Source organism: Pseudomonas sp. NBRC 111132 (genome assembly GCF_001320565.1).
GTDB lineage: Bacteria > Pseudomonadota > Gammaproteobacteria > Pseudomonadales > Pseudomonadaceae > Aquipseudomonas > Aquipseudomonas putida_P.
Map to the genome: position 1 here is coordinate 1 of NZ_BCBI01000011.1, position 56,277 is coordinate 56,277.

Below are 56,277 nucleotides of genomic sequence, written 5' to 3' on the forward strand. Positions count from 1 at the left end.
TCGATCCCCCAGGCACCCACATCCCACGCCAGGCACAAAAACAGCAGACGAAAAAAAGCCCGCCAGTGTGAGAGCGGGCCAAAGGACCTACGAAGATTCTTCTAGCGACCAACTAGCTTCCACGATAGGTCGAATAGCTGTACGGCGAGATCAGCAGTGGCACGTGGTAGTGCTCCTGCTGCTCGTCGATACCAAAGCGCAGCACGACAACATCCAGAAACGCCTGGGCCGGCAGTTGCACGCCGCGGGCGCGGTAGTAATCACCAGCGCTGAACTGCAACTGGTAAACGCCAGTGCGGTAGTCGTCACCCTGCAGCAGTGGCGCGTCGACGCGGCCATCGCTGTTGGTCAGGGCGGTATTCACCAGCTCCAGTTGCTGGCCTTCGACACGGTACAGCTCGACCTTGATCGAGCTGCCCGGGCAGCCATGCGCGGCATCCAGTACGTGTGTGGTCAAACGTCCCATTGCGTGTCGCCTCTTGTTCAATCTGTGGGCAAAAAATACTCAGCCTTCGCACCAGCATAGCGCCTGCGGCAGGCGGGAATGACGCCATTAAGACATTCCATCGCAAAATTGTACACAATTTTTTAAACCCTTCTGTCACACCGTTCGTCCGGCGCCCATAAACGACCCATCGGTCGCAAATACAAGCGACGTAACGACGTCAACGTCATTAGCTGACCAATCAGGCAGGTTTCTTGCACTGTATTTCCAGGTCGCTGCAGGGCGACAAAAGGGAAGAAATGCGGAAAAACAGGCTTACAAAAGATTTCAGAAGTTGTATACAATCAGCCCATCCGGTGGTGCGACATACCGACGCGGCCCGCCCACCCCCTGCACTAACGCACAAGAAGGAAGACTGCAGTGAGCGCTGACTACCCTCGCGACCTGATCGGTTACGGCAACAACCCTCCTCACCCGCAATGGCCGGGCAACGCTCGCATCGCGCTGTCTTTCGTCCTCAACTACGAGGAAGGCGGCGAACGCAACATCCTGCACGGTGACAAAGAGTCCGAAGCCTTCCTGTCCGAGATGGTCGCTGCCCAGCCACTGCAGGGCCAGCGCAACATGAGCATGGAATCGCTGTACGAGTACGGCAGCCGTGCCGGCGTGTGGCGCCTGCTGAAGCTGTTCAAGGAAAGCGGTGTGCCGCTGACCATCTTCGCCGTGGCCATGGCCGCCCAGCGCCACCCTGACGTTATCCGCGCCATGGCCGAAGCCGGCCACGAAATCTGCAGCCACGGCTACCGCTGGATCGATTACCAAAACATGGACGAGGCCCAGGAGCGCGAGCACATGCTCGAAGCCATCCGCATCCTCACCGAACTCACCGGCGAGCGCCCAGTGGGCTGGTACACCGGCCGCACCGGCCCCAACACCCGCCGCCTGGTGATGGAAGAAGGTGGCTTCCTCTATGACAGCGACACCTACGACGACGACCTGCCCTACTGGGAGCCGAACAACCCTACCGGCAAGCCGCACCTGGTGATCCCGTACACCCTGGACACCAACGACATGCGCTTCACCCAGGTGCAGGGTTTCAACTGCGGCGAGCAGTTCTTCCAGTACCTCAAAGACGCCTTCGATGTGCTGTACGCCGAAGGCGCCGAAGCACCAAAAATGCTGTCCATCGGCCTGCATTGCCGCCTGGTCGGCCGCCCGGCGCGCCTGGCTGCACTGAAGCGCTTCGTCGATTACGCAAAAAGCCATGACCAGGTCTGGTTCGCCCGTCGCGTGGATATCGCCCGCCACTGGCACACCACCCACCCGTACAAGAAAGAGAACGCCTGATGACCGCCTTCAACACTCTCAAGCCATCCGCCCTGGGCCGTGACGCCTTCGTCGCAGCCTTCGCCGACATCTACGAGCACTCGCCGTGGGTGGCCGAAAAAGCCTATGACCTGGGCCAACTGGGCGAACTGGACGAGATCGAGGCGCTGCACCAGCGCATGAGCGACATCCTGCTCAGCGCCAACCACGCCGACCAGCTGGCACTGATCAACGCTCACCCGGACCTCGCCGGCAAGGCCGCCATCCAGGGCGAACTGACCGAATCGAGCACCAACGAACAGGCCGGCGCCGGTATTCACCAGTGCACCGCCGAAGAATTCGCCCGTTTCACCGAGCTGAACGACGCCTACAAGGCCAAGTTCCAGTTCCCGTTCATCATGGCGGTAAAGGGCAGCAATCGGCACCAGATCCTCGCCGCCTTTGAAAAACGCATCCACAACGATGCCGATGCCGAATTCAAGGAAGCCCTGGCGCAGATCAACCTGATCGCCCTGTTCCGCCTGCTGCAGCTGTAAGCAACAGCCGAACCTTATTCAGAAAACGAACAATAGAAGAGATAACCGCATGCGCACCCTGATGATCGAGCCCCTGACCAAAGAAGCCTTCGCCCAATTCGGAGACGTGATCGAAACCGACGGCAGCGACCACTTCATGATCAACAACGGCTCGACCATGCGCTTTCACAAGCTCGCCACGGTCGAAACCGCCGAGCCTGAAGACAAGGCGATCATCAGCATCTTCCGCGCCGACGCGCAGGACATGCCGCTGACCGTGCGCATGCTGGAACGCCATCCGCTGGGCAGCCAGGCTTTCATCCCGCTGCTCGGCAACCCCTTTCTGATCGTGGTCGCGCCGGTTGGCGATGCACCTGTATCAGGCTTGGTCCGGGCCTTCCGCAGTAATGGCAGGCAGGGCGTTAATTACCATCGCGGCGTTTGGCACCACCCGGTGCTTACGATCGAAAAGCGGGATGATTTCCTGGTGGTTGATCGCAGTGGTTCTGGCAACAACTGCGATGAGCATTACTTCACCGAGGAACAGATGCTGATCCTCAATCCCCACCAATAAGAAAAGGTCAGTCATCTTCTCGGTGACTGGCAGAGGTACATACTGTGGAAGCACACCTTCACGAATGGCTGAACCTGAGCATTCGCTGGGTTCACATGATCACCGGTGTCGCCTGGATCGGTGCATCGTTCTACTTCGTCTGGCTGGAGAACCACCTGAACCGAAGCAACCCGCGCGATGGGTTGTCGGGTGATCTCTGGGCGATTCACGGCGGTGGTATCTACCACCTGGAGAAATACAAACTCGCACCCCCGAAAATGCCCGAGAACCTGCACTGGTTCAAATGGGAAGCCTACTTCACCTGGATGTCCGGTATCGCCCTGCTGTGCGTGGTGTTCTACTGGAACCCGGCCCTGTACCTGCTGGCCCCTGGCAGCACCCTGAGCGGTGCCGAAGGCGTGGCCATCGGTATCGGCTCGTTGATCGCTGGCTGGTTCATCTACGACTTCCTGTGCGACTCGCCCCTGGGCAAGAAGCCTGCGCTGCTCGGTGGTGTGCTGTTCGTGCTGATCATCGCCGCCTGCTGGGGCTTCAGCCTGGTGTTCAGCGGCCGTGGCGCGTACCTGCACACCGGCGCGATCATCGGCACCATCATGGTTGGTAACGTGTTCCGCATCATCATGCCGGCCCAGCGCCAGCTGGTGGCGGCGATCGAGAACAACCAGACGCCCGACCCGGTACTGCCGGCCAAGGGCCTGCTGCGCTCGCGTCACAACAACTACTTCACCCTGCCGGTGCTGTTCATCATGATCAGCAACCATTTCCCGAGCACCTACGGTAGCCAGTACAACTGGCTGATCCTGGCCGGTATCGCAGTAGCCGCGGTTCTGATCCGCCACTACTTCAACACCCGTCACGACAGCAACAAGTACGCCTGGACCCTGCCCGTCGGCGCCCTGGCAATGATCTGCCTGGCCTACGTCACCGGCCCGAAACCGATGGCCGTAAGCCCAGAGCAAGCCGCAGCGAAGATCGAGTACCAACCGCTGCCCGCGACCGCCGTCGGTGGCAAGACCGCTGCCGAGCAGCGCGCCGAGGACGCCGCCAAGGCTGCCCAAGCGCCGGCCGCACCCGCCGAGGCCCCTGCCCAGGCGGCAGCCCAGGCCGGTGGTGGCGACTTCGACAAGATCCACAATGTCATCCAGGAACGCTGCACCGTGTGCCATTCGTCCAAACCGACCAGCCCACTGTTCAGTGCCGCCCCTGCCGGCGTGATGTTCGACACCCCGCAGCAGATCCAGGCCCAGGCCGCGCGCATTCAGGCGCAAGCGGTCGCCAGCCAGATCATGCCGCTGGGCAACATCACCCAGATGACCACCGAAGAGCGCAAGCTCGTCGGCGACTGGATCGCCAAAGGTGCCCAGGTCAACTGACCGAAGCCGCAAGCTTCAAGCCTCAAGCTGTAAGTCGTAGGTAACAAGCAAGCATCGAGCGTCAGGCTCCAACGCGGATCACCAAGCTTCTACTTGAAGCTTGCCGCTTGGAGCTTGCCGCTTGGATCCGAGAATAAAAACAAAACTCGAGGTGCTGCATGTCCGAGTCACGCAAGGCGTATATCCCCATTGCGCCGCCGCGCGAACCCTTGCCCCTGTTCCAACTGATCCTGGTTGGCCTGCAACACGTTCTGCTGATGTACGGTGGCGCGATCGCCGTGCCGTTGATCATCGGCCAGGCCGCTGGGTTGTCCCGTGAAGAAGTCGCTTTCCTGATCAACGCCGACCTGCTGGTCGCTGGCGTCGCTACCATCATCCAGTCGTTCGGTATCGGCCCGGTGGGCATCCGCATGCCGGTGATGATGGGTGCCAGTTTCGCGGCCGTCGGCAGCATGGTGGCCATGGCCGGCATGCCCGGCGTAGGCCTGCAGGGGATCTTCGGTGCGACCATCGCCGCCGGGTTCTTCGGCATGCTGATCGCCCCGTTCATGTCCAAGGTCGTACGCTTCTTCCCGCCGCTGGTCACCGGTACGGTGATCACCTCGATTGGCCTGTCGCTGTTCCCCGTGGCAGTCAATTGGGCGGGTGGCGGCCATGAAGCCGAAACCTTCGGCTCGCCGATCTACCTGTTGGTGGCCGGCCTGGTATTGGCTGTGATCCTGCTGATCAACCGCTTCATGCGCGGCTTCTGGGTCAACGTGTCGGTACTGGTGGGCATGGGCCTTGGCTACATCCTGGCCGGTTCCATCGGCATGGTCGACCTGTCTGGCCTGAAGGACGCGCCGTGGTTGCAGGTGGTCACCCCCCTGCACTTCGGCATGCCGACATTCAGCCTGGCACCCATCCTGTCAATGTGCCTGGTGGTGGTGATCATCTTCGTCGAGTCCACCGGCATGTTCCTGGCCCTGGGCAAGGTGACCGATCGCGAAGTGACCCCCGGCATGCTGCGTCGCGGCCTGCTGTGCGATGCCGGTGCGTCGTTCATCGCCGGTTTCTTCAACACCTTCACCCACTCCTCGTTCGCCCAGAACATCGGCCTGGTGCAAATGACCGGGGTGCGCTGCCGCTTTGTCACCATCGTGGCCGGTGCCCTGTTGATGCTGCTCAGCCTGCTGCCCAAGGCAGCCTTCCTGATTGCCTCGATCCCACCTGCGGTACTGGGCGGCGCGTCCATCGCCATGTTCGGCATGGTCACCGCCACCGGGATCAAGATTCTTCAGGAGGCGGACATCGGCGACCGCCGCAACCAGCTGCTGGTTGCCGTGAGCGTCGGCTTCGGGTTGATCCCCGTGGTGCGTCCGGAGTTCTTCGCCCAGATGCCACAGTGGATGGAACCCATCACCCACAGTGGTATCGCCATGGCCACGGTCAGTGCCCTGGTGTTGAACGTCCTGTTCAACATCCTCGGTGGTGCCGACCGCGCGGTGCACAACGACGCCTGTCACCAGCATTGAGCCAGAAGGGGCGGCGCATTGCCGCCCCTCATTCACATCTGCAGTAACCGCTACGCCGTCGACCCGCCGGAATGGGTCGCCCGGGGCGCCTGCGCGCCAAAAAAACCGCCAACAAAAACAATAAGTCCGGGAATCACAACATGAAGCGCATCACCACGTCCCTGTTGTTGGGCAGCAGCCTGCTGGCCACCCTACCCTCACATGCAGGCGAATGGCTGCAGTGGCACGGCGAAAGCCTGACCTACCTGTACGGCAAGGACTTCAAGGTCAACCCTGATATCCAGCAGACCATCACTTTCGAGCACGCCAACAAATGGAAGTACGGCGACACCTTCATGTTCGTCGACAAGATTTTCTACAACGGCAAAGCCGACCCCAGCAAAGGCGTGACCACCTACTATGGCGAGTTCAGCCCGCGCCTGTCGTTCGGCAAGATCCTCGACCGCAAGCTTGCCTTCGGCCCGATCAAGGACGTGCTCCTGGCCATGACCTACGAGCGCGGCGAGGGCGACAACGAAGCCTACCTGATCGGCCCCGGCTTCGACCTGGACATCCCCGGCTTCAACTATTTCACCCTCAACTTCTACGTGCGCAACACCGAAGGCAGCCGCCCCGGTGACAATGTCTGGCAGATCACCCCCGGCTGGTCGTACACCATCCCGGTGGGCCGCTCCGACATTCTGATCGACGGTTACATGGATTGGGTCACCGACAATGACCAAACCCGCCGTGGCACCTACCACGCCAACCTGCACTTCAACCCACAGGTCAAATATGACCTGGGCAAGGCACTGAACCTGGGCGCCAAACAGCTCTACGTCGGCTTTGAATACAGCTACTGGAAGGACAAGTACGGCATCGACAGCCGTGGCAACCTGGACAGCAATCAGAGCGTCGCCAGTGCGCTGATCAAGGTACACTTCTAAGAAGCTGACCAAACGCACAAGTTTGAACCACGCCGCTCCAGGACGGAGCACTTGAGGCCCGGCGCGCAAGCCAGTAATCTGCGCGCCCCCTCGATCAGGGCAGAACGGATTCTGCCTGCGTTTACTGACCGCTCAGTCAATGAATACGGGCGGTTGGCCAACGTGTTGCCAGCCTGAAAGACCCTTTTCATCCGTTCAGAACGAAGTCGAGCAGGAAGGTTTTGCCAAACCGGAAAAGTTGGCTCAACCCTTGCCAAACAGCTGTGGCCTATCGAAAAAAGCTGACTCGCAAGACAACAAAAAAGCGCCATCACCGAGCGCTGACAACAGATCAATCAAGGGAGCGACACTCGCAATGCGTACCATCAACAGCCTGATCCTTGCCGGCGGCCTGCTGGCCTGTGGCACCACCTTCGGCGGCGACCTGCTGCAATGGCAGAACAACAGCCTGACCTACCTGTGGGGCAAGAACTTCAAGGTCAACCCCGAAACCCAGCAAACCTTCACCTTCGAGCACGCCGACGCGTGGAAGTACGGCGACAACTTCTTCTTCGTCGACAAGATCTTCTACCAGGGCAAGAAGGACGCCAACAACGGGCCCAACACCTACTACGGCGAGTTCAGCCCACGCCTGTCGTTCGGCAAGATCTTCGACCAGAAGCTGGAGTTCGGCCCGGTCAAGGACGTGCTGCTGGCCATGACCTACGAGTTTGGCGAGGGTGACACCGAGTCGTACCTGATCGGCCCAGGCTTCGACCTGGCCATCCCGGGCTTCGATTACTTCCAGCTCAACTTCTACAACCGCACCACCGACGGCAGCCGCGCCGGCGACAACGTATGGCAGATCACCCCGGTATGGTCGTACACCATCCCGGTCGGCGATTCCGACGTGCTGATCGACGGCTTCATGGACTGGGTGGTGGACAACGACGAGAACCGCCACGGCACCTACCAGGCCAACCTGCACTTCAACCCACAGATCAAGTACGACCTGGGCAAGGCGTTGCACCTGGGCGAGAAGCAGCTGTACGTGGGTGTCGAGTACGACTACTGGAAGAACAAATACGGTATCAAGGACAGCGATGCCTTCACTACCGACCAGAACACCATGAGTTTCCTGGTAAAAGTGCACTTCTGATGCGCTGAATCGTGACAGCGCGTTGATCTTCCAACGCGCTGTCACGCCAAATCATGTAAGAACTTTCCTACAACTTATTAAGACTATTCTTACTTACTGATAAATTTGCCTTTAAAGTCAGAACAAGCACACACGGCAACATCACGCCAAACAGCAAAAGCCCCAGCTCCACCTGCCAGTGCTCCAGCACACGCAAGATGTCCAGCACCAGCATGATGCTATTGGTTATCAACGCCAGGCCAAATACCGCACAGCATTTGTACAAAGCCCCTACCCCCGCCCCGCGCAGCAGCATCAGAAGGCCCACGGCGCCCCAGGCCAAGGCCGAGCCCAGGTAAAGGGCCAAGTGGTACACATCGTAAGTCAACACATTTCCGAACATGATTTAACCTCCCGACCTGTAGGAAATAAGCAAAGTGCTTACTATATGCCCGAGATTCCACTTAGTCCCTGCGAATTTTTGACAAAATTTTTGCACTTACCCATCTAGCATGCTTGGCTTCTTGCATCCAAAAAAGAAAACAGGCCCACTTAATGCGCACCTCCCTCGCCGCACCTTGGCGGTACCTGCTGTTAGTTTGCTCGCTCTGGTTCGGCATTTTCTTGCTGACCCGTCTGGTATTGCTGGTCACCCACCTGGATGAAGTACATGGCAACTACTTCTCATTATTCTTCAGTGGTGCCTTGTACGACCTGAGCTTCCTCACCTACGCCGCTCTGCCGCTGGGGCTTTACCTGGCGCTGTGCCCGGCCGCACTGTGGCGCACGGCCTTGCATCGCCGGCTCATGGGCGGGGTGTTGATCGTCAGCCTGTTCGTGATGCTGTTCGTCGCGGTGGCCGAGTGGCTGTTCTGGGACGAGTTCGGGGTGCGCTTCAACTTCATCGCCGTGGACTACCTGGTGTATTCCAAGGAAGTGCTGGACAACATTCGCGAGTCGTACCCGCTGCCAACGCTACTGGGCAGCATCGCCGTGGTTGCCGTCCTGCTTGCCCTGATCCTGCGCAAACCTCTGGCCCAGGCCCTCGCAGCACCCGGCGCCAACCTGCGCCAGCGCCTGGGTGGCCTTGCGCTGCTGGCCGTGCTGGGCGGGCTCAGCGTGCTAGTGGTCGACCAGCAATTCCCGCGTGGCCAAGGCGGTAACGCCTATCAGCGCGAACTGGCCAGCAACGGTCCGTACCAGTTCTTCGCCGCGTTCCGCAACAACGAGCTCGACTACACCCAGTTCTACGCCAGCCTCGACGCCAACGAAGTTGGTGCGCAGATGCACCAGGAACTGGCCGAGCCCAACGCGCGGTTCAAGGCCAGCGAGCCCGAGGACATTCGTCGCCACATCAGCGCCAGCGGCGAGCCACGCAAGCCCAACATCATCCTGGTCACCATCGAGAGCTTCAGCGCCAAGTACATGGGCAGCAACGGCGACCCACGCAACCTCACGCCCAACCTGGACGCGCTGCGCCAACAGAGCCTGTACTTCAACAACTTCTACGCCACCGGCACGCGTACCGATCGCGGCCTGGAAGCCATCACCCTGTCGATCCCCCCCACGCCGGGCCGCTCGATCGTCAAGCGCATCGGCCGCGAAAGCGGCTATGGCAGCCTCGGTCAGCAACTGAAAGCGGTGGGTTATGACGCCGTATTCGTCTATGGCGGGCGCGGCTACTTCGACAACATGAACGCCTTCTTCAGCGGCAATGGCTACCGTATCGTCGACCAGAGCAGCGTCGACGAGAGCGAAATCAGCTTCAAGAACGCTTGGGGCATGGCTGACGAAGACCTGTATCGGCAGACGCTGAAGCTGGCCGATGCCGACCACGCCAGGCAGCAACCGTTCTTCCTGCAACTGATGACCACCTCCAACCACCGCCCTTACACCTACCCCGATGGCCGTATCGACATTCCGTCAGGTGAAGGCCGTGAGGGCGCGGTGAAGTACACCGACCATGCCATTGCGCAGTTCCTGCGGGAGGCCAAGGGCAAGCCATGGTTCGACAACACCCTGTTCGTGTTCGTCGCCGACCACACCGCCGGCAGCGCGGGCGTTGAAGACCTGCCGGTCAGCAATTACCAGATCCCGCTGTGGATCTATGCACCCAAGCTGATCGCCCCGCGCGAAGACGCACAACTGGCCAGCCAGATCGACCTGGCACCAACCCTGCTCGGCCTGCTCAACCTGAGCTACACCTCGACCTTCTTCGGCCGCGACCTGCTACGCGAAGAATCCCTGGCGCCGCGTGTGCTGATCGGCAACTACCAGCACCTGGGGCTCTTCGACGGCAAGGACCTGGCGATCCTCAGCCCACGCGGCGGCATGCGCGTGCACCAGGATGCCTTGGGCAACAGCCGGGAAACCACTGTAGACAGCGACCACCCACTGGTACGACGGGCGATTGCCTACTACCAGAGTGCTGCCAACGATTTCAGCAAGGGCCTCCTGGCCTGGAAGCCGCAGGAGCAAGGTGCGGTGGCTGAACAGTAAAACCTGTGAGACGGCAACGCGGTGAATGACATCGACGTTGCCGGCCACACAACTCAGGTAGCCGGGCGAAACGCTCGCCACAACTTCCCGGCAGCCGCCACCACCGCCAGCACCACGGCACCGGCTACCACACCCGCCACACCGTTGAGCAGTGCCCCGGTCAGCGCGCCACCGCGTCCTTCGCTGAAGGCCTCGATGGCATGGTGCAGCGGGGCAATGCCATGCACCAGAATCCCGCCACCGACCAGGAACATGGCCGCGGTGCCAATCACCGACAGGCTCTTCATCATGTATGGGGCAGCCTGCAAGATGCCATTGCCGACCACCTGGGCCAGCCGGGACGCCTTGGTGGTCATCCACAACCCCAGGTCATCCAGTTTGACAATGCCGCCCACCAAACCATAAACACCGATGGTCATGACAATGGCGATACCCGACAGCACGATGATCTGCTGTGTCAGCGGCGCATCCGCCACAGTACCCAAGGTGATGGCAATGATTTCAGCCGAAAGGATGAAATCGGTGCGCACCGCACCCTTGATCTTGGTTTTTTCGAAGGCGACCAAATCGACATTGGCATCGGCCATTGCCTCCTTGCGCGCCTCGTGCGCGGCTGCATCGTCTTCCTTGCTGTGCAAAAACTTGTGCGCCAGCTTCTCGAAGCCCTCGAAGCACAGGTAGGCGCCCCCCACCATCAACAAGGGCGTAACCGCCCACGGAATGAACGCACTGATCAGCAACGCCGCCGGCACCAGGATGGCCTTGTTGACGAACGACCCTTTGGCCACCGCCCAAACAACCGGAATTTCGCGCTCGGCACGCACGCCGGTGACTTGCTGAGCATTCAGCGCCAGGTCGTCACCCAGCACACCCGCAGTCTTTTTTGCCGCGACTTTGGTCATCAGCGAGACGTCGTCCAGCAGCGTGGCGATATCGTCGATCAGTACCAGTAGACTGCTTCCTGCCATGTTTGCCTGTTTCCACTGAAATGAATGTGCCGGAGTCTAGCCGAAAGTCGCTGCCTTGAGCGCCCGTCAAGCCCGGTGCTACCATGCCCGATCCCTCTTAGAGGTGGCCAGACACGAGGAAGATCCCTGACCATGAGCACCATTCGCGAGCGCAACAAGGAACTGATCCTGCGCGCAGCCAGTGAAGAATTTGCCGACAAGGGCTTCGCCGCCACCAAGACCAGCGATATCGCGGCCAAGGCCGGCCTGCCCAAGCCGAACGTGTATTACTACTTCAAGTCCAAGGACAACCTCTACCGCGAGGTCCTGGAAAGCATCATCGCGCCGATCATGCAGGCCTCCACACCGTTCAATGCCGACGGTGACCCGAAAGAAGTGCTGAGCGCCTATATTCGTTCGAAGATCCGCATTTCGCGCGACCTGCCGTACGCCTCCAAGGTGTTCGCCAGCGAGATCATGCATGGCGCCCCACACCTGTCGCCGAACCAGGTGGAGCAGTTGAACGAGCAGGCCCGGCATAACATCGAGTGCATCCAGCGCTGGATCGACCGTGGGCAGATTGCCCATGTGGACGCGCATCACCTGATGTTCAGTATCTGGGCGGCGACCCAGACCTATGCCGACTTCGACTGGCAGATTTCTGCAGTGACCGGCAAGGCCAAGCTGGCAGACAGTGATTACGACGCGGCGGCCGAGACCATTATCCGCATGGTATTGAAAGGCTGCGAGCCGGAAGCAGCCTGACAGGGCCAGTGGGGCTGCCTTGCAGCCCTTCGCGACACAAGGCCGCTCCCACAGGGACATTGCATAACCCCTATGGGAGCGGCCTTGCGTCGCGATTGGGCCGCAACGCGGCCCCCGGCTGTCTCGAGCCTTACGCCGCTACCCCGGCATCCGCCCGCAACCCCACTTCCTCGATCGCACTGATCGCGCACTGCTCGTCGATATCCGACGTATCGCCGCTGATCCCTACCGCACCCAGCACCTTGCCGTCCTGATCACGAATCAGCACGCCTCCCGGCGCTGGCACCACCGGCCGCTCCCCCATCCCGTTCAGCGCGGCAAAAAACGCCGGCCGTTGCTGTGCATCCAGCGCCAGCAACCGCGAGCCCTTGCCCAGGGCAATTGCGCCCCAGGCTTTGCCAGCGGCCACTTCAGGCCTAATCAGGCTGGCGCCATCTTCACGCTGCAGCGCCAGCAGGTGCCCGCCGGCATCCAGCACCGCCACGGTCAGTGGCGCGGCATTGATCTTGCGGCCCGCCGCCAACGCGGCATTCACCAGGCTGACAGCGACTTTCAGGTTCAAAGCGTTCATGGAAAGGTCCTCTTCTTGTTGTGAGAAGCCCTGAGGGCAGTTGAAAACCGATAGAACAAATAGAACACAACGAAAGGTATTTTTGTATACAATATTTTGAAACGATCGTATGCGATGGCGCAAACCCCCGTTTTCACAGGCGCTCTGACGAAACCCCGCTCAGCCGATGAAAACCCATTGACCTGAGCCGCCAGGCGTGAATACACTCTGTCGCAAAGCAAGTTGTATACAATTACAAAATCGATGAGGCACAAACCATGAGCAAAATGAGAGCAATCGATGCAGCCGTTCTGGTCATGCGCCGTGAAGGTGTAGATACCGCGTTCGGCATCCCAGGGGCTGCCATCAACCCGTTGTATTCGGCCCTGAAGAAAGTCGGTGGCATCGATCACGTCCTCGCTCGCCACGTCGAAGGTGCCTCGCACATGGCCGAGGGCTACACCCGTGCCAACCCAGGCAACATCGGTGTGTGCATCGGCACGTCCGGCCCTGCCGGCACCGACATGGTCACCGGCCTGTACAGCGCATCGGCCGACTCCATCCCGATTCTCTGCATCACCGGCCAAGCCCCGCGTGCACGCCTGCACAAGGAAGATTTCCAGGCCGTCGACATCACCAGCATCGTCAAGCCAGTGACCAAGTGGGCGACCACCGTTCTGGAGCCAGGCCAAGTGCCTTACGCCTTCCAGAAGGCCTTCTACGAAATGCGTACCGGCCGCCCAGGCCCGGTACTGATCGACCTGCCGTTCGACGTGCAGATGGCCGAAATCGAATTTGACATCGACGCCTACGAGCCACTGGCCATCAACAAGCCATCGGCGACCCGTGTCCAGGCCGAAAAAGCCCTGGCCCTGCTCAATGACGCCGAGCGCCCGCTGCTGGTAGCCGGTGGCGGCATCATCAACGCCGACGCCAGCGACAAACTGGTCGAGTTCGCCGAACTGACCGGCGTCCCGGTAATCCCGACCCTGATGGGCTGGGGCACCATCCCGGACGACCACGCACAAATGGTCGGTATGGTCGGCCTGCAGACGTCGCACCGCTACGGCAACGCCACCCTGCTGAAATCCGACCTGGTGTTCGGTATCGGTAACCGCTGGGCCAACCGCCACACCGGTTCGGTCGATGTCTACACCGAAGGCCGCAAGTTCGTGCACGTCGACATCGAACCCACCCAGATCGGCCGCGTGTTCACCCCAGACCTGGGTATCGTTTCCGATGCTGGCAAGGCACTGGACGTGTTCCTGGAAGTGGCCCGCGAGTGGAAAGCCGCTGGCAAGCTGAAGTGCCGCAAGGCCTGGCTCGAAGACTGCCAGGAGCGCAAGGCCACCCTGCAGCGCAAGACCCACTTCGACAACGTGCCCGTCAAGCCACAGCGCGTGTACGAAGAAATGAACCAGGTATTCGGCAAGGACACCACCTACGTCAGCACCATCGGCCTGTCGCAGATTGCCGGTGCGCAGTTCCTGCACGTGTACAAGCCACGCCACTGGATCAACTGCGGCCAGGCCGGCCCGCTGGGCTGGACCATCCCTGCCGCGCTGGGTGTTGTCAAAGCCGACCCTAAACGCAAGGTTGTCGCGCTGTCGGGTGACTACGACTTCCAGTTCATGATCGAAGAACTGGCAGTAGGCGCACAGTTCAACCTGCCGTACGTCCACGTGCTGGTGAACAACGCCTACCTGGGCCTGATCCGTCAAGCGCAGCGTGGCTTCGACATGGATTACTGTGTACAACTGGCGTTCGAGAACATCAACTCGACCGACGCCGCCACCTACGGTGTAGACCACGTTGCCGTAGTCGAAGGCCTGGGCTGCAAGGCCATCCGTGTATTCGAGCCAGCAGAAATCGCCCCTGCCCTGCTCAAGGCACAGAAAATGGCCGAAGAGTTCCGCGTACCGGTGGTGGTCGAAGTGATTCTCGAGCGTGTGACCAACATTTCCATGGGCACCGAGATCAACGCGGTCAACGAGTTCGAAGACCTGGCCCTGGTCGGCAACGACGCGCCAACCGCCATCTCGCTGCTGGACTGATCGCCTGACGCCCCCAGGTACGCCCTGGGGGCCTTCATCGCAAGGAGACAACTCATGCCTCGCTTCGCTGCCAACTTGTCCATGCTGTTCACCGAACAGGACTTCCTGGCCCGCTTCAAGGCTGCCGCCGATGCTGGTTTCAGCGGCGTCGAATACCTCTTCCCGTACGACTTCAGCGCGGCTGAAATCAAGCAGCAGCTGGAGGCCAACGGCCTGACCCAGGTGTTGTTCAACCTGCCCGCGGGTGACTGGGCCAAGGGTGAGCGCGGCATCACCTGCCACCCAGACCGCGTCGAAGAATTCCGTGCCGGTGTCGACAAGGCCATCGAGTACGCCAAGGTGCTGGGCAACACCCAGGTCAACGCCCTGGCCGGCATCCGCCCACAAGGCCCGGACTGCGCCACCGTGCGCAAGACCTTCGTCGAGAACCTGCGCTACGCCGCCGACAAGCTCAAGGCCGCCGGCATTCGCCTGGTCATGGAAATGATCAACACCCGCGACATCCCAGGCTTCTACCTGAACACCACCCAGCAGGCCCTGGAAATCCAGGCCGAAGTCGGCAGCGACAACCTGTTCCTGCAGTACGACATCTACCACATGCAGATCATGGAAGGTGACCTGGCGCGCACCATGCAAGCCAACCTGCCACTGATCAACCACATCCAGCTGGCCGACAACCCAGGGCGCAACGAGCCAGGCACCGGCGAAATCAACTACCGCTTCCTGTTCGAGCACCTGGACCGTATCGGCTACCAGGGCTGGGTGGGCGCAGAGTACAAGCCGCTGACCACCACCGAAGCGGGCCTGGGCTGGCTGAAAACCCATAACGCAATTTGAACAAGCCGGGCGCACAGCGCCTGATGTGAACAAATATAAAGAGGCACATTGTCATGGCTAAAATCGGTTTCATCGGCACCGGCATCATGGGCAAGCCCATGGCCCAAAACCTGCAAAAAGCAGGTCACAGCCTGTTCGTTTCCACCCACCACGACGCCGCGCCAGCCGAGCTGATCGCCGCCGGTGCAGTGGCCCTGGCCAACCCTAAAGAAGTGGCGCAGGAAGCCGAATTCATCATCGTCATGGTCCCCGACACCCCACAGGTCGAAAGCGTCCTGTTCGGCGAAAACGGCGTGGCTGAGGGCGTCGGCCCGAACAAGATCGTGATCGACATGAGCTCGATCTCGCCAACCGCTACCAAAGCCTTCGCCGAGAAAATCAAGGCAACCGGCGCTGCCTACCTGGACGCCCCGGTGTCCGGTGGTGAGGTCGGTGCCAAGGCCGCGACCCTCAGCATCATGGTCGGTGGCTGCCCGAAAGCCTTCGAGCGCACCCTGCCGCTGTTCGAAGCCATGGGCAAGAACATCACCCGCGTCGGTGGCAACGGTGACGGCCAGACCGCCAAGGTCGCCAACCAGATCATCGTCGCCCTGAACATCCAGGCAGTCAGCGAAGCGCTGCTGTTCGCTGCCAAGAACGGCGCGGACCCAGCCAAGGTGCGTGAAGCACTGATGGGCGGCTTTGCTTCGTCGAAAATCCTCGAAGTGCACGCCGAGCGCATGATCAAGGGCACCTTCGACCCAGGCTTCCGCATCAACCTGCACCAGAAGGACCTGAACCTGGCCCTGCAAGGCGCCAAGGAACTGGGCATCAACCTGCCCAACACCTCCAATGCCCAGCAAGTGTTCAACACCTGCCAGGCCCTGGGTGGCGGCAACTGGGACCACTCGGCGCTGATCAAAGGCCTGGAGCACATGGCCAACTTCTCGATCCGCGGCGACAAGTAACCTGAATTCGGGGGCTGCTGCGCAGCCCGATCGCGACACAAGGCCGCTCCTACAAGCGGTACGCAATCCCCTGTAGGAGCGGCCTTGTGTCGCGAAAGGGGCGCAAAGCGCCCCCAGGATTCCAGAGCAAACACCATTGAACCTGCGACCACAGGTTCAGCGGTAGCACCGAGCAACACCCGCCCCTGGTTCGGCCTGCACGGAGGCAGTTCCAGGGGCGTTTTTGATTCTGCAGAACAACAATAATTGGGAGCCTGCCATGTCGGTCGATCCGCAAAAACTTCTCCGCGAACTGTTCGACACAGCCATCGCCGCCGCCCACCCCCGTCAAGTTCTCGAACCCTACCTGCCCGCCGACCGTAGCGGCCGGGTCATCGTCATCGGCGCCGGCAAAGCCGCAGCTGCCATGGCCGAAGTGGTCGAGAAAAGCTGGCAGGGCGAAGTCTCTGGCCTGGTCGTTACCCGTTACGGCCACGGCGCCAACTGCCAAAAAATCGAAGTGGTCGAAGCCGCCCACCCGGTCCCGGATGCCGCCGGCCTGGCCGTGGCCAAGCGCGTGCTGGAACTGGTCAGCAACCTCAACGAAGACGACCGCGTCATCTTCCTGCTGTCTGGCGGGGGCTCGGCACTGCTGGCCCTGCCTGCCGAAGGCCTGACCCTGGCCGACAAGCAGCAGATCAACAAGGCGCTGCTCAAATCCGGCGCCACCATCGGCGAGATGAACTGCGTACGCAAACACCTCTCGGCGATCAAAGGCGGCCGCCTGGCCAAGGCCTGCTGGCCGGCCACGGTGTACACCTATGCCATTTCCGATGTGCCGGGCGACCTCGCCACGGTAATTGCCTCCGGCCCCACCGTGGCCGACCCGAGCACCTCGGCCGACGCCCTGGCCATTCTCAAACGCTACAACATCGAAGCGCCGAAAGCGGTCATCGACTGGCTGAACAACCCAGCCTCGGAAACCGTCAAGGCCGATGACCCAGCCCTGGCCCGCAGCCACTTCCAGCTGATCGCCAAGCCCCAGCAGTCGCTCGAAGCTGCCGCGGTCAAAGCCCGCCAGGCCGGCTTCAGCCCACTGATCCTCGGTGACCTGGAAGGTGAATCACGCGAAGTGGCCAAGGTACACGCCGGCATTGCCCGGCAAATCGTTCAACACGGCCAGCCGCTGAAGGCGCCCTGCGTGATCCTGTCGGGTGGCGAAACCACCGTAACCGTGCGCGGCAATGGCCGTGGCGGGCGCAACGCCGAGTTCCTGCTCAGCCTCACCGAAAGCCTGAAAGGCCTGCCGGGTGTGTACGCCCTGGCCGGCGACACCGACGGCATCGATGGCTCGGAAGAAAACGCCGGTGCCTTCATGACCCCGGCCAGCTACGCCCGCGCCGAAGCCCTGGGCCTGTCGGCCAGCGACGAGTTGGACAACAACAACGGCTATGGCTACTTCGCCGCGCTGGATGCGCTGATCGTCACCGAGCCGACCCGCACCAACGTCAACGACTTCCGCGCCATCCTGATCCTCGAGACTGCCCAATCATGACGCCTGATAAAAAAGTAAAGATCCTCGCCACCCTTGGCCCTGCGATCAACGGCATCGACGACATCCGCCAGCTTGTCGAAGCCGGGGTGAACATCTTCCGCCTCAACTTCAGCCACGGCGAGCATGCCGACCACGCCCTGCGCTACCAGTGGATCCGCGAAGTCGAGCAGCAACTCAACTACCCGCTGGGCATCCTCATGGACCTGCAAGGGCCAAAGCTGCGCGTGGGCCGCTTCGCTGAGGGCAAGGTACAGTTGCAACGCGGCCAGGCCCTGCGCCTGGACCTGGACAAAACCCCGGGCGACAACCGCCGGGTCAACCTGCCGCACCCCGAAATCATCGCTGCCCTCGAACCCGGCATGGACCTGCTGCTGGACGACGGCAAGCTGCGCCTGCGCGTCACCGCCAAGCACAGCGATGCCATCGACACCGAAGTGCTGAACGGTGGCGAGCTGTCCGACCGCAAAGGCGTCAACGTGCCGCAAGCGGTGCTCGACCTCTCTCCGCTCACCGAAAAGGACCGCCGCGACCTGGCCTTCGGCCTGGAGTTGGGCGTGGACTGGGTGGCCCTGTCGTTCGTCCAGCGCCCTGAAGACATCGTCGAAGCGCGCCAGCTTATCGGCGACCGCGCCTACCTGATGGCCAAGATCGAAAAACCCTCGGCGGTCGAGCAACTGCAAGCCATCGCCGAACTGGCAGACGCGATCATGGTGGCCCGTGGTGACCTGGGCGTGGAAGTGCCGGCCGAAAGCGTGCCGCAGATCCAGAAGCGCATCATCGGCACTTGCCGCCAACTGGGCAAACCGGTGGTGGTGGCCACGCAGATGCTCGAATCCATGCGTTTCTCGCCAGCGCCTACCCGTGCCGAAGTCACCGACGTGGCCAATGCCGTGGCCGAAGGTGCCGACGCGGTGATGCTGTCGGCCGAGACCGCTTCGGGTGATTACCCGCTGGAAGCGGTGCAGATGATGAGCAAGATCATCCGCCAGGTGGAAAACGGCCCGGACTACCAGGCCCAGCTCGACGTTGGCCGGCCAAAAGCCGAAGCCACCGTGTCGGATGCCATCAGCTGCGCTATCCGCCGTATCAGCGGCATCCTGCCGGTGGCGGTGCTGGTCAACTACAGCGAGTCGGGCGCCTCGACCCTGCGCGCGGCGCGCGAGCGGCCACGGGCACCGATCCTCAACCTGACACCGAACCTGAACACCGCACGCCGCCTGAGCGTGGCGTGGGGCGTGCACTCGGTGGTCAACGACCGCCTGCGCCAGGTCGACGAGGTGGTGTCTACGGCGCTGGAAATTGCCCAGGCGCAAGGTATGGCCAGCCGTGGCGACACACTGCTGATCACCGCCGGTGTGCCTTTCGGCAAGCCGGGGTCGACTAACACGCTGCGGATCGAGACTTTGATCTGAGATTGCCGGGGGCGCTCTGCGCCCCTTTCGCGACACAAGGCCGCTCCTACAGGAGACCGCAATCCCTTGTAGGAGCGGCCTTGTGTCGCGATAGGAGGGCAAAGCCCTCCCAATACACCGAACCTGCGGAAAACAGAGGCCCAAAGAGGCCCACCGCCCTCCATCAACCTCACTGACTGCCCCATGTACACCAAAAATTTCGTCAACCCGTGCCCCGACTGGGCCACGGCGTTACTCAACGGCTTCAGCCAGGTGCTGCTGCTGCGCAACCCCCTGTGCGGCCTGTGCTGCCTGCTGGCCATCCTGCTGACCGCGCCCAGCCTGGTCGGCGGTGGTGCCCTGCTCGGCGCCCTGGCTGGGCTACTCACCGCCCAGGCCCGCGGTTACGACCGCGCCGATCGCCAGGCCGGGTTGTATTGCTACAACGGCGTGCTGATCGGCATCCTGATCAGCGTCGTGCTGCCCTGGTCGGCGATCCTGCCACCACTGATCATCGCCGCCGGCGGCCTGTCCAGCATCATCACCCACCAATGGCGCAAGCGCGGCGGCAAACTTTTGATCGCCTACACCGCCCCCTTCGTCCTGCTGGGCTGGGCCACGCTGCTGCTCGCCAGCCCCTCACCCAGCGGCTTCGTCGAAGCCGACCCGCTGTATGCCCTGGCGCGTGGTGTGGGCCAGATCTTCCTGCTCGATCAACCCCTGGCAGGCGCGCTGATCATCCTCGGCATGTTCATCGCCAACCCCTATGCCGCCATGTGGGCGGTGATTGGCTCGGCCATCGGTGGGGGCGTGGCGCTGCTCACCGACCAGGCGCAGGCTGCGTGGCTGGGGCTGTACGGGTTCAATGCCGCACTGGCGGCACTGGCCTTCAGCCGGCAAGGTGAAAAGCCGTGGGTGACGCTGCTGGCAATTGTGATAGCCCTATTGCTGCAACCGCTGTTCAACGTGATGCCCATTGCCGGGCTGACAGCGCCGTTCGTACTGGCTTGCTGGCTGATGCATTCGGGTAACCACTTCTGGCAACTTTTACTACGCCGGAGTTCCTGGCGTCTGCACAACCGATGACTGGAACACATCGGTTGAGCAGGTTTCTGACAGCCGCCCTGCCACAAAAATCACCCGTTCCAGGACGACATCAACTGTACAATTATTGCATCGCGTGCTTCCTGCTCTCTGATACGCGCGCTATTGCGCTCAATATCTAGAATCTGACTGCTGTGAGCCCGCTGGTGATTGGGGATCATCTGGTCTTGGTTCATCGGCTGAGCGCCCGGCCTGTGCTCCCAATACAGCTGATTCCGCCGAGACTCCCCAAGCTCATCAATAGTTGGCCCCTTTGACTGCACGCCTGCTACCGTCGCTACGGGACGCACCTTCACAGGCACGCCATTGATGCCACCGATAGAACCGGAACTGCTCAACTCAACGGTTTCCTTCGAAACAGTACTTGCCTGCAGATATTTACCCGGTCCATTCCTTAACGCCGGGACTGCTGTCTCATTGCTTGTTCTAGAGGGGCTAAATACGGCTGCTGGCCTCGCCCGCCCCGGAGCGCGTTTAATCGTCCATGCTTCCCCTGTTGGGTCTGAGCGATTGACCGGGTCACCTTGGCAATAGGCATAAGAGTTGACTCCACCTTTACCAAACGGGCTCAACGCATCCGGGCTTAAAAAACGCATGAGTGCAGGGGGATAGTACCGATGCCCATGGCCCACCCCATAGCCTTGGAGAACCCCGATTCTCCACTCGCCATTGAACCTCAGCGAAGTAGCCGGTCCCCCGACCGAATGACCATATGCGGTATACGACAGTGTCTGTAACGCCAAGCTCTGCTGCTCAGTTGCCCTATTCATGACCCTTTCACACGTTCGCCCATGCCAGGCGCATTCTGCGGCCAACCTCCCCGCCTTTAAAACTGGCATTTTTACCAGTCCGCCCATTGCAGGCCGGAACACTGACCTTCTAGGCTTACTGCTTACGTCCCCGGAACACAAACCATGCAAACCCCGCAATCAATACGCGAGCGGCTCTACATCATCGTCTTTCAGACAGACACCGTAGCCGGTCGCCGCTTCGACAAAATCCTCCTGCTGATCATCCTGGCCAGCCTGGTCACGGTGATCCTCGACAGCATCGACGAAGTGCACCAAGGCTACGCCGGTCTGCTGGCCGCCATCGAATGGGGCTTTACCGCGATCTTCCTGGCCGAGTACATCACCCGCCTGTACTGCTCCCCCAAGCCCTTGCGCTACGCCTTCAGTTTCTATGGCCTGGTCGACTTGCTGGCGATCGTGCCGGGCATCATCGCCCTGTACTACAGCGACGCCCAGTACCTGCTGATCATCCGGGTTATTCGGATGCTGCGGATCTTCCGCGTACTGAAGCTCAGCCCGTACCTCAAGCAGGCCCATTACCTGATGGAGGCGCTGCGCGGCAGCAAGCAGAAGATCATCGTGTTCCTGGTGACGGTATCGACCCTGGTGACGGTGTTCGGCACGCTGATGTATGTGATCGAAGGGCCGGAGCATGGCTTTACCAGCATTCCCAAAGGCATCTATTGGGCCATCGTTACCCTGACCACCGTGGGCTTTGGCGACATCGTGCCGAAGACGCCGCTGGGGCAGGTGCTGTCATCATTGGTGATGATTACCGGTTATTCGATCATTGCCGTGCCGACCGGGATCTTCACCGCAGAACTGGCCAACGCCATGCGTGGGGAGCAACTGCAGCATGATTGCCCAACCTGCCAAAAGAAGACCCATGAGCATGGGGCGGCGTTCTGTTCCCGGTGTGGGAATGGGCTGTTTCCCAAGCACTGAGGCCCTGTACTTGCAGCGGAATAACCAAAGTGTTTTTTGTTCTTTAACCCACTTCGAGCCACCCGCTATAGTCGCTGGCAATCTGCCCCAATACTCTTCAAGAACAAGGAAGCAACGTGAAAAAACTCTTCACCGCCTCACTGCTCGCCGCAGGCCTGGCCCTGGGTAACCTCGCCCAGGCCGCCCCTACCCTGCTCAACGTTTCCTACGACGTGATGCGCGACTTCTACAAGGACTACAACCCAGCCTTCCAGAAACACTGGGAAGCCGAGCACAAAGAGAAGGTCAACGTGCAGATGTCCTTCGGCGGCTCCAGCAAGCAGGCGCGTGCGGTGATCGATGGCCTGCCGGCCGATGTCATCACCATGAACATGGCCACCGACATCAACGCCCTGGTCGACAACGGCAAGCTGGTGCCGGACAACTGGGTAACCCGCCTGCCGAACAACAGCGCACCGTTCACCTCGGCCACAGTGTTCATCGTGCGCAAGGGCAACCCAAAAGCCCTGAAAGACTGGCCCGACCTGCTTAAGGACGGCGTGCAGGTGATCGTGCCCAACCCGAAAACCTCGGGTAATGGCCGCTACACCTACCTGTCGGCCTGGGGCTACGTGCTCAAGCAAGGCGGTGATGAAAGCAAAGCCCGCGATTTCGTCGGCAAACTGTTCAAGCAGGCCCCCGTCCTGGACACCGGCGGCCGCGCCGCCACCACCACCTTCATGACCAACCAGATCGGCGACGTGCTGGTCACCTTCGAGAACGAAGCCGAAATGATCGCTCGCGAGTTCGGCCGCGACCAGTTCGAAGTGGTCTACCCAAGCGTGTCGGCAGAAGCCGAGCCGCCGGTGAGCGTGGTCGACAAGGTGGTGGCCAAGAAAGGCACCCAGGCCGTGGCCGAGGAATACCTGAAGTACCTGTGGTCGCCAGAAGCCCAGGAGATCGCCGCCAACAACTACCTGCGCCCGCGCGATGCGACGGTACTGGCCAAGTACACCGACCGCTTCCCGAAAGTGGACTTCCTGTCGGTGGAAAAAACCTTTGGTGACTGGCGCACCGTGCAGAAAACCCACTTCAATGATGGCGGGGTGTTTGACCAGATCTATAGCGGTCAGTAACTGATACAGGCAGTGCCGGCCTCTTCGCGGGCAAGCTCACGAAGGGACCGGCACAGGCCATACAACAATCGAACTTTCCATACCCTTTACCCATCAGTTCCTTGAGTAACCCTGCCCCGCTCACCCCGGCCCAAGGAGTACTCCAGTGCTGCGCTTTCTCTCTACCCTGTTGCTCGGCTGCCTGCTGAGCACCCACCTGCTTGCCGCCGACCCCACCCCCACCGAAGAACAAGCCGCCGAACCCGAACCAGTACTGCAAGGCGGGCTGCTTGGCGCTTTGGCCGACGGCCTGGACAGTGCCGCCCAGGAGCTGGACCTCGACGCCCACCTGGTGGATGCCTGGCGCTTGCGCACCGATCGCGCCGCCAAAGAGGTCGAACGCCTGGTCGACCGCCACTCGGCCAGCGACTCGCTGCAACTGGCCGGCAACTTCTTGTTGCTTACATTCACCTGGGCCGCCAGTTTCGCCGCGCTCACCAGCCTCGGGCGCTGGGTCGCAAGACGCACTTCTGGCACCCCGTGGTTGCGCGAGCGCAAACGTGCCAGCAGCCTGCTGGGCTACCTGCTGCCCTACACCCTGCCAGCGCTGGCCAGCCTGCCGCTGACGCTGTACGCCAGCCGCTTCCTCGACCCCTCGGTAGCCCGCGCGCTGGGCCTGAGCCTGGCATACGCCACCAGCAGTGGCTTGTTCTCGACCTCGATCATTCTGTGCCTGATCACCCTGTTCGATGCCGGCCACAAGCGCCCGGCCGTAGCAGTGATCAAGCGCCTGGCCCCACGGCTGCTTTTTCTGATCGGCTTCCTCGCGGCCTGGAGCGACGCCCTTACCAGCCCGCAGATTGCCCGCCAGTTGGGCGGCAACATCACCGCCAGCATTGCCGTGCTCACCGGCCTCACCGCCACCTTCATCTTCGCCAGCCTGGTCATTCGCCTGCGCCGCCCGGTGGCGCACTTGATCCGCAATCGCAGCTTGAAGGACCGTGTGCAGCACCGGGCCGTGCAGGAGACCCTGCGGATCTTTTCGGCGGTGTGGTACCTGCCAATCCTGTTGATGATTCTGGTGTCGGCGATTCACCTGGTAGGTGCCGGTGAAGAAAGCCAGAAGGCCCTGCAGAAGGCTTTGCTGACCACTGTGCTGCTGGTATCGACAGTGTTTCTCAGCACGTTGCTGCAACACTTGCTGGCCCCCCGGGAAAGCGACCCGGCGCAACGGGTACGCCCCTACAAAGAACTGCTGCGCAGCCTTGCCCATGCGCTATTGCGCATCGCCATGGCAGTGGCATTCATCGAATTGCTGGGGCGCATCTGGGGCTTCTCGGTGATCGATTTCGCCCTGAGCAACAGCCTGGGCCAGGCGATCAGCAACTCGCTGTCGAGCATCGGCCTGATCCTGCTGGTTACCTGGCTGCTGTGGGTGGTGCTTGATACCGCTATTCAGGAAGCACTCAAGCCTGCCGTCGGCCGCCGCGCCGCACGCCAGCCAAGTACCCGGGTGCGCACCATCCTGCCGATGCTGCGCAACGCGATCAAAGTGGTCCTGATCGTTATCTGCACCATCACCACCATGGCCAACCTGGGCATCAACGTTGCGCCCTTGCTGGCCGGTGCCGGGGTGATCGGCCTGGCCATCGGCTTTGGTTCGCAGCAGTTGGTGCAGGATGTGATCACCGGATTGTTCATCCTGATCGAGGACACCATTTCCATCGGCGATTGGGTGGTGCTCGATTCCGGCCATGCCGGTACCGTCGAAAGCCTGACCATCCGCACCCTGCGCCTGCGCGATGGCAAAGGCTTCGTGCACTCGGTGCCGTTCGGCCAGATCAAGGCGGTTACCAACCAGTCGCGGCAGTTCGCTTATGCGTTTTTTTCGGTGCAGTTCACTTACGGCAGTGATGTGGATGCTTCGCTGGCGCTGATCCATGAAGTGGGCAAGTCGATCAGCGAAGATCCGCTGCTGCGCATCAACCTGCAGGGGCCATTGCAAGTGTTCGGCGTGGACCGCATGGACTTGAACGGCTTTGTGCTGACGGCGCAGTTCCGCACCATTTCCGGCGGGCAGTATGCGGTAAGCCGGGCGTTCAACGAGCGGTTGAAGAAACGCGTGGACCAAACCGACAACGTGAGTTTTGCCCAGGTATACCCGCTGCCGATGCAGGCTCTTGGCGCTTGATGCCGCCTGTACTGGGCTCTTCGCGGGTAAAACCGCGAAGAGCCCAGCAAGGGCAACATCAAACTTTACGGAACACCAAGGCCTTGAGCCCCCCGGCCGGGTCCACATCCGGGAACTCCGGCGGGTTCTCCAGCCGCTCGACAAACGCCAGCGTCGGCGCCTGCTCCGCCATCCCTTCAATGAGAAACTCCGGCCCGATGCCCGGATCATTCACACACGCCAGCACCGTGCCGCCCTCAGTCAGCAACTCCGGCAAACGCCGCAGGATCTTCGCGTAGTCCTGGGTCAACACGAAGCTGCCACGCTGAAAGGTTGGCGGGTCGATGATGATCAGGTCATACGGCCCGTACTTGCGCACCTTGCCCCACGACTTGAACAGCTCATGGCCCAGGTACGCCACCCGCGATGCATCGTGGCCATTGAGGCGGTGGTTGTCCCGGCCACGTGACAGGGCCGATTTGGCCATGTCCAGGTTCACCACCTGCTCGGCGCCACCGGCAATCGCTGCCACCGAGAAACCGCAGGTATAGGCGAACAAGTTCAGCACGCGCTTGCCCGCCGCCTGCTCACGCACCCAGCGCCTGCCGTAGCGCATGTCGAGGAACAGGCCGTTGTTCTGCCGCACGCCCAGGTCCAGCAGGTAGCTCAGGCCGTCCTCGACCACCTCACGCTGCTGGCACGGCTCGCCCACCAGCCACTGGCCCGGGCTGTCGGGCAGGTAGCGGTGCTGGATGATGATCGCCTGGCCGGTCCATTGCGGGCGCTCAGCCAACGTGCGCAACATGGCCTCCAGCTCGGCCAGCTGGCCCTCGGACGGCTCGCGGAACAGGGCAACCGACAGCACGCCTTGCAGCCAGTCGACGGTGACCTGCTCCAGGCCCGCCCAGCAGCGCCCACGGCCGTGGAACAGGCGGCGGGTTTCCTGCGGGGCAGGGTCGAGGGCGGCGAGCAGGTGCTTTTCAAGGATGTGGATCGGCGAAGTCATGGTGGGTCGCAGGCTGACAAAAGCGGCATTCTACCTCAACTTTTGACGGCAACCCGCGCCGGTCGGAACCACCATCCCTGCTGCATTCCCGCCGCCGCCAGCAAGATCAACCCCACCCCCAGCCACTGCAGCGGCGCCAGTCGGTGCCCGAACGCCACCCAGTCCACCAGGATCGCCGCAATCGGGTAAATGAACGACAGCGCACCGGTCAACGCCGTGGGCAAACGCTGTATGGCACTGTACAGCAGCACATACATCAGGCCGGTATGCACCATGCCCAGCGTCAGCAGGCTGGCCAGCGCCGGCACTTCACTCGGCAAGCCGCCAAGCTTGATCCACGGCGCCAGCAGCAGCGCACCCGTGGCTACCTGAATCAACGCGATCAGGTGCGGGGGCGTGCCACTCAGGCGCTTGATGATCAACGCAGCGATTGCATACAACAACGCTGCCCCCAGCGCCAGGGCAATCCCGAGCAAATAATCCTCGCCACTGCCCTGCCCCGCCCCATGTGCACTGACGATGGCCAGCATGCCGAGGAACGCCACGCTCAGCCAGGTCACCTTGGCCAAGGTGATTTTCTCGCCCAAAAACAGTGCCGCCAGGCCCACCAGCATGAACGGCTGCACGTTGTACACCGCCGTACCAATGGCAATCGATGCCCGCGAGTACGAGGCGAACAACAACAGCCAGTTGCCGACAATGGCCACCCCACTGGCAATCGCCAGCAAGAATGCCGTGCGGCTGATCACTCCCGGCCGTAGAAGCCCAAATGCGGCGCAAATCGCCAGCAAGGTCACGGCACCGAACACGCAGCGCCAGAACACCACATCCAGCACCGGTAGGCCAGACACCAGCACGAACCAGCCGATGGTCCCGGAAATCAGCATGGCAGCGACCATTTCCAGCGAGCCACGGCGCAATGAACTGTCCATCTCACACCTCCTGTTGACGATGGCAACAGTATGCAAAGGTTGCAGCCTGACCTTCCAGCGGTTAACCAAGGCAGATCTGCAGTCATGCCTTTACTATCAAGGCAAATATCGTGAATTACCTGATGAGGCGAGCATGACCGATGCCATCGACCAACTACTGATCAATGCACTGATGGAGGACTCACGCCGCTCGCTCAAAGCGCTGGCGCAGGTCAGCGGGCTGTCCGCGCCCAGCGTCAGCGAACGCCTGCGCCGCCTGGAGGAGCGTGGTGTGCTGCGCGGCTACACCGTGGAGGTCGACCCACGCGCCTTTGGTTACCAGTTGCAGGCCATCGTGCGCATCCGCCCGCTGCCGGGGCAGTTGCACGAAGTGGAGCGGCAGATCATTGCCATCCCTGAGTTCACCGAGTGCGACAAAGTCACGGGTGAGGACTGTTTCATTGCCCGGCTGCATGTGCGCTCGATGGAACAACTGGACACCCTGCTCGACCGTATCAATGTGCTGGCCGAAACCAATACCGCCATCATCAAGAAAAGCCCGGTGAAGCGGCGGTTGCCGCCGATGGATTGATTTTCTCTTGCACGGGCCTCTTCGCAAGCGTCCTCGTGAAGAGGCCCGCGCAGGAAAAGCTGACTATTTTTTGTACACAAAAACGTCACCATAAGTGCCATTTTTGTGTGCACTTACCCTCGGTAACGCCCCAATACGTTACACACTTCCCGCCAAAAATTTTGACCAAATGATCAACTAACTTTCGCACTAAAAAATTAAACCTGTTCATTTGGTCAACTTATAACGTCAGCATTTCATTAACTTATCTTTCAACAAGATAGTTTCAGAATGCTGGCCAGCAGAAAGTTGAATACTCCTTGGCATAGAAATGGCTTTTGTGTATTCGTGTTTTGTATACAACCTAAACAAAACATAAATACACAAGAACCCGCGACGCCGACCCAATGTCGGCCGCCGCGCCCAGAACCCTGTGATGCCAACACTGCACTGACGAGATGGCGAGCCCGTGCGCATGCCCGCTCATCGCAGTCCAAGTGCATCAGGAGCCCGCCGGAATGAGTAGCAGCCTCGACCTTGCCCCTGAACTATCCGTCGCCAGCACCCACCCCAACGCCACCCTCACCGGCAACGCGCCGGAACTTGCCCTGAGCCCGCGCCTGCATAACCGCGACCTCGCGCCAACACGTATCGAAGGTCGTCGCTGGGGCGGCTACAGCATCTTCGCGCTGTGGACAAACGATGTGCACAATATCGCCAACTATTCGTTCGCCATGGGCTTGTTCGCCCTCGGCCTGGGTGGCTGGCAAATTCTCTTGTCGTTGGCCATCGGTGCGGCCCTGGTGTATTTCTTCATGAACCTGTCCGGCTACATGGGGCAGAAAACCGGGGTGCCGTTCCCGGTCATCAGCCGCATTGCCTTCGGTATCCACGGCGCGCAGATCCCGGCGCTGATCCGCGCCGTCATCGCCATTGCCTGGTTCGGCATCCAGACCTACCTGGCCTCGGTGGTGCTGCGGGTACTGCTTACCGCCGTGTGGCCACAAATGGCGGCATACGACCACGACAGCATCCTCGGCCTGTCGAGCCTGGGCTGGGTGTGCTTCGTATCGATCTGGCTGGTGCAACTGGTCATCCTGGCCTACGGCATGGAGATGGTGCGCCGCTACGAGGCCTTTGCCGGCCCGGTGATCCTGCTGACCGTCGCCGCCCTGGCGGTGTTCATGTACTTCAAGGCCGATGCCCGCATTGCCTGGTCGGTGGCTGCGCCGCTGACTGGCTACGAGATGTGGCGCAACATTTTTGCCGGCGGCGCGCTGTGGCTGGCGATCTACGGCACTTTGGTGCTGAACTTCTGTGACTTCGCCCGCTCCTCGCCGTGCCGCAAGACCATCCGCGTCGGCAACTTCTGGGGCCTGCCGGTGAACATCCTGGTGTTCGCCGTGATCACCGTGGTGCTATGCGGTGCGCAGTTCCAGATCAACGGCCAAATCATCGACAGCCCGACGCAGATCGTCGCCGCCATCCCCAGCACGCCATTTTTGGTGCTCGGCTGCCTGGCCTTCCTGATCGTCACCGTGGCGGTGAACATCATGGCCAACTTTGTCGCACCAGCCTTCGTACTCAGCAACCTGGCGCCGCGCCACCTGAACTTCCGCCGTGCCGGGCTGATCAGCGCCACGTTGGCGGTGCTGATCCTGCCGTGGAACCTGTACAACAGCCCGCTGGTGATCGTGTACTTCCTGTCGGGCCTGGGCGCCCTGCTCGGCCCGCTGTACGGGGTGATCATGTCCGACTACTGGTTGCTGCGCAAAGGCTGCATCAACGTGCCACAGCTGTACAGCGAAGACCCGGCCGGCGCCTATCACTACAGCAAAGGCATCAACCTGCGCGCCGTGGCCGCCTTCGTGCCGGCTGCGCTGCTGGCCATCGTCCTGGCCCTGGTCCCCAACTTCCAGAGCGTGGCGCCGTTCTCCTGGTTGATCGGCGCCGGTATCGCCGCTGCCCTGTACCTGCTGATCGCACCCCGCAACCGCCAATACCACGACGTCAGCGGCGAGTGCATCGCCGTCGACCACAGCAGCCATTAATCAAGGAAGACAGCCCATGCGTATTCTGATCGCCAACGTCAACACCACCGAAGCCATCACCGACGCCATTGCCGAGCAGGCCCGTGCGGTGGCCGCGCCCGGCACGGAAATAATCGGCCTCACACCTTGGTTTGGTGCCGAGTCGGTGGAGGGCAATTTCGAAAGCTACCTGGCTGCAATCGCGGTGATGGACCGAGTACTGGCCTTCGAAGGCCCCTATGACGCCGTGATCCAGGCGGGTTATGGCGAACACGGCCGCGAAGGCCTGCAGGAGCTGCTCAACGTGCCGGTGGTGGACATTACCGATGCTGCCGCCAGCACGGCAATGTACCTGGGCCATGCTTATTCGGTTGTAACCACGCTGGACCGCACCGTACCGCTGATCGAGGACCGCCTGAAGCTGTCCGGCCTGTACGAGCGCTGCGCCTCGGTGCGTGCCAGCGGGCTGGCGGTACTGGAACTGGAGGCCGACCCACAGCGGGCCGTGGAGGCGATTGTCGAGCAGGCCGAACGGGCCGTGCGTGACGACAAGGCCGAAGTGATCTGCCTGGGTTGCGGCGGCATGGCCGGGCTGGACGAGCAGATTCGCCAGCGCACCGGTGTGCCCGTGGTGGATGGTGTGAGCGCAGCGGTAACCATTGCCGAATCGCTGGTGCGCATGGGGTTGAGTACTTCCAAGGTACGCACCTATGCCACGCCGCGCGCGAAAAAGGTGCTGGGTTGGCCGATGCGCTTCGGCCGCTGATCCAGTATTTCCCTGTGCCGGCCGCTTCGCGGGCAAGCCCGCGAGGGGGCCGGTACTATCGCCCCATCATTTCGACCAGGCGCTGCGCACTGCCACAGGCCAAGGTAAACCCCAACGCACCATGCCCCAGGTTCAGCCACAAGTTGCGATACACCGTCCCGCCAATGATCGGCACCCCGGTCGGTGTCGCCGGCCGCATCCCGGCCCACTCCACCGCCTGGTTATAATCCGCAGCCTTGGGTAACGTCTCAAGTGCCAGCCGCCGCATGCTCTGCAACCTGCGCTTTTCCACCGACTCGTCAAAACCGACAATGTCCACCATCGCCGCTACCCGTAGCTGCTGCCCCAGGCGGGCGTAGACGATCTTGCGCTCATAATCGGTAAGGCTCACTTCCGGGGCTTGGTGCCCGGCACCGATCGGTGCCGTCAGGCTGTAGCCCTTCAGCGGGTAGACCGGTATATGCACCCCCGGTAGTGCCAAGCCTGGGCCGCGATGCCCGGCGCATAGCACCAACTGCTCCACCTCCATCTGCTCGTCGCCCAGTTGTAGCGCTACAACCTGGTCCTGGCACCGCACCAGTTGCGTCACTGGCCGACCAAGCAGAACACGGCATTGCCCCGAAGCGCGTAACAGGGCCTCCAGGCGCTGGCAGAACAAGTGGCAATCACCCACCTCTTCATCCGCTGTGAACACGCCACCGACAAACGGTGCCCCCGCCAATGCAGGCTCCAGCGCGCGCAGCTCGACTGCCGCCAAAACCCGCTGGCTGGCAGGGTCCGTCAACTGCGCTCGGCCATGGGCAAAGGCCCGCTCGCTGCGAAAAGCCACCAGCTTGCCGTTGCGCCGCCAGGCAAAGTCGCCCAGGTTCTGCCCCTCGCGCCATTGCCCCAGAACGGCCTGGCTGTGCAACGCCAGCTCCAGCAATTGCCCGGCATTACGGCGATTGACGCTGCGCCGGCAAGCCAGGGTAAAGGCCAGCAGCCAGCGCCACTGCGCCGGGTCAAGGCGCAAGCGCAGGCGCAGCGGCGACTCGCCCTGCAGCAGCCAGCCCAGTGCCTGCCAGGGCACCCCGGCATCGGCCAGTGGCGCCACATACCGATAGGACAATTGCCCGCCATTGGCAAAACTGGTAGCCGACGCCAGGCTGTCGCGCGCCTCGATCAACGCTACCGAATACCCGTCACGAACAAGGGCGTAGGCCGTCGCCAGGCCAACCACCCCGCCACCGATTACCGTTACCCGCTGCTTCATCCTTCATCCCTGTTCCGGCTTCCTGGCCAAACAGTACCAGCGGATCAGGTCGGGCAGCTATGCGCACCGTCATTCAGGCCCTGGCGCACGTTACGGCTGAGCAGGCTGGCCTTGCCGTCGTGCCAGGTCAGGGTCAGTACATAGAGGGTGTCGAAGTCATCCCCGCTCCAATCCCCGGTGATCACCCGCTCTTCACCCAGGGCCTTGCCCGCCACGGTGTTGATCAGCTCTGGCAGGTAGCCGTGGGACCAAGCGGTGTAGACGGTTGCATTGCGGTATTTTTCGCTCAGCAACTCTTCGGCCAGCTCATCGGTGTCGTTGGCGCCGTAGTCGATGTTCACCGGCAAGCCGAGGCGAATGGCGCTGGGGGTGATGGTCATCAGCGGGCGGATATAGCTGTAGCTTTCGTCCCTGCTGCCTTCTTCGACATGCCGTGAGGGGTTGGCGGCAAACACGTAGTCAGCCTTGCCGAAGCGTTCGGGCAGCACGGTTGCCAGGTCCAGCGCACGGTTGAGGCCTTGGCAGTTCAATTGGCCCAACCCTTCACCTGGCTTCTCGCCATGACGCAGGAACACCAAGGTTTGAGTGCCATCCACCGGTTGCGCCCGGCTTTCGACAGCCTCCAGCGCCAACGGTACAGCGACGGCTGTGAGCACCAGGCTCAGCAGCAAGTGACGGCGACGGTGGAAGAATGTTGGCAACTTCATCAAGGCAGGCTCGTGTGGCATAAAAATCGGAGTTACCCGCCACATCGCCCGGCCAGTCGCAGGGCGCCCTTGTAGTGAATGCCATCCTTGGCAACGAGTGAGGGTCAGAGTGCCCTGAACCCGTTTGGTTCCTCCCTGGAGGTGGATGCCGTTCCCTAGGCAAGGCCCAGGCTAGGGGAAAAGTGTTGCGCAATTGTGTAAGGTGCAAGAACCTCGGGTTGCAATACGATCACTCAATCATCCCGCGTCAGCACTTCCACCAGCTCGATCTCGAAGGTCAGGTCCGAATTCGGTGGGATCGAACCCACGCTGCGCTCGCCATAACCCAAGTGCGCCGGCACTAGCAGTTTACGCTTGCCGCCAACCCGCATACCCATCAAGCCTTGATCCCAGCCCTTGATCACCCGACCAGTGCCGATCACGCACTGGAACGGCTTGCCGCGCGACCAGGACGAATCGAACTCACTGCCGTCGGCCAGCCAGCCGGTGTACTGGGTGGTGATCAGGGCGCCTTTGACGGCGGCTTTGCCATCACCCTCGACCAGGTCGATGATCTGCAGTTCTTGGCTCACGGGCACACTCCAACGCTGAAAACAAAGCCGCCCTTTTCTCAGGAATGCAGCGGTTTGGCAAGTTCGCGCGGGGTTTCATGCTGGCGCATCGACCACAGCACGCCGCCAATCACCAGCACGATCGCTGCCGCTTCCAGCAAGCTTGGGCCGGCCTGCCGCCAGAAAAAGGCATACAGCAGCGCAAACAGGGTTTCAAACACGATCAGTTGCCCACTCAAGGTCAGCGGCAGGCGCTTGGAGGCGGCGTTCCACAACGCCATGGCAAGCCACGAACCGAGCACTGCGCAGGCCAGGCTGGCCGCCCAGAACAACCACCAGCGTGACATCGGCGTTTCGGCCTGCAGCTGTTGCGGCTGCCACAGTGCCAGGCCAGCGACCATCAACAGGCTGGCAAGGCCAGTCATTACCCCGCACAACACCGACCATTGGTGGCTGTCGAAGTGGCCGCACTGCTTCAGGTAACGGCTGTTCTGCACGGCGTACCAGGTCCAGCACGCCAGGGCGGCCAGCGCGTAGAACAGGCCCATCAGCTTGTCGCCGATATCGCCGGGGGCGAAGGCGAAGGTTTGCAGATTGATGCACAGCATACCGGCAAGGATCAGCGCCAGCGGGCCGACCAGCCGCGCCAGGGGCACCGCGCCGCTGTCATTGCGGCCGTACAGGGTGATGGTCAGCGGCAACACGCCGACGATCAACGAGGCCGGGGCTACACCCAGGCGCTGGATCGCCGCCACCAGGCACACGAAGTACACCAGGTTGCCGATCACCGCCAGGCGCAACAGCATCCACGCATCACCTGCGGTCAGTTGGCGCAACTGGCGCGCCATGGGCAGGGCCAGCAGCAGCGAGATCACGCCCACCATCAGGTAGCGCACGCTGCTCAGCAGCATCGGATTGAACTCGGGCAGCAGCTCGGGAACCATCAGCACCACGCCCCATAACGCACCGGCCATGCCGGCGTACATCACCCCGCGTTTCACGTGTCAGCTCCTGGTTTGAAGATGAACGCAGGCTACCTGTGCGCAGGGTATCGGGCAAAAGATGAATTCGCATCGCTGCATTCCCTGGAGGAATGCCAGCGCGCTCATTAAGATGTTGCCAGGTGGCGCCGCCACGACCTTGCACGGAGCCAACCATGAGCCGCTACAGCCGCCACCTACCCCCGCTCGATACCCTGATCGCCTTCGAGGCTGTGGCCCGTACTGGCAGTTTCACCCGTGCCGCCGGCGAGCTTTACCTGACTCAGAGCGCGGTATCCAAGCAGATTCGCTTGCTCGAAGACCAACTCGGCACCCAGCTGTTCGAACGCCGCGCCCGCGGCATTACGCTGACCACCGCTGGCGAGCACTTCCATGATGTGGTCGAGCCGATGCTGGACAAGCTGCTGGCCAACGTCCAGCGCTTGAAAAGCGGCCATGGCAACCGCCATGTCAGCGTCATCTGCACCCATGCCGTGGCGCAATACTGGTTGTTCCCGCGCCTGCTGCGCTTCAACGAACAGCACCCTGGGCTTACGGTGAACATCCATGCCAGCAACGACATCAACGAGAGCCTGGTTGCCGATTACGACTTCGGTATTCTCTACGGGCATGGCCGCTGGCGTTCGCTGCAAGCCAGCAAGCTGTTCGATGAAGTGATCTACCCGATTGCCAGCAGCCGCTGGGACATCAGCCAGGTCGACAGCCTGGCGGCGCTGCAGGCCATGCCACTGATCCAGCTCGATGCCTCGGCCTGGAACTGCCTGGACTGGCACGACTGGTTCGCCCATTTTGGCCAGCGCTATCAGGCACCCGCCGATGCGCTCACCTTCAACCAGGTGAACTTGGTGTTCGACGCGGTCATGCAAGGAATGGGCGTGGGCCTGGGTTGGGAGTCCATGGCCCGTGAACGCATCAACAGCGGCCTGATCCGCCAGGTGTGCGATTTTGAAGTACGCACCGGTCAGGCCGACTACCTGGTGCACGACCGCCAGGCTCTGCCCTCACCCGCCGCACAGGTGTTTGCCGAGTGGCTGCTGGCACAGGCCTGAATCAGCTGTACTGCTCAAGTACCTCCTGGCCGGTGAGTTCCTTGGTCTGGTTGGCGAAGCAATACCAGGACGGTTTTTCCTCGACGAAGATCTGCAGGTCGAAATCCCACTCTTGGTCGCCATCGAGCAGGCCGACCGGCACGGCGTGGAAGTCGTTGGCCTTGAGCCGGTAGTAAAGGTGCGTGCCGCACCGGCCACAGAAACCACGCTGGGCCCAATCGGACGAATCGTAGACGCTGGGCGCACGCCCTTCGATCAGCGGAGGTTGGCTGCAGTGCACCACCAGCAATGGCCCCCCGGTCCACTTACGGCACATGCTGCAATGGCAGGCGCTGATATGGGTGTTGTCGACGGTGACCGTGAGCCGGGTAGCGCCGCACAGGCAGGTGCCTTGTTTTTCCTTGGCCATGGGTAGTTCCTTGAGCGGAAGATGGGCCTTGTAGGCGCGGCCTTGTGCCGCGCCTACAAGGGACGGTGACAGCGTGTTAAATATAGACAGTACCACGCAGGTACAACGCCGCCCGCCCACTGATGATCACTCGACCATTGCCCGGCACTTCGCACTGCAGCTGCCCTTTGCGTGCCCCGCCTTGCTCGCAGCCCAGCACGCTCTTGCCCAATCTTTCGGCCCAAACCGGCGCCAGCGAGGTGTGCGCAGACCCGGTTACCGGGTCTTCATTCACGCCAACCCGTGGGCCAAACCAGCGGGTGACGAAATCAAAGCCACGCCCTGGCGCAGTCACGGCAATACCGCGCACGTCGAATGCCGACAACGCAACGAAGTCTGGTTTCAGTGTATCGAGCAGCAAAGCGTCATCGATCACCACTACATAATCGTCGCTGCGATACAGCGCCTGTGCCGCGTTCAGACCCAATGCCTGCAACAGGCCCGCCGGGATATCCACGGCTTCCGGTTGCTTAGCCGGGAAGTCCATGGCCAGCAGCCCGTCAGCGCCACGGCTGACGCGCAGTTCGCCACTGCGGGTATTGAAGCGCAGCACCTGCGTCTGCTCACCCAGTTGCTCGAACAGCACATAGGCCGAGGCCAGGGTGGCATGGCCGCACAGGTCGACTTCCACGGTCGGGGTAAACCAGCGCAGGTCGAACGTTTCGCCATTGCGCACGAAGTAGGCGGTTTCCGACAGGTTGTTTTCTTCGGCAATGCGCTGCAGTACATCGTCCGGCAGCCAGCCTTGCAGCGGGATCACTGCGGCCGGGTTGCCACCGAACGGTTCAGCGGAAAAGGCATCGACCTGGAAGATTTCGAGTTGCATGCACACACTCCTGGTTGCCTGGGCGCTGCCAGGCAGTTAACTGGAAAAGGTTACGAGCGTACCGGGGTCAATACCGGCTCACCGGCAAAGAACGCCTGCAGGTTGCGCAGCACCAGTGCCACCGTGTCGCGTGCGGCTTCCGGCGACTGGCCGGCCACATGGGGTGTGAGCACGGTGTTGGCCAAGGCCTTGAGGGCATCGGGCACTGCCGGTTCGTCGTCGAATACGTCCAGCGCGGCGCCAGCCAGCTGGCCATGCTGCAATGCGGTAATCAGGGCCTGCGTGTCGACCACGCTGGCACGGGCGATGTTCACCAGATAGCCCTCAGCCCCCAAAGCCTCCAGCACCTGCGCATGGACCAGATGCCGAGTGTTGGCACCACCCGGGGTGGCAACGACCAGAATGTCGACGGCCTCGGCCAGGTGTCGCGGGCTGTCGTACCAGGTGTAAGGCACATCCTGGCGTGGCGTGCGGCTGTGGTAGCTGATGGGCATGTCGAAGCCCAGGTGAGCACGCTTGGCGATTGCCAGCCCCACTGCGCCAAGGCCCAGAATGCCCAGGCGTTTGCCACTCACCGAAGGGCTGATCACTCGGTTCCATTCCCCGCGCCGGGTACTGGCATCGCCACGGGGAATGTTGCGCAGCAGCGCCAGCAGCAAAGCCAGGGTGTGGTCGGCGACGGCAGCGGCATTGGCCCCGGCACCGTTGGTAACGGTGATGCCGCGGGCTGCGGCGGCAGCCAGGTCGACCTGCTCGTAGCCGGCACCGATCACGCAGATGATCTGCAACTTGGGCAATGCGTCGATTTCGGCGGCAGTCAGCCCCAGTGGCCCACGGGTGAGCACGGCATCGATGTCATCGGCGTGACGCTCAATGGCCTCGGCCCGCAGTTGCGGTGAGGGGGCACGGATCAGGCGGTAACCGGCCTGCTCCAGCATGGGTAGGTAATCATCGACGGTTTCTACCAGTACCAGGACTGTCTTGCGCATGCCACCTCCCAATATGAAGGGGCATTATGCGGAACTACTGTGCAGTACAGTCAATGGGTAATTGCGCGACAAACTGTACTGTATCGGTAGGGTGTGTCATGAGCCCCAAAGCGCTCATTACTGCGCGAATGCTCGCCCCAAGCCTCCCGGCACACCACTGCTGTCAGTTTCCTGCCAAGGCCCATTCGGGCTCAGCGACCAGCTCCAGCCATTGTCAAACCGGTAGTAGGTGCGCTGCCGGTAAAAGGTATTGGGCTGTTTCTCCAATACATATACCCCAAGCTTGGGGTCCCAGTGGCTGGCCCCACCAGGCGGTGGCGCAAAACTGGCCGAGGTGCGCGGCATTGGCTTGGGTATCGCCGCCGGCTTGCTCGGCTGAGTAGAGGGCTGCCCGCCCGGCAACGGCTTGACCACCGGCCCCTGCGGCGGCAAACGCTCGATCGGTGGCGCGGGCTGCTCATACGGCTGATGCACCGTACACGCAGACAAACCCAGGGCCAGGGTAATCAGGGTCAGGCGGACGGTGCTGTGCATGGGATTGCTCTCTTACTGGTCGGGGCTGTCGATGGTCAGGCGCTGGGTGGCCTGAGTAGCGCTTGGCAGCGGTACGCCCTGGCCAATCCACTCGCCGTGAGTAGGCTGGCCAGCGCGCGAAACACGTGCAACCAGTTGGACTTCGGCAAATTGCGACAGTTTCATCTGCGGCATCATTGCGTCAGCATCCGACAATTCCACTTCGATCGGCAACTGCGCCACGGTCACCCGCTTGGCTGCCAGCGGCATCGGTGGGCCATTGCTGGCGCGCGCGAAAATGAACACCGTGTCGTCCGGCTTGACCTTGTCCTTAAGCGCCGCCGCCAGTTCCACACGTACTTTCAGGCGAGCCGCCAAAGGCGCAGGCTCGGCAGCCTGTGCTGGCGCTGCGCCCAGCCGCTCGGCGGCGCGGTCGATACCGCCCTGCAGGGCCGCGCGCGATGTATCCCCCTCCGGCAACTGCGCCAGCAAGCGCTTCCAGTAGTCTATGGCTTCCTGATAGCGCTCACCCTCGAAGGCAGCGATACCGCGCAGGCCCAGGCTGGTGACCTCATTGGGGTCGGCCTTCAGCGCTTCGTCCGTCAGCGCCTGTACCTGCGGGCTCCACTGCTTGTCGGCGGCGAAGTACAAGGCCTGGGCCCACTGCCCGAGCAGTTCGGGCTGGCGACCCGCCAGCGCCACTGCTCGCTCGAAGGTACGCGCGGCATCGGCCGGGCGCTGCTCGGCCATGTAGGCCCGACCGAGGAAATACAGGGCCTCGGCCGAATCCGGCTGAGCCTGCACCACACGCTCCAGGCGTGTGGTCATTTCTTCCATCGACTTCGGCGCCTCGGCGAATTCCTGGGTCAGCGCCACCTTGTCGGCTGCACCGAAGTGCAGGTACAACCCCAGCGCCATCAGCGGTACCAGCACGGCAGCCAGCAGCGGCAGGGCCTTGCCAAGATGGCCCTGGCGTGGGGCCTCGGCGCCCTCGGTGTCGGCCAGCAGCTCGCGGGCTGCCTCGTCACGGCCCTTGGTCAACTGCGCCTCGTCGAGCACACCGGCAGCCTGCTGGGCAGCCAGTTCGGCAACACGCTCCTGGTACAGGGCCACGTTCAGGGCCGTGCGGTCTTCTTCCTGCTGGCGACGACGGCCACGCAGGATCGGGATCAGCAAAAAGCTGAGGGCAGCGAGCAGCAGCAGGCCCGCGCTAAGCCAGAATTCAATCATGGGTCTGTTCTTTTTCCAGCAGTTTGGCGAGACGCTCGCGTTCTTCGGCAGACAACTCATTGGCGCCCTGCACAGCCGCACCACGGCGCCGGCGAACGATCACCGCCAACACCACGAAGCCACCGGCCAGCAAAATCCCCGGGCCGAACCACAGCACCCAGGTACGCCCGCTCAGCGCAGGCTTGTAGCGCACGAAGTCGCCATAGCGGTCGACCATGAAGTCGACGATCTGCTGGTTGCTCTGGCCTTCACCAAGCATGCGGAAGATTTCCCGGCGCAGGTCAGCGGCAATCGGTGCGTTGGAGTCGGCAATGTCCTGGTTCTGGCACTTGGGGCAGCGCAGTTCCTTGGTCAATTGCTGGTAGCGCTCGCGCTCGGCCTCGTCGCGAAACTGGTAGGTGTCGATGGCCGCCTTGGCCACGCCGGCCAGGCTCATGCCCAGTACGGCAGCTGCCAGCCAACGCTTCATGGCTTGGCCTCGTCGACCAGGCCTTGGTACAGCGGCGCCAGCTGCTCACGCCATACGGTGGCATCGACAATGCCCACGTGCTTGTAACGGATGATGCCCTTGGCATCGATCAGGAAGGTTTCCGGCGCGCCGTACACCCCCAGGTCCAGGCCCAGGCTGCCTTGCTCGTCACGGATATCCAGCTGGTAGGGGTTGTGGAACTCGGCCAGCCATTTCTGCGCGGCGGCATTGTCGTCCTTGTAGTTGACCCCGTGGATCACCACACCCTGCTGGGCCAGCTGGTTCAGGTACGGGTGCTCGACCTTGCACGACGGGCACCAGGTGGCCCACACGTTGACCAACGCCGGGCGCCCCTGCAAGTCAGCCTGGGTCAGCGTACGGTCGCCCTGAGTCGAGGCCAGGGAAAACACCGGGAACGGTTTGCCGATCATTGCCGAGGGCAACTCGTCGGGCTTGAGGAACAACCCCTTGTAGAGGAACACCGCCACCAGCAGAAACACCGCCAGGGGGACTACCATGATCCAACGCTTCATGCAGCTGCTCCAGACACGCCCAGGGCATCGCGTACCCGGGTCTTGACCTTGACGCGGTAGCGCCGGTCGAGGGCCGCCAGCAACCCGCCCAGGCCGGTCAACAGACCGCCCAGCCAGATCCAGCGGACATAAGGCTTGATATGCACACGCACGGCCCAGGCGCCGTTCTCCAGCGGCTCGCCAAGGGCGACGTACAGGTCGCGGGTAAAGCCAGCGTCGATGCCTGCTTCGGTCATCATCGACTGCTGCACGGTGTACAGGCGCTTCTCTGGGTGCAAGGTGGTCACTTCACGGCCATTGCGGCTGACCACGATGGTGCCCTTGTCAGAGATGAAGTTCGGCCCTTCGAAGTGCTTGGCGCCCTGGAACAGGAAGTGGTAACCACCCAGCTCCACGCTTTCGCCCGGCGCCATGCGCAGGTCGCGTTCGGCGCTGTTGTTGCTCGACAGCACCACGCCCAGCGCGCACACCGCCAGGCCCAGGTGCGCCAGTTGCATGCCCCAGTAGCTGCGGCCCAGGCCGGGCAGCCCCTTGACCAGGCCCTTGTGGCGGGTCTTGTCGAGAATGTCACGCAGCCCGCCGAGCACCACCCAGGCAGCCAGGGCGAAGGCCGTCAGGGTCGGCCAGTCGAAGTCGTCGACGATGAAGCCGGCAACCGGGGCAAGGATGGCGCTGCCGATCAGCACCGGGGTCATCATGCTGACCAGCCATTTGCCCGGGGTGTCCTTCCAGCGCACGACCACGCCAATGCTCAGCACTACCATCAGCAGCGCCATCAGCGGCAGGAACAAGGCATCGAAGTACGGCGGGCCGACCGACAGCTTGGCCCCCGTCAACGCATCGAGTACCAGCGGGTACAGGGTGCCGAGCAGAATCATCGAAGCCGCCACCACCAGTACCAGGTTGTTGGCCAACAGCAGCGTTTCCCGCGACCACAGGGCGAACCCGACCTGGCTCTTGACCACCGGTGCGCGCAGGGCGAACAGGGTGAGCGAACCACCGACCACGAACAGCAGGAAAATCAGGATGAAAATGCCCCGCGACGGGTCGGCGGCAAATGCGTGCACCGAGGTCAGCACGCCCGAGCGCACCAGGAAGGTACCCAACAGGCTCAGCGAGAATGCGGCAATTGCCAGCAGCACGGTCCAGCTCTTGAACACCCCGCGCTTTTCGGTCACTGCAAGCGAGTGGATCAGCGCCGTACCCACCAGCCAAGGCATGAACGAGGCGTTTTCCACCGGGTCCCAGAACCACCAGCCGCCCCAGCCCAGCTCGTAGTAGGCCCACCACGAGCCCAGGGTGATACCCACGCCGAGGAAGGCCCAGGCGACGATGGTCCACGGCCGCGACCAGCGCGCCCAGGCGGCGTCGAGGCGGCCGCCGAGCAAGGCGGCAATGGCGAAGGCGAAGGCCACCGAAAAGCCCACGTAGCCCATGTACAGCATCGGCGGGTGAACGATCAGGCCAAAGTCCTGCAGCAGCGGGTTGAGGTCACGGCCATCGGTCGGCACCTGCGGCAGCAGGCGCTGGAACGGGTTGGAGGTAATGATCAGGAAGCTCAGGAAGCCCACGCTGATCATGCCCATGACCGCCAGCACGCGGGCCAGCATCACCTGCGGCAACTGCCGCGAAAACACCGACACGGCAAAGGTCCAGCCGCCGAGGATCAATGCCCACAACAGCAACGAGCCTTCGTGGGCACCCCACACCGCGCTGAACTTGTAGTACCAGGGCAAGGCGCTGTTGGAGTTGCTGGCTACATAGGCGACCGAGAAGTTATCGGTCATGAAGGCATGGGTCAGGCAGGCGAAGGCGAACGCCAGGAAGGCAAACTGCCCCCACGCCGCCGGCCGTGCCAGGCTCATCCACAGGCTGTCGCCACGCCAGGCACCGAGCAGCGGCACACTGGCCTGCACAGCGGCAAAGCAAATGGCCAGGATCATCGCCAACTGGCCCAGTTCGGGGATCACCAACGCGGCGTTCATGGCTTGGCCTCCCCGCCCGTGGCGGCCTGGCCGCTTTCTTTCAGGGCTTTGCTCACCTCGGGCGGCATGTACTTCTCGTCGTGCTTGGCCAGCACTTCATCGGCCACCACCACGCCGTCGGCGTTGACCTTGCCAAGGGCGACAATGCCCTGCCCTTCACGGAACAGGTCGGGCAGGATGCCACGGTAGGTGATCGGCACTGACTTGTTGAAGTCGGTGACCACGAAGCGCACGTCCAGTGAGTCGGACGAACGTTGCACCGAGCCTTTCTCGACCATGCCGCCAGCGCGGATGCGCGTGTCCAGCGGTGCTTCGCCGTTGGCGATCTGGGTCGGTGTGTAGAACAGGTTGATGTTCTGCTGCAATGCGCTCAAGGCAAAGCCGACGGCAACCCCGACGCCGACCAGCAGGCCGACGATGAGCAACAGGCGTTTCTTGCGCTGCGGATTCACTGGTTGTTCTCCCGGCGCAAACGGCGCGCCTCTTCTTGCAGGTAGCGACGGCGGGCCAGCAGTGGCGCGGCGACATTCAGCGCCAGCACCGCCAGGCAAATGCCATAGGCCGACCACACGTACAGGCCATGGTGGCCCATGGCGAGAAAGTCACCGAAGGTGGCAAAGCTCATTGTGCGGCCCTCCGCCCCAGGCTGTTCAACACTTCATCCTTGACCCAACTGGCGCGCGCCTCGCGCTTGAGCACTTCAAGGCGCATGCGCAGCAACAGCACGGCGCCGAAGAAGCAATAGAAGCCCAGCGCCGTGCACAGCAGCGGCAGCCACATTTCTGCAGGCATCGCCGGTTTTTCGGTGAGGGTGAAGGTGGCGCCCTGGTGCAGGGTGTTCCACCACTCCACCGAATACTTGATGATCGGGATGTTCACCACGCCGACGATCGCCAGCACCGCGCAGGCCTTGGCCGCACTGTCACGATTACTGATCGCCTGGCCCAGCGCAATAATGCCGAAGTACAGGAACAGCAGGATGAGCATGGACGTAAGGCGGGCATCCCACACCCACCAGCTGCCCCAGGTCGGCTTGCCCCAGATGGCGCCGGTCACCAGCGCCACGGCGGTCATCCAGGCGCCGATGGGCGCGGCGCATTGCAGGGCGACGTCGGCCAGTTTCATCTTCCACACCAGCCCCACCACCCCGGCCACTGCCAGCAGCACGTAGCAGGACTGCGCCAGCATCGCCGCCGGCACGTGGATATAGATGATGCGGAAGCTGTTGCCTTGCTGGTAGTCCTGGGGAGCGAAGGCCAGGCCCCAGGTGATACCGACCAGCAGCAGGAGCACGGCAGCGCCGGCCAGCCATGGCAGCATGCGGCCGCTGATGGCATAGAACCATTTCGGGGAGCCCAGCTTGTGGAACCACGTCCAGCTTATTTTCATCAGGGTACATCCAGGGTATTTGCCGGGCTTGAGAGCCCGGGACTCGTTATTCGCCGACGCTGATCTTCAGGCCGGCCGCTATCGCAAAGGGTGCCAGGGTCACGGCCAGTGCCGTGAGGCTGGCGAGCCAGAGCAGGTGGCCGGTTGCCGGCATATTTTGCAACGCCGCTTGCAACGCACCACTGCCCAGGATCAATACAGGGATATACAACGGCAGAATCAGCAACGCCAGTAACAAACCACCGCGCTTAAGGCCGACTGTCAGCGCCGCGCCTACCGCACCCAGCAGGCTCAATACCGGCGTGCCCAACAGCAGAGACCCAAGTAGCACCGGCAGGCAATGGCTCGGCAGCCCCAGCATCAGCGCCAGCAACGGCGCCAACAATACCAGCGCCAGCCCGGAAAAGATCCAGTGCGCCAGCACCTTGGCCAGCACCAGCAATGCCAGCGGGTGTGGCGACAGCACCCATTGCTCCAGCGAGCCGTCTTCGAAATCGCTGCGAAACAGGCCGTCCAGTGACAGTAGCACCGCCAGCAATGCTGCCACCCAGACCAAGCCCGGCGACAAAGTTTGCAACAATTGGCTTTCCGGGCCGACCGCCAGCGGGAACAAGGCTACGACGATGGCGAAAAACACCAGCGGGTTGGCCAGCTCGGCCGGGCGACGGAACAGCAGGCGCGCTTCGCGGCGCAGCAACAAAATGAACACACTCATGCCGCCCATTGCCCCAGGTTCAGTTCACGGTAACCGGAGGGCTTGCGTTCCAGCGTGTGGTGGGTGGTCAGTACCACCGTGCCGCCCTGCTCGCAGTGGGCCGCCAGGTGAGCTTCCAGCTGCGCCACACCTTGCTTGTCGAGCGCAGTGAAGGGTTCGTCGAGAATCCACAGCGGCGGGCAAGCCAGGTGCAACCGGGCCAGGGCCACGCGGCGCTGCTGGCCGGCCGACAGGGTATGGCAGGGTACATCTTCGAAACCGCGCAAGCCGACAGCCTCCAGCGCCGCCCAGATCGCTTCGCGGCTGGCCGGCTGATGCAGGGCGCACAGCCAGGTAAGGTTTTCCTCGGCGGTGAGCAGGTCCTTGATGCCGGCGGCATGGCCAATCCACAGCAGAATGCTGGCCAGGGCATGGCGCTGTTCGGCCAGTGGCTTGCCGCCCAGCAGGATCTGCCCGGCGGTCGGCTGCATCAGCCCGGCCAGCAGCCGCAGCAGGCTGGTCTTGCCGCTGCCGTTGGGGCCGCTGATCTGCAGCATGTCGCCGGCGCCCAGCTCGAAATCGAGCTGTTCGAACAGCAGGCGCCAGTCGCGCTCGCAGGCCAGGCCCGCGGCTTGGAGGTGAAGGGTCACGGTTTCGCCTTATCTTTGTAGGGCTTCGCGCCGGCGACGCCGGCCCGAAGCCCTTGTGTCTCAAGTCACCCGGCGCGCTGCCGTTATACTGGCAACCACGGGCGCTCGGCATTATTACACGCGCCGCCGCGCTGCCAAGAGGCCGGGCTCGACAGGTTGTATACAATCATGACTGAAATCAATAGTCTCGGCGCACAAACCGCGCTCAACAGCCAAGCCATGAAGGCCGGCATGACCGGCGAACTGCTGCGCCTGATCCAGGCTCAGCCCGGCCTGTTGGCCCCCGGCGAGACCGCGCAGGCCGAAGTCGTGTCGTTGCGCCAAACCGGCCAGGAGTTTCAGCTGGTGCTGCGCCTGATCCAGGCCAACGGTGTGCAGACCCAACTGCAGGCCAACGCCAGCCAGCCTCTGCCCCAAGGCAGCCAGGTCACGGTCAGCCAAACCGAAAGCAACCGCCTGGCGATCATGCTGCAACAGGCGAGCGCCAGCCAGGTCGCCACCCTTACCCAACTCGATACCAGCAAAGTGCCGGTCGGCACCCTGCTGCAAGGCAAGGTGCTGACCAACCAGGCACTGGCTCAGGCACCCGGCCAACCGACAGTCTACCGGGCGCTGGTCAGCCTGCTCAACAGCGCCCAGGCCGGCGCCACCCTGAGCATCGACAGCCCGCGTCCGCTGGCCATTGGCAGCCTGCTCAGCGCGCTGGTGCAGGGTGACCAGTCGCTGCGTTTCGTGCCGCTTAGCGGCAGGCAGGACCAACTCAGCATTGCCCAGCAGTTGCTTACCCAGCAAAACCGCCAGGCCTCGCTGCCCGGCCTGCTCAACGCGCTGCAACAGCTTACCCGCGACCCTGGCGCCGATGGCGACCTGCGCGCCAGCGCCGAACGCCTGCTGGCCGGCCTGCCGGATGCCCGGCAACTGGGCGATGCCAAGGGCGTGGCCCAGGCCCTTAACAACAGCGGTGCTTTCTTCGAAGCGAAACTGCTGGGCGGGTTCCCCGCCAGCGTCGCCACCGACCTCAAGGCACACTTGCTGCGGCTGGTCGGCCAGGCCCCGGCCCTCCCGACGGGCACCATCAACCTGGCCCCCGCCAGCCTTGCCGTGACCATGCCGGCGCTGGCACGCAGCGCCCTGGGCATGCTCGAACGGGTCAGCCCCAAACCGCAGCCGGGGGCATTTCCGCTGCCCACGCGCCTGCTCAAGGCCCTGGAGGACGAAGGCGACCTGCAACAGCTGCTGCGCCTGGCTGCAGCTGCCGTTTCACGCCTGCAGAACCACGCCATGAGCAGCCTGCAACAAACCGGCACGCTGGAAAACGGCAACCTGCAGACCACCTGGCAAACGGAAGTGCCGATCCGCCACGGCCAGGAATTCATCCCGCTGCAGGTCAAACTGCAACGCGAAGAAACCCCGCAACAGCAGGCCGACCGCCAACATGAAGCGCAAGACCCGCTGCAAGCCCTGTGGCGTATCGAGCTGGCTTTCGACCTTTCACCACTGGGGCCCATGCAGGTGCAGGCACAATTGAGCCAGGGCCGCCTGAGCGGGCAACTGTGGGCAGAGCGCGAGCCAACCGCGCGGCTGATCGATACCCAGCTCGGTGCCCTGCGCGAGCGCCTGCTGGCACGAGGCCTGGATGTTGGCGACCTGGAATGCCACCCCGGCACGCCGCCACAAGGCCCGCGTACGCGGGTAGAACAACGCTGGGTGGATGAAAACGCATGAGTCAGAAGCACACACGCCAAGCCATTGCCCTGAACTACGATGGCCAGCAGGCCCCTACCCTCAGCGCCAAGGGTGATGATGCGCTGGCCGAAGCCATCCTGGCCCTGGCCCGCGAGCACGAGGTGCCGATCTATGAAAACGCCGAACTGGTGAGGCTGCTTGCACGCCTGGAACTGGGCGAGCAAATACCAGAGGCGTTGTACCTGACCATTGCCGAGATCATTGCATTTGCCTGGCAGTTACGCGGCAAAGTCCCCTACGGCTTCGACACTTCATCAAAAGGTGAGCGTGACGTGACCGAGGTGCTCCCGCTTCTGCCTGGCCCGCCGGCTTGAGTCTCTGGCTCAGCACTATCTACCGCTCCCCTGTCGATCAGTCGATCAATGCTGTGGGTTTCCCAAACCACGGAGACCGACATGACCACCCCGCACATCAATGCTGCCGGCGTACAAAGGGTTCGCGATCATCTGGCTATCCTTCCCCGTCCTGACCACGAGGCCAAACGGGCAATTGCCGATTGGCTAACCAGGCAGGGTGTGAACCTTGACCCTGACCTGATCGATGTTGTCACGCTGCATGTTCACCCCCATGGCTTCGCCAGCTACCAAGCTGTGGTCGTCCAACGTATCAGCCTTACCCAGGCGGTACTGACGAATTGGCAAGGCGAATCCAACAACAATTTCTTCGGCGGGTTATTCAGAGAACCGTGGGCCGGCAAGCTGCCGGAAGATGGCCCGATCACGCTGGTCGATCACTTACCCCCACAACCCATTTACGATAATGGCGCCTGGTATCAAGTGTTCAATGGCCTGTTCAGGCGCACCACGCCCGCCCGTTACGATCACTCGACACTGCTCGACATCCACGCCGAAGCACTGCAAGCACATATAGAAGCACTGGACTTCCACACCCGTTACAGGGCGTCGCTCGATACCTACTGGCACAAACACCTGGCGGACTATCGACTGTGCTGCAAGCTCAACTTCATCGCTGCCTGCAACAAACAGGTCGCAGAAGGCAGCCTGAGCGATGCCGCACGCAAACTGGCCTGGCGCGCCGCCGAGCTGATTCCGCGCGGCAAACGTTTACGCTTGAGCACCCTGAGCATCTACGGCTATGCCGCTACCGATTTGCTCTACATCAACGATGGCAAGACCGACCTGAGCCTGCTCTACGCACCAGGTAACAGTTCGCCAATACTTGAGTTCGCCAGCGAAAATCTATTGAAAGACTGGATGGGTGAACGGTGTAGAGACGCAGCCGGGCGCCAGGCGCTCAAACAACATTTCCGCTTGGCCGACGGCCCGCAGGGCATCGATTTCAGTGGCCTGGACACTGCGCTGGAAGGCCTGGGTGTCTACCCGCTCTACCACCGTCTGCCAGCGGAACATGGCTTTTTCAACGATGACGGCAAATGGCCGCCGCGTACCTATGTCAATTACCGTCCGGACAAGTACAACCCCGACATTACCGGCGACCTGTTTCAGGCCATGGCTGAGCGGCAGCGCCAACGTTGCTACGACGATGCCGACTTCATCATCACCAGCAATGCGCAGGTAAACAAATCCAGATGGGCCAGCTACCTGAATAGCACCCTGAATCTTGTGGCGCCGTTGACATTCGTGGTGCCTGGGCTTGCTCCCCTGCTTGCACTGGGCGGAATAACACAGCTTGCCCTTGGCCTGGACCAGGCTATCAATGGGAAAACCTTGCGCGACAAGCAGCAAGGGGTGGGCAATATCGCTTATGGGCTCTTGAATGCGACCCCCTTGGCCGCTGAAGTCATGGTCAAAGGCACTGCACTGTTCCGCTTTCAGGAGGACGGCTTCGTTCTCCCGCGCAAAATCAATGAGCAATGGGGATACCCTCTGAGCCCCGTAAGCCCGCCCCATTTACCGGAAGTGGAGGTAGCGCCCTATTTCCACCACCCCGCGCACATAGCGCCACTGGAAGGTGCTGATGCCGAAGTGGCCAATTCGGTACGGCGCTATCCCAAGTACAACGGTGATACGGATCAGCTTGTCGGTTACTTGGAAGAGGTACCCGGCTACGTGGAGGAACTCGACCTTGTGTATGACATGGAAACCGATTTGTTCATCACCATTGAAGGTACCAACGAGGTAGCACCGGTTTACTACGAGGCCGAGCCCGGGACCGGCAACGTACGCATCGCCAACCCCGAAGGCCGTAACGTCACCGACCAGATGCGCATGGCATCCCTGCGTGCACTGGGTATCGATGTGCAATTTCCCATACAGCTACCGGCCCCGATCGTCCAAGGCGCTCACCCCATCCCCAAGCTCATTTCGTCACTGTGGGTTGGCGATAAACCCCTTGGCGACACGTTGCTGGATACACTGGCGAACAATGCAGGATTGCTGCGCGATAGCGCTTACCGTTATCGGTTATTCCTGTCTAAAGCAAACCCCGAGGCCTATGCGCAGAACCTGCGCAACCTGGATGCAAAAGTACCTGGGTTGCAAGTGTTGGCCCTGGAAGACCAGGCATTCTTCAAAGCCTTCGAACAAAGCCCGTACTTTGCCCAGTATCAAGCGGCAATCGATGGCAATGGCGGTGTAGCCACCAACTTTTCCTCAGCGTCGGATGTGTTGCGCTACCCGATACTGCACGCCGAAGGCGGGTTGTACATGGACGTCGATGACCAGCTGCTAGGCACTGCTGCCGGCACCTCCCAGAACACAGCGGCCATCGATACCGTTGCCCTGGTCACCACCGATGACGGGTTGTTGTTGTACCCGCCCATGCAGAACGAGAAGCTGGGCATGAACACGCTGTTCAATACCAGCATGATTGGCAGCCACGCCGGTAACCCAATACTGTTGACGATTTGCGAAGAGATGCGTGCCCGCTACCTGGTCAACGCGGACTTTTATCAGCTGCGCCCCACGTTGGCAGATGACCCCGCGGGTTTCTACCGCTATGCCAACCGGCTAAGCGAGCTGTGCGGCCCCGGCATGCTCAATGCCGTGATAGACCGGGCTCTTCCAGATCTCTATTGCATGCGTCAGATTCACAACCTGTACATGATGCCGCGCATCAACAGCTTCCTGTACGTAGACCTGGAAGCTTTCAAGGCTTTACAGCTCCAGCGCACACCACTTTCCCGCGTGGCCAAAGTGGGCGGCATGCATTCCTGGGCCACTACCTGAATGCCAAGGCGGCAACACCCCTGAACGAAACGGGCGGCCTGGGCCGCCCGTTTGATCAGCCGCTGCGATGCAGCTTGCTCATCAATTCCGCCTCGGCCTGGGTCAGGCCGCAGCTTTCGGTCAGCTCGGCCACGCTGGCGCCCATCCCCACCAGCTTGGCCGCCTGAGAAAACGTGACGTTGTTGGGGTCGCGCTGCTCCAGTTGCTGGATCTTGTCGGGCAGCGGGGCCATCGTCACGCTCAGCTCGTGCAGCGCTTCGCCCATGCGCACGGTGCCGTTCTGGTAGTCGTCCAGGCGCTTGGCCAAGTCCTTGATGCGCTGGTCACGCAGCGCGTCGCCCTCGGCCTGCTGCGCAGCCAGCTCGCGCTGGCGCTTGCTGTAGTTGAGGAAGAACCACAGGCTCAGCGCCCAGACCAGCGCCAGGAAGATGACAGCAACCTGTAGAATCAACTCAGATGTTCTCCAGCTCGGACCATTCTTCCTCGGTCATCATCTTGTCCAGCTCGACCAGAATCAGCAGTTCGCCATTCTTGTTGCACACACCCTGGATGAACTTGGCCGACTCTTCGTTACCCACGTTCGGCGCGGTCTCGATTTCGGACTGGCGCAGGTAAACCACTTCGGCCACGCTGTCCACCAGAATGCCGACCACCTGCTTGTCAGCCTCGATGATGACGATACGGGTATTGTCGGTGACTTCAGTCGGCATCAGGCCAAAACGCTGACGGGTGTCGATCACCGTCACCACATTGCCGCGCAGGTTGATGATACCCAGCACATAGCTTGGCGCGCCCGGCACCGGGGCAATCTCGGTGTAGCGCAGCACTTCCTGCACCTGCATCACGTTGATGCCGTAGGACTCGTTGTCCAGACGGAAGGTAACCCACTGCAGGATCGGATCTTCAGAACCTTGTGCAGACGACTTTTTCATTCCCCTACCCTCAAAATCCGCCGTTGGCGGTGTGTTCGGTGTCATTTCTGTTTGGCATGCATCTGCTTGACCGCGCCACTGGCGATCAACTCGGCCAGTGCGGCGACGTCGAGCAGTGCACACATGTGTTCGATCACGGTACCGGCCAGCCACGGGCGCTGACCACGCTGGCTGCGCCACTTGATCTCGGACGGGTCCAGGCGCAGCGAGCGGCTGACCTGGTGCACCGCCAGCCCCCATTCGTAACCTTGTACGGAAATCACGTATTGCAGGCCCTGGCGAAAGTCATCGCGGTAGCGGTCGGGCATTACCCAGCGCGCGGTGTCCAATACCTTCAGGTTGCCTGCCTGGCAAGTCAGGATGCCGAGGAACCAGTCGGGTTGACCGAACAGGGGCGTCAGCTCCTGGCCCGCCAAGGTGTAGATCGAGCCCAGGCACACCAACGGCACCGCCAAAGTCAGGCCGGCAACATCGAACAGCAGGCATTCGAACGGCTCGGCCGCCCACACCGGGCGACCGTCGACGGTGGCCGGGGGCAGAGGCAGGTTGGGTGCTGGCAGGTGCACATCGACCAGCGGTACAGCCGGTTCCACGGCTTGCTCTTCGACCAGCACCGGGATAGCGGCTTCGGCCACCACCGCCTGCTCGACCACCGCCACCACCGGCGCTTCCACCGGCATTACGCTGGGCAAAACCGCCAATCTGGGTTCAGCGAACGGCCGCGAAGCAACGCTGACGGTGGCTTCAGCAGGTTCAGGCTGGGCCAGCGGCCGGGCATCGCGTACCTGCTCCTCACGCACCGCCTCGGCGAACTCATCCGCCGCCGGCGGCTCGCTCAGGTCTTCAGCCTCGGTGGCCTCCTGCAGCAGGCCGTCGAGGTATGACTGCAGGGCCATCTGTGGCCGGGTGCTGGTGTGCCGAATCTGGGTCATCAGGCCACCTGCACTGAAGGCTTGTTGGTCAGCAGGTGCTTGAGCAGCGCCCGGTAGGCAATCAGCCCACGGCTCTTGCTGTCGAACTGCGACGGAGTGACGCCTTTGCGGCTGGCATCGCGCAGGCGCGTATCGACAGGAATGTAGCCCTGCCACACCTGCTGGCCATAGCTATCGCGCAACTGCTTGAGCGTGCCCAGCGAAGCCTGGGTACGGCGGTCGAACAAAGTCGGCACGATCTGGTACGGCAGCGCCTGCTTGCGCGAACGGTTGACCATGGCCAAGGTCCCGACCATTCGCTCCAGGCCCTTCACCGCCAGGAATTCGGTTTGCACCGGAATCACCAGTTGCTGGCTGGCGGCCAAGGCATTGACCATCAGCACGCCCAGCAAAGGGGGGCTGTCGATCAGGGCAAAGTCGAAATCCTGCCACAGCTGCGCCAGACTCTTGGCGATGACCAGGCCCAAGCCATTCTGCCCCGGCGACTGGCGCTCCAGCACCGCCAGCGCGGTACTCGACGGCAACAGCGAAATGCGCTCGTCGCTGGTGGGCAGCAGCAGTTGCCCAGGCAAGCCCTCGGGCACCGCGCCCTTGTTCAGGAACAGGTCGTAGCAGCTGTGCTCCAAGGCATCCGGGTTGTGCCCGAAATAGCTGGTCATCGAGCCATGCGGGTCGAGGTCGACGACGACCACGCGCTTGCCGGCCTCGGCCAGCAGGCCGGCCAGGGCGATGGTAGTGGTGGTCTTGCCCACGCCACCTTTTTGATTGGCTACTGCCCAGACTCTCATAGGACGACTCTTGACTCATTCATTACACCGGAGACCCGTGGAAGCTGGCTTGCCGGCAAGCCAGCTTCCACAAGTCAAGCGGTGACAGAGAATTGACGAGTTACTGCCCCGCCACCGTTGCTGGCGTTGCCGGTGCACTTTGTGTGCCAGCCCGGCGCAATGCGGCATCCGGCGTGGCATTGGCACTGCCCGAACCAGTCAGGCTGCGGCGCACTTCGAGGTTGCGGGAAATCACCAGCACCACCCGACGGTTGCGTGCGCGGCCGTCAGCGGTGTCGTTGCTGGCCACCGGCTGGTACTCGCCATAGCCAACCGAGGCCATGCGCGCCGGGTTGACCCCTTCCATGGCCAGCAGACGCACGATGCTTGCCGCCCGCGCCGACGACAGCTCCCAGTTGGTCGGGTACTGCGCGGTGCGGATCGGCAGGTTGTCGGTGAAGCCTTCGACGTGCACCGGGTTGGCGAACGGCTTGAGAATGTTGGCCACCTTGTCGATGATCGCAAACGCCTTGTCACTGGGCATGGCATCGCCACTGCCGAACAACAGCGACGAATTCAACTCGATCTCGATCCACAGCTCGTTGCCACGCACGGTCATCTGGTTACTGTTGATCAGGTCGCCAAAAGCGTCGCGCACATCATCGCTGATGGTTTTCAACGGGTCGACATTGGTCGCGGCCAGGCCCGCCTCGGTCTGCTCGCTGTCTTTCACCAGTGGCTCTGCCGGGCGCACGCTCAATGGCTGTTCATCGCCAATGGGGATCGGCTTCATGCTGCGCTCGGGGTCATTGAAGACACCAAGCAAGGCCTGGGAAATAACCTTGTACTTGCCCTCGTTGATCGAGGAAATCGAGTACATCACCACGAAAAAGGCGAACAGCAAAGTAATGAAGTCGGCGTAAGACACCAACCAGCGCTCGTGGTTTTCGTGTTCCTCGGTATGACGACGGCGACGCATGGTTACTCCATGAAGCCTTGCAGCTTCAGCTCGATCGAGCGCGGGTTTTCACCCTCGGCAATCGACAACAAGCCTTCGAGCAGCATCTCGCGGTAGCGCGACTGGCGCATCACGTTGGCCTTGAGCTTGTTGGCAATCGGCAGCAGGATCAGGTTGGCGCTGGCCACGCCGTAGATAGTGGCGACGAAGGCCACGGCAATACCGTTGCCCAGCTGGGACGGGTCAGCCAGGTTGCCCATCACGTGGATAAGGCCCATCACCGCACCGATGATGCCGATGGTTGGCGCGTAGCCGCCCATGCTCTCGAACACCTTGGCAGCCTGGATGTCACGGGCTTCCTGGGTCAGAAAGTCGACTTCAAGAATGCTGCGGATGGCTTCTGGCTCGGCGCCATCCACCAGCAGCTGCAGGCCCTTGCGCGCATACGGGTCGGGCTCGCTGTCGGCCACGCTTTCCAGGCCGAGCAGGCCTTCCTTGCGCGCGGTCAAGCTCCAGTTCACCACGCGATCGATACCGCCCGCCAGGTCAACCCGTGGCGGAAAGAGAATCCAGCGCAAAATCTGCAAGGCGCGCTTGAACGACGACAGTGGCGACTGCAGCAACGCCGCCGCCAGGGTGCCGCCCAGCACGATCAGTGCCGCCGGGCCATTGATCAGGGCACCGACATGGCCGCCTTCGAGGAAGTTGCCCCCGACGATGGCAACAAACGCGAGGATCAGGCCGATCAGGCTGAGGACATCCATCAGACGCACGCCTCCACCAGGTGCTTGCCGATTTCGTCCAGGCTGTACACCGCATCGGCCAGGTTGGCCTTGACGATGGCCATGGGCATGCCATAAATCACGCAGCTGGCTTCATCCTGGGCCCACACCGTGCTGCCCCCCTGCTTGAGCAGGCGCGCGCCTTCGCGGCCATCGGCGCCCATGCCGGTGAGCACCACCGACAACACCTTGTCACCATACGACTTGGCCGCCGAACCGAACGTGATGTCCACGCAGGGTTTGTAGTTCAGGCGCTCGTCACCGGGCAGGATCTTCACCGTGCCACGGCCATCGATCATCATCTGCTTGCCACCAGGGGCCAGCAGGGCCAGGCCAGGGCGCAGCATGTCGCCGTCCTCGGCCTCCTTGACGCTGATGCGGCACAGCTTGTCCAGGCGCTCGGCAAAGGCCTTGGTGAAGGCCGCCGGCATGTGCTGGATCAGCACGATCGGCGCCGGGAAATTGGCCGGCAATTGGGTCAATACCCGCTGCAGGGCCACCGGGCCACCCGTGGAGGTGCCGATAGCCACCAGTTTGTAGGGCTTGCGCTTGGGCGCTGGCGAGTGCGTGGCCGCCGGGGCCGGGGCCGCTGCACGGGCAGGCACAGCCGGGCGCGCCTGCGCCGGGCTGGTGAAGGTGCTGGCGGGCGCGTGGCTACTGGCAGGCGCAGGCGCGGCGACCGGGGCCGTTCTGGCATAGCTGCCAATACGGCGGTTGCTGCGGGAAATGGTATGCACCTTTTCGCACAGCAGTTGCTTGACCTTGTCGGGGTTGCGCGAGATGTCTTCGAAGTTTTTCGGCAGGTAATCCACCGCGCCGGCGTCCAGCGCGTCGAGGGTCACGCGGGCGCCCTCATGGGTCAACGACGAGAACATCAATACGGGCGTCGGGCAGCGCTGCATGATGTGCCGCACAGCAGTGATGCCATCCATCATGGGCATTTCGTAGTCCATGGTGATGACATCGGGCTTGAGCGCCAGCGCCTGGTCGATTGCTTCCTTGCCGTTGGTCGCGGTACCCACTACCTGGATCGTCGGATCCGCCGAGAGGATTTCCGAGACGCGGCGGCGGAAGAAACCGGAATCATCCACCACCAGGACCTTGACTGCCATAAACACTCCATTAGGCGGCGCAACCCGCCAGGGTGCGCCACCGAAATCAAATACGCCGCGCGGCGTAACGCTTGAGCATGCTCGGGACGTCGAGAATCAACGCAATGCGACCGTCGCCAGTGATGGTGGCCCCGGACATGCCCGGGGTGCCCTGCAGCATCTTGCCCAGTGGCTTGATTACCACTTCTTCCTGGCCCACCAGTTGATCGACGACAAAGCCGATGCGTTGGGTGCCGACCGACAGGATCACCACATGGCCCTCGTGCTGCTCTTCGTGCACCTGGCCCTGGACCAGCCAGCGCTTGAGGTAGAACAGCGGCAGCGCCTTGTCGCGCACGATCACCACTTCCTGGCCGTCGACCACGTTGGTGCGCGACAGGTCGAGGTGGAAGATCTCATTGACGTTGACCAGCGGGAAGGCAAACGCCTGGTTGCCCAGCATCACCATCAGGGTGGGCATGATCGCCAGGGTCAACGGCACCTTGATGACGATCTTCGAGCCCTGGCCCTTGGCCGAGAAGATGTTGATCGAACCGTTGAGCTGGGAAATCTTGGTCTTCACCACGTCCATGCCCACGCCACGGCCGGACACGTCGGAAATCTCAGTCTTGGTCGAGAAGCCTGGGGCGAAGATCAGGTTGTAGCAGTCCGACTCGCTCAACCGCTCGGCGGCGTCCTTGTCCATCAGGCCCTTTTCCACGGCCTTGGCACGCAGGATGTTGGGGTCCATGCCCTTGCCGTCGTCCGAGATCGACAACAGGATGTGGTCGCCTTCCTGTTCGGCCGACAGCACTACGCGGCCAGTGCGCGCCTTGCCGGAAGCTTCACGCTCATCGGGCATCTCGATACCGTGGTCGACAGCGTTGCGCACCAAGTGCACCAGCGGGTCGGCCAGGGCCTCGACCAGGTTC

At 62.1% G+C, this 56,277-nt stretch carries 57 protein-coding genes (1 of these 57 only partly in view); 25 read left to right on the forward strand and 32 right to left on the reverse strand.

The features are described 5' to 3' along the window. Window positions 1-112: 112 nt before the first annotated feature. A complete protein-coding gene (gene uraH, locus APH35_RS07365) occupies window positions 113-466 on the reverse strand; it encodes a hydroxyisourate hydrolase (RefSeq protein ID WP_003259496.1) in 354 nt (117 codons plus the stop codon). A gap of 399 nt (window positions 467-865) precedes the next feature. Between uraH and puuE the strand changes: the two genes are divergently transcribed. The 7 genes from puuE to APH35_RS07400 all read left to right on the forward strand — a co-directional run bounded on the left by puuE (window position 866) and on the right by APH35_RS07400 (window position 7,811). Continuing rightward, a complete protein-coding gene (gene puuE / locus APH35_RS07370; protein ID WP_012273433.1) occupies window positions 866-1,792 on the forward strand; it encodes an allantoinase PuuE in 927 nt (308 codons plus the stop codon). After that, window positions 1,792-2,307, forward strand: a complete 516-nt coding sequence (gene uraD, locus APH35_RS07375; RefSeq protein ID WP_060493787.1) for a 2-oxo-4-hydroxy-4-carboxy-5-ureidoimidazoline decarboxylase — start codon at window positions 1,792-1,794, stop codon at window positions 2,305-2,307. The genes puuE and uraD overlap by 1 nt, the downstream gene beginning before the upstream one ends. Before the next feature lie 49 nt (window positions 2,308-2,356). Continuing rightward, window positions 2,357-2,860 carry an ureidoglycolate lyase gene (locus APH35_RS07380; RefSeq protein WP_003254333.1) on the forward strand — a complete coding sequence of 168 codons (504 nt, stop codon included), beginning with the start codon at window positions 2,357-2,359 and terminating at the stop codon, window positions 2,858-2,860. A 44-nt stretch (window positions 2,861-2,904) separates the two neighbouring features. Further along, window positions 2,905-4,233, forward strand: coding sequence for a urate hydroxylase PuuD (locus APH35_RS07385; RefSeq protein ID WP_012273435.1), 1,329 nt, complete (start codon window positions 2,905-2,907; stop codon window positions 4,231-4,233). Between the two features lie 158 nt (window positions 4,234-4,391). Next, entirely contained in the window at window positions 4,392-5,747 is a 1,356-nt protein-coding gene (locus tag APH35_RS07390) for a nucleobase:cation symporter-2 family protein (RefSeq protein ID WP_060493788.1), read from the forward strand. A gap of 140 nt (window positions 5,748-5,887) precedes the next feature. Then, the gene (locus APH35_RS07395; protein ID WP_041166761.1) at window positions 5,888-6,673 is read left to right on the forward strand and encodes an outer membrane protein OmpK; all 786 of its coding nucleotides are present in this window, start codon (window positions 5,888-5,890) and stop codon (window positions 6,671-6,673) included. A 355-nt stretch (window positions 6,674-7,028) separates the two neighbouring features. Continuing rightward, entirely contained in the window at window positions 7,029-7,811 is a 783-nt protein-coding gene (locus APH35_RS07400) for an outer membrane protein OmpK (protein WP_012273438.1), read from the forward strand. A 67-nt stretch (window positions 7,812-7,878) separates the two neighbouring features. Here the strand turns inward: APH35_RS07400 and APH35_RS07405 are convergent, their stop codons facing one another. Next, complete coding sequence (locus tag APH35_RS07405; RefSeq protein ID WP_012273439.1) at window positions 7,879-8,193, reverse strand: hypothetical protein; 315 nt, start codon at window positions 8,191-8,193, stop codon at window positions 7,879-7,881. Window positions 8,194-8,345: 152 nt separating this feature from the next. Between APH35_RS07405 and APH35_RS07410 the strand changes: the two genes are divergently transcribed. Continuing rightward, window positions 8,346-10,289 (forward strand): LTA synthase family protein, encoded by a 1,944-nt coding sequence (locus APH35_RS07410; protein WP_012273440.1) that lies wholly within the window; start codon window positions 8,346-8,348, stop codon window positions 10,287-10,289. Window positions 10,290-10,342: 53 nt separating this feature from the next. Here the strand turns inward: APH35_RS07410 and APH35_RS07415 are convergent, their stop codons facing one another. Then, the gene (locus tag APH35_RS07415) at window positions 10,343-11,257 is read right to left on the reverse strand and encodes a DUF808 domain-containing protein (RefSeq protein WP_060493790.1); all 915 of its coding nucleotides are present in this window, start codon (window positions 11,255-11,257) and stop codon (window positions 10,343-10,345) included. A gap of 132 nt (window positions 11,258-11,389) precedes the next feature. On the opposite strand from APH35_RS07415, the gene APH35_RS07420 reads away from it, so the two are divergent. Further along, window positions 11,390-12,001, forward strand: a complete 612-nt coding sequence (locus APH35_RS07420) for a TetR/AcrR family transcriptional regulator (RefSeq protein ID WP_012273442.1) — start codon at window positions 11,390-11,392, stop codon at window positions 11,999-12,001. Between the two features lie 130 nt (window positions 12,002-12,131). On the opposite strand, the gene APH35_RS07425 is transcribed toward APH35_RS07420, so the two are convergent. Further along, a complete protein-coding gene (locus APH35_RS07425; protein WP_012273443.1) occupies window positions 12,132-12,572 on the reverse strand; it encodes a GlcG/HbpS family heme-binding protein in 441 nt (146 codons plus the stop codon). Between the two features lie 257 nt (window positions 12,573-12,829). Here APH35_RS07425 and gcl point away from each other — a divergent pair, with 257 nt between their 5' ends. The 6 genes from gcl to APH35_RS07455 all read left to right on the forward strand — a co-directional run bounded on the left by gcl (window position 12,830) and on the right by APH35_RS07455 (window position 20,400). Continuing rightward, window positions 12,830-14,605, forward strand: a complete 1,776-nt coding sequence (gene gcl / locus APH35_RS07430) for a glyoxylate carboligase (RefSeq protein ID WP_012273444.1) — start codon at window positions 12,830-12,832, stop codon at window positions 14,603-14,605. A 54-nt stretch (window positions 14,606-14,659) separates the two neighbouring features. Then, on the forward strand, window positions 14,660-15,442 hold the full coding sequence (hyi, locus tag APH35_RS07435; RefSeq protein WP_060493791.1) for a hydroxypyruvate isomerase: 783 nt from the start codon (window positions 14,660-14,662) through the stop codon (window positions 15,440-15,442). 53 nt (window positions 15,443-15,495) lie between these two features. Then, window positions 15,496-16,389: a 2-hydroxy-3-oxopropionate reductase gene (locus APH35_RS07440; protein ID WP_012273446.1), complete on the forward strand. Its 894-nt coding sequence runs from the start codon at window positions 15,496-15,498 to the stop codon at window positions 16,387-16,389. Window positions 16,390-16,648: 259 nt separating this feature from the next. Further along, a complete protein-coding gene (locus tag APH35_RS07445; RefSeq protein WP_060493792.1) occupies window positions 16,649-17,923 on the forward strand; it encodes a glycerate kinase type-2 family protein in 1,275 nt (424 codons plus the stop codon). Then, complete coding sequence (gene pyk, locus APH35_RS07450) at window positions 17,920-19,335, forward strand: pyruvate kinase (protein WP_012273448.1); 1,416 nt, start codon at window positions 17,920-17,922, stop codon at window positions 19,333-19,335. The genes APH35_RS07445 and pyk overlap by 4 nt, the downstream gene beginning before the upstream one ends. Before the next feature lie 183 nt (window positions 19,336-19,518). Then, window positions 19,519-20,400, forward strand: coding sequence for an urea transporter (locus APH35_RS07455; RefSeq protein ID WP_060514492.1), 882 nt, complete (start codon window positions 19,519-19,521; stop codon window positions 20,398-20,400). A 50-nt stretch (window positions 20,401-20,450) separates the two neighbouring features. Here the strand turns inward: APH35_RS07455 and APH35_RS29690 are convergent, their stop codons facing one another. Beyond that, entirely contained in the window at window positions 20,451-21,275 is an 825-nt protein-coding gene (locus APH35_RS29690; protein WP_177335353.1) for an RHS repeat-associated core domain-containing protein, read from the reverse strand. A gap of 57 nt (window positions 21,276-21,332) precedes the next feature. On the opposite strand from APH35_RS29690, the gene APH35_RS07465 reads away from it, so the two are divergent. The 3 genes from APH35_RS07465 to APH35_RS07475 all read left to right on the forward strand — a co-directional run bounded on the left by APH35_RS07465 (window position 21,333) and on the right by APH35_RS07475 (window position 25,439). Continuing rightward, entirely contained in the window at window positions 21,333-22,154 is an 822-nt protein-coding gene (locus APH35_RS07465) for an ion transporter (protein WP_060514494.1), read from the forward strand. Between the two features lie 116 nt (window positions 22,155-22,270). Further along, window positions 22,271-23,269, forward strand: a complete 999-nt coding sequence (locus APH35_RS07470; RefSeq protein ID WP_012273452.1) for a sulfate ABC transporter substrate-binding protein — start codon at window positions 22,271-22,273, stop codon at window positions 23,267-23,269. Window positions 23,270-23,414: 145 nt separating this feature from the next. Then, window positions 23,415-25,439 (forward strand): mechanosensitive ion channel family protein, encoded by a 2,025-nt coding sequence (locus tag APH35_RS07475; RefSeq protein WP_060514495.1) that lies wholly within the window; start codon window positions 23,415-23,417, stop codon window positions 25,437-25,439. Window positions 25,440-25,497: 58 nt separating this feature from the next. Here the strand turns inward: APH35_RS07475 and APH35_RS07480 are convergent, their stop codons facing one another. Both APH35_RS07480 and APH35_RS07485 read right to left on the reverse strand, forming a co-directional pair. Next, a complete protein-coding gene (locus APH35_RS07480; RefSeq protein WP_060514496.1) occupies window positions 25,498-26,424 on the reverse strand; it encodes a class I SAM-dependent methyltransferase in 927 nt (308 codons plus the stop codon). Between the two features lie 35 nt (window positions 26,425-26,459). Continuing rightward, complete coding sequence (locus tag APH35_RS07485; RefSeq protein ID WP_060514497.1) at window positions 26,460-27,356, reverse strand: DMT family transporter; 897 nt, start codon at window positions 27,354-27,356, stop codon at window positions 26,460-26,462. Window positions 27,357-27,489: 133 nt separating this feature from the next. On the opposite strand from APH35_RS07485, the gene APH35_RS07490 reads away from it, so the two are divergent. The 3 genes from APH35_RS07490 (at window position 27,490) to APH35_RS07500 (ending at window position 30,702) form a co-directional block, all read left to right on the forward strand. Further along, the gene (locus tag APH35_RS07490) at window positions 27,490-27,927 is read left to right on the forward strand and encodes an Lrp/AsnC family transcriptional regulator (protein ID WP_012273456.1); all 438 of its coding nucleotides are present in this window, start codon (window positions 27,490-27,492) and stop codon (window positions 27,925-27,927) included. A 497-nt stretch (window positions 27,928-28,424) separates the two neighbouring features. Then, window positions 28,425-29,957: an NCS1 family nucleobase:cation symporter-1 gene (locus APH35_RS07495; protein ID WP_060514498.1), complete on the forward strand. Its 1,533-nt coding sequence runs from the start codon at window positions 28,425-28,427 to the stop codon at window positions 29,955-29,957. Window positions 29,958-29,973: 16 nt separating this feature from the next. After that, complete coding sequence (locus APH35_RS07500; RefSeq protein ID WP_012273458.1) at window positions 29,974-30,702, forward strand: aspartate/glutamate racemase family protein; 729 nt, start codon at window positions 29,974-29,976, stop codon at window positions 30,700-30,702. Between the two features lie 55 nt (window positions 30,703-30,757). On the opposite strand, the gene APH35_RS07505 is transcribed toward APH35_RS07500, so the two are convergent. The 4 genes from APH35_RS07505 to APH35_RS07520 form a co-directional block, all read right to left on the reverse strand. Beyond that, a complete protein-coding gene (locus APH35_RS07505) occupies window positions 30,758-31,954 on the reverse strand; it encodes a D-amino acid dehydrogenase (protein WP_060514499.1) in 1,197 nt (398 codons plus the stop codon). Between the two features lie 44 nt (window positions 31,955-31,998). Next, window positions 31,999-32,661, reverse strand: a complete 663-nt coding sequence (locus APH35_RS07510) for a histidine phosphatase family protein (protein WP_060514500.1) — start codon at window positions 32,659-32,661, stop codon at window positions 31,999-32,001. Between the two features lie 233 nt (window positions 32,662-32,894). After that, window positions 32,895-33,233: an FKBP-type peptidyl-prolyl cis-trans isomerase gene (locus APH35_RS07515; RefSeq protein WP_012273461.1), complete on the reverse strand. Its 339-nt coding sequence runs from the start codon at window positions 33,231-33,233 to the stop codon at window positions 32,895-32,897. 38 nt (window positions 33,234-33,271) lie between these two features. Next, window positions 33,272-34,213: a DMT family transporter gene (locus APH35_RS07520; protein ID WP_060514501.1), complete on the reverse strand. Its 942-nt coding sequence runs from the start codon at window positions 34,211-34,213 to the stop codon at window positions 33,272-33,274. A 155-nt stretch (window positions 34,214-34,368) separates the two neighbouring features. Between APH35_RS07520 and APH35_RS07525 the strand changes: the two genes are divergently transcribed. Next, the gene (locus APH35_RS07525) at window positions 34,369-35,262 is read left to right on the forward strand and encodes a LysR substrate-binding domain-containing protein (RefSeq protein ID WP_060493018.1); all 894 of its coding nucleotides are present in this window, start codon (window positions 34,369-34,371) and stop codon (window positions 35,260-35,262) included. A gap of 1 nt (window position 35,263) precedes the next feature. Here APH35_RS07525 and APH35_RS07530 read toward each other — a convergent pair whose 3' ends face one another. The 13 genes from APH35_RS07530 to ccmA all read right to left on the reverse strand — a co-directional run bounded on the left by APH35_RS07530 (window position 35,264) and on the right by ccmA (window position 44,988). Continuing rightward, window positions 35,264-35,671, reverse strand: coding sequence for a GFA family protein (locus APH35_RS07530; protein ID WP_012273464.1), 408 nt, complete (start codon window positions 35,669-35,671; stop codon window positions 35,264-35,266). A gap of 76 nt (window positions 35,672-35,747) precedes the next feature. Then, entirely contained in the window at window positions 35,748-36,536 is a 789-nt protein-coding gene (locus APH35_RS07535) for a PhzF family phenazine biosynthesis protein (RefSeq protein ID WP_060493019.1), read from the reverse strand. A gap of 50 nt (window positions 36,537-36,586) precedes the next feature. After that, a complete protein-coding gene (locus tag APH35_RS07540; RefSeq protein ID WP_060514502.1) occupies window positions 36,587-37,525 on the reverse strand; it encodes a 2-hydroxyacid dehydrogenase in 939 nt (312 codons plus the stop codon). A 117-nt stretch (window positions 37,526-37,642) separates the two neighbouring features. Further along, window positions 37,643-38,059 (reverse strand): hypothetical protein, encoded by a 417-nt coding sequence (locus APH35_RS07545; RefSeq protein ID WP_060493021.1) that lies wholly within the window; start codon window positions 38,057-38,059, stop codon window positions 37,643-37,645. 12 nt (window positions 38,060-38,071) lie between these two features. Then, window positions 38,072-39,268: a c-type cytochrome biogenesis protein CcmI gene (gene ccmI / locus APH35_RS07550; RefSeq protein WP_060514503.1), complete on the reverse strand. Its 1,197-nt coding sequence runs from the start codon at window positions 39,266-39,268 to the stop codon at window positions 38,072-38,074. Further along, entirely contained in the window at window positions 39,261-39,737 is a 477-nt protein-coding gene (locus tag APH35_RS07555) for a cytochrome c-type biogenesis protein (RefSeq protein ID WP_060514504.1), read from the reverse strand. The genes ccmI and APH35_RS07555 overlap by 8 nt, the downstream gene beginning before the upstream one ends. Beyond that, window positions 39,734-40,270 carry a DsbE family thiol:disulfide interchange protein gene (locus tag APH35_RS07560; protein ID WP_012273472.1) on the reverse strand — a complete coding sequence of 179 codons (537 nt, stop codon included), beginning with the start codon at window positions 40,268-40,270 and terminating at the stop codon, window positions 39,734-39,736. The genes APH35_RS07555 and APH35_RS07560 overlap by 4 nt, the downstream gene beginning before the upstream one ends. Next, window positions 40,267-42,240 (reverse strand): heme lyase CcmF/NrfE family subunit, encoded by a 1,974-nt coding sequence (locus APH35_RS07565; RefSeq protein WP_171577282.1) that lies wholly within the window; start codon window positions 42,238-42,240, stop codon window positions 40,267-40,269. The genes APH35_RS07560 and APH35_RS07565 overlap by 4 nt, the downstream gene beginning before the upstream one ends. Window positions 42,241-42,251: 11 nt before the next feature. Next, entirely contained in the window at window positions 42,252-42,707 is a 456-nt protein-coding gene (gene ccmE / locus APH35_RS07570) for a cytochrome c maturation protein CcmE (protein WP_012273474.1), read from the reverse strand. Continuing rightward, on the reverse strand, window positions 42,704-42,880 hold the full coding sequence (ccmD, locus tag APH35_RS07575; RefSeq protein WP_012273475.1) for a heme exporter protein CcmD: 177 nt from the start codon (window positions 42,878-42,880) through the stop codon (window positions 42,704-42,706). The genes ccmE and ccmD overlap by 4 nt, the downstream gene beginning before the upstream one ends. Continuing rightward, window positions 42,877-43,644 carry a heme ABC transporter permease gene (locus APH35_RS07580; protein ID WP_012273476.1) on the reverse strand — a complete coding sequence of 256 codons (768 nt, stop codon included), beginning with the start codon at window positions 43,642-43,644 and terminating at the stop codon, window positions 42,877-42,879. The genes ccmD and APH35_RS07580 overlap by 4 nt, the downstream gene beginning before the upstream one ends. 46 nt (window positions 43,645-43,690) lie before the next feature. Then, window positions 43,691-44,368, reverse strand: a complete 678-nt coding sequence (gene ccmB / locus APH35_RS07585; RefSeq protein ID WP_013973563.1) for a heme exporter protein CcmB — start codon at window positions 44,366-44,368, stop codon at window positions 43,691-43,693. Next, the gene (gene ccmA, locus APH35_RS07590) at window positions 44,356-44,988 is read right to left on the reverse strand and encodes a cytochrome c biogenesis heme-transporting ATPase CcmA (protein WP_012273478.1); all 633 of its coding nucleotides are present in this window, start codon (window positions 44,986-44,988) and stop codon (window positions 44,356-44,358) included. The genes ccmB and ccmA overlap by 13 nt, the downstream gene beginning before the upstream one ends. A gap of 168 nt (window positions 44,989-45,156) precedes the next feature. Between ccmA and APH35_RS07595 the strand changes: the two genes are divergently transcribed. The 3 genes from APH35_RS07595 to APH35_RS07605 all read left to right on the forward strand — a co-directional run bounded on the left by APH35_RS07595 (window position 45,157) and on the right by APH35_RS07605 (window position 49,883). Continuing rightward, the gene (locus APH35_RS07595; protein WP_060493022.1) at window positions 45,157-46,713 is read left to right on the forward strand and encodes a flagellar hook-length control protein FliK; all 1,557 of its coding nucleotides are present in this window, start codon (window positions 45,157-45,159) and stop codon (window positions 46,711-46,713) included. Next, entirely contained in the window at window positions 46,710-47,048 is a 339-nt protein-coding gene (locus APH35_RS07600; protein ID WP_012273480.1) for an EscU/YscU/HrcU family type III secretion system export apparatus switch protein, read from the forward strand. The genes APH35_RS07595 and APH35_RS07600 overlap by 4 nt, the downstream gene beginning before the upstream one ends. 81 nt (window positions 47,049-47,129) lie before the next feature. Next, window positions 47,130-49,883 (forward strand): dermonecrotic toxin domain-containing protein, encoded by a 2,754-nt coding sequence (locus tag APH35_RS07605; protein WP_060514505.1) that lies wholly within the window; start codon window positions 47,130-47,132, stop codon window positions 49,881-49,883. A 55-nt stretch (window positions 49,884-49,938) separates the two neighbouring features. On the opposite strand, the gene APH35_RS07610 is transcribed toward APH35_RS07605, so the two are convergent. The 8 genes from APH35_RS07610 to APH35_RS07645 all read right to left on the reverse strand — a co-directional run. Further along, window positions 49,939-50,334 (reverse strand): DUF2802 domain-containing protein, encoded by a 396-nt coding sequence (locus APH35_RS07610; RefSeq protein ID WP_012273482.1) that lies wholly within the window; start codon window positions 50,332-50,334, stop codon window positions 49,939-49,941. Window position 50,335: 1 nt separating this feature from the next. Then, window positions 50,336-50,815 carry a chemotaxis protein CheW gene (locus tag APH35_RS07615; protein ID WP_003254393.1) on the reverse strand — a complete coding sequence of 160 codons (480 nt, stop codon included), beginning with the start codon at window positions 50,813-50,815 and terminating at the stop codon, window positions 50,336-50,338. Window positions 50,816-50,856: 41 nt separating this feature from the next. After that, window positions 50,857-51,747, reverse strand: a complete 891-nt coding sequence (locus APH35_RS07620; protein WP_060493024.1) for a CheW domain-containing protein — start codon at window positions 51,745-51,747, stop codon at window positions 50,857-50,859. Further along, window positions 51,747-52,535 (reverse strand): ParA family protein, encoded by a 789-nt coding sequence (locus APH35_RS07625; RefSeq protein ID WP_060514506.1) that lies wholly within the window; start codon window positions 52,533-52,535, stop codon window positions 51,747-51,749. The genes APH35_RS07620 and APH35_RS07625 overlap by 1 nt, the downstream gene beginning before the upstream one ends. 100 nt (window positions 52,536-52,635) lie before the next feature. Further along, on the reverse strand, window positions 52,636-53,493 hold the full coding sequence (motD, locus tag APH35_RS07630) for a flagellar motor protein MotD (RefSeq protein ID WP_012273485.1): 858 nt from the start codon (window positions 53,491-53,493) through the stop codon (window positions 52,636-52,638). Between the two features lie 2 nt (window positions 53,494-53,495). Further along, window positions 53,496-54,236 (reverse strand): flagellar motor protein, encoded by a 741-nt coding sequence (locus APH35_RS07635; RefSeq protein ID WP_012273486.1) that lies wholly within the window; start codon window positions 54,234-54,236, stop codon window positions 53,496-53,498. Further along, entirely contained in the window at window positions 54,236-55,366 is a 1,131-nt protein-coding gene (locus tag APH35_RS07640; protein ID WP_012273487.1) for a protein-glutamate methylesterase/protein-glutamine glutaminase, read from the reverse strand. The genes APH35_RS07635 and APH35_RS07640 overlap by 1 nt, the downstream gene beginning before the upstream one ends. Window positions 55,367-55,412: 46 nt before the next feature. Continuing rightward, window positions 55,413-56,277, reverse strand: the final stretch of a protein-coding gene (locus APH35_RS07645) for a chemotaxis protein CheA (protein ID WP_012273488.1). Its footprint extends 1,367 nt past the window's final position; the window shows 865 of its 2,232 coding nt (coding positions 1,368-2,232); its start codon lies beyond the right edge, outside the window; it ends in the stop codon at window positions 55,413-55,415.

Excerpts from the sequence above, each read along its gene's own strand:
- uraH (WP_003259496.1), bottom strand. The coding sequence starts at position 466 with ATGGGACGTTTGACCACACACGTACTGGATGCCGCGCATGGCTGCCCG.
- uraD (WP_060493787.1), top strand. The coding sequence starts at position 1,792 with ATGACCGCCTTCAACACTCTCAAGCCATCCGCCCTGGGCCGTGACGCC.
- APH35_RS07380 (WP_003254333.1), top strand. The coding sequence starts at position 2,357 with ATGCGCACCCTGATGATCGAGCCCCTGACCAAAGAAGCCTTCGCCCAA.
- APH35_RS07390 (WP_060493788.1), top strand. The coding sequence starts at position 4,392 with ATGTCCGAGTCACGCAAGGCGTATATCCCCATTGCGCCGCCGCGCGAA.
- APH35_RS07395 (WP_041166761.1), top strand. The coding sequence starts at position 5,888 with ATGAAGCGCATCACCACGTCCCTGTTGTTGGGCAGCAGCCTGCTGGCC.
- APH35_RS07400 (WP_012273438.1), top strand. The coding sequence starts at position 7,029 with ATGCGTACCATCAACAGCCTGATCCTTGCCGGCGGCCTGCTGGCCTGT.
- APH35_RS07405 (WP_012273439.1), bottom strand. The coding sequence starts at position 8,193 with ATGTTCGGAAATGTGTTGACTTACGATGTGTACCACTTGGCCCTTTAC.
- APH35_RS07410 (WP_012273440.1), top strand. The coding sequence starts at position 8,346 with ATGCGCACCTCCCTCGCCGCACCTTGGCGGTACCTGCTGTTAGTTTGC.
- APH35_RS07415 (WP_060493790.1), bottom strand. The coding sequence starts at position 11,257 with ATGGCAGGAAGCAGTCTACTGGTACTGATCGACGATATCGCCACGCTG.
- APH35_RS07420 (WP_012273442.1), top strand. The coding sequence starts at position 11,390 with ATGAGCACCATTCGCGAGCGCAACAAGGAACTGATCCTGCGCGCAGCC.
- APH35_RS07425 (WP_012273443.1), bottom strand. The coding sequence starts at position 12,572 with ATGAACGCTTTGAACCTGAAAGTCGCTGTCAGCCTGGTGAATGCCGCG.
- gcl (WP_012273444.1), top strand. The coding sequence starts at position 12,830 with ATGAGCAAAATGAGAGCAATCGATGCAGCCGTTCTGGTCATGCGCCGT.
- hyi (WP_060493791.1), top strand. The coding sequence starts at position 14,660 with ATGCCTCGCTTCGCTGCCAACTTGTCCATGCTGTTCACCGAACAGGAC.
- APH35_RS07440 (WP_012273446.1), top strand. The coding sequence starts at position 15,496 with ATGGCTAAAATCGGTTTCATCGGCACCGGCATCATGGGCAAGCCCATG.
- APH35_RS07445 (WP_060493792.1), top strand. The coding sequence starts at position 16,649 with ATGTCGGTCGATCCGCAAAAACTTCTCCGCGAACTGTTCGACACAGCC.
- pyk (WP_012273448.1), top strand. The coding sequence starts at position 17,920 with ATGACGCCTGATAAAAAAGTAAAGATCCTCGCCACCCTTGGCCCTGCG.
- APH35_RS07455 (WP_060514492.1), top strand. The coding sequence starts at position 19,519 with ATGTACACCAAAAATTTCGTCAACCCGTGCCCCGACTGGGCCACGGCG.
- APH35_RS29690 (WP_177335353.1), bottom strand. The coding sequence starts at position 21,275 with ATGGGCGGACTGGTAAAAATGCCAGTTTTAAAGGCGGGGAGGTTGGCC.
- APH35_RS07465 (WP_060514494.1), top strand. The coding sequence starts at position 21,333 with ATGCAAACCCCGCAATCAATACGCGAGCGGCTCTACATCATCGTCTTT.
- APH35_RS07480 (WP_060514496.1), bottom strand. The coding sequence starts at position 26,424 with ATGACTTCGCCGATCCACATCCTTGAAAAGCACCTGCTCGCCGCCCTC.
- APH35_RS07485 (WP_060514497.1), bottom strand. The coding sequence starts at position 27,356 with ATGGACAGTTCATTGCGCCGTGGCTCGCTGGAAATGGTCGCTGCCATG.
- APH35_RS07490 (WP_012273456.1), top strand. The coding sequence starts at position 27,490 with ATGACCGATGCCATCGACCAACTACTGATCAATGCACTGATGGAGGAC.
- APH35_RS07495 (WP_060514498.1), top strand. The coding sequence starts at position 28,425 with ATGAGTAGCAGCCTCGACCTTGCCCCTGAACTATCCGTCGCCAGCACC.
- APH35_RS07500 (WP_012273458.1), top strand. The coding sequence starts at position 29,974 with ATGCGTATTCTGATCGCCAACGTCAACACCACCGAAGCCATCACCGAC.
- APH35_RS07505 (WP_060514499.1), bottom strand. The coding sequence starts at position 31,954 with ATGAAGCAGCGGGTAACGGTAATCGGTGGCGGGGTGGTTGGCCTGGCG.
- APH35_RS07510 (WP_060514500.1), bottom strand. The coding sequence starts at position 32,661 with ATGAAGTTGCCAACATTCTTCCACCGTCGCCGTCACTTGCTGCTGAGC.
- APH35_RS07525 (WP_060493018.1), top strand. The coding sequence starts at position 34,369 with ATGAGCCGCTACAGCCGCCACCTACCCCCGCTCGATACCCTGATCGCC.
- APH35_RS07530 (WP_012273464.1), bottom strand. The coding sequence starts at position 35,671 with ATGGCCAAGGAAAAACAAGGCACCTGCCTGTGCGGCGCTACCCGGCTC.
- APH35_RS07535 (WP_060493019.1), bottom strand. The coding sequence starts at position 36,536 with ATGCAACTCGAAATCTTCCAGGTCGATGCCTTTTCCGCTGAACCGTTC.
- APH35_RS07540 (WP_060514502.1), bottom strand. The coding sequence starts at position 37,525 with ATGCGCAAGACAGTCCTGGTACTGGTAGAAACCGTCGATGATTACCTA.
- APH35_RS07545 (WP_060493021.1), bottom strand. The coding sequence starts at position 38,059 with ATGCACAGCACCGTCCGCCTGACCCTGATTACCCTGGCCCTGGGTTTG.
- ccmI (WP_060514503.1), bottom strand. The coding sequence starts at position 39,268 with ATGATTGAATTCTGGCTTAGCGCGGGCCTGCTGCTGCTCGCTGCCCTC.
- APH35_RS07555 (WP_060514504.1), bottom strand. The coding sequence starts at position 39,737 with ATGAAGCGTTGGCTGGCAGCTGCCGTACTGGGCATGAGCCTGGCCGGC.
- APH35_RS07560 (WP_012273472.1), bottom strand. The coding sequence starts at position 40,270 with ATGAAGCGTTGGATCATGGTAGTCCCCCTGGCGGTGTTTCTGCTGGTG.
- ccmD (WP_012273475.1), bottom strand. The coding sequence starts at position 42,880 with ATGAGCTTTGCCACCTTCGGTGACTTTCTCGCCATGGGCCACCATGGC.
- APH35_RS07580 (WP_012273476.1), bottom strand. The coding sequence starts at position 43,644 with ATGAAAATAAGCTGGACGTGGTTCCACAAGCTGGGCTCCCCGAAATGG.
- ccmB (WP_013973563.1), bottom strand. The coding sequence starts at position 44,368 with ATGGGCGGCATGAGTGTGTTCATTTTGTTGCTGCGCCGCGAAGCGCGC.
- APH35_RS07595 (WP_060493022.1), top strand. The coding sequence starts at position 45,157 with ATGACTGAAATCAATAGTCTCGGCGCACAAACCGCGCTCAACAGCCAA.
- APH35_RS07600 (WP_012273480.1), top strand. The coding sequence starts at position 46,710 with ATGAGTCAGAAGCACACACGCCAAGCCATTGCCCTGAACTACGATGGC.
- APH35_RS07605 (WP_060514505.1), top strand. The coding sequence starts at position 47,130 with ATGACCACCCCGCACATCAATGCTGCCGGCGTACAAAGGGTTCGCGAT.
- APH35_RS07615 (WP_003254393.1), bottom strand. The coding sequence starts at position 50,815 with ATGAAAAAGTCGTCTGCACAAGGTTCTGAAGATCCGATCCTGCAGTGG.
- APH35_RS07620 (WP_060493024.1), bottom strand. The coding sequence starts at position 51,747 with ATGACCCAGATTCGGCACACCAGCACCCGGCCACAGATGGCCCTGCAG.
- APH35_RS07625 (WP_060514506.1), bottom strand. The coding sequence starts at position 52,535 with ATGAGAGTCTGGGCAGTAGCCAATCAAAAAGGTGGCGTGGGCAAGACC.
- motD (WP_012273485.1), bottom strand. The coding sequence starts at position 53,493 with ATGCGTCGCCGTCGTCATACCGAGGAACACGAAAACCACGAGCGCTGG.
- APH35_RS07635 (WP_012273486.1), bottom strand. The coding sequence starts at position 54,236 with ATGGATGTCCTCAGCCTGATCGGCCTGATCCTCGCGTTTGTTGCCATC.
- APH35_RS07640 (WP_012273487.1), bottom strand. The coding sequence starts at position 55,366 with ATGGCAGTCAAGGTCCTGGTGGTGGATGATTCCGGTTTCTTCCGCCGC.